We start from the raw sequence: 56,845 nt of genomic DNA, 5'->3' as shown, positions 1-56,845 counted from the left end.
CGGCACTGATCGGGGCGTCCGGCTCCGGCAAGTCCACGCTGATGCGGTGCGTCAACCTGCTGGAGGGGATCGACGACGGGGCGGTCTTCCTGGACGGGGAGGAGATCACCGACCCGCGCGCGGACCAGGACGCCGTCCGCCGCCGGATCGGCGTGGTGTTCCAGTCCTACAACCTGTTCCCGCACCTGACCGTGCTGGAGAACATCACGCTCGCCCCCCGCCGGGTGCACGGACGGGGGCGGGCCGAGGCTGAGGCGGAGGCGCTGGGGCTGCTCGACCGGCTGGGGCTGGCGGCCAAGGCGAAGGAGTACCCGGACCGGCTCTCCGGAGGACAGCAGCAGCGCGTCGCCATCGTGCGGGCGCTGGCCACCGGGCCCCGGCTGCTGCTGCTCGACGAGATCACCGCGGCGCTCGACCCGGTCCTGGTCGGGGAGGTGCTCTCGGTGGTGCGCGACCTCAAGGAGCAGGGCATGACGATGGTCCTGTCCACCCACGAGATGGGGTTCGCGCGCGAGGTGGCCGACCAGGTCTGCTTCCTGGACGACGGGGTGGTGCTCGAACAGGGGCCGCCGGAGCAGGTGTTCGGCGATCCGCGGGAGGAGCGGACGCGACGGTTCCTCAGCCGGGTCGTCGCCTCGGGGCGGCTCGCGGGCTGAGCACCGGCCGGGGCGGCGGAGCGTGTGCCCGGTGGCCGCACACCGGGGGCACCACTGTGCGCCCCGGTGCGCGCCCTGCCCGCGCCCCGGCCACAGCGGTGATCGTGGACTGGACGACCGTCCAGACCGCGGTCGGCGGGCGACGGTGTGGCGGGCCGCACCGCACCGCCGCCGGCCGCCCGCCCTCTCCGCCCCGGGAGGCCGCCGTTGCACGGACCCTCGCTGATCAGCTGGCTGCTCGCGCTCCTCACCGCCACCGCCGGCGCCTACTGTCTCACCCGGCTGCGCCACTCCCCCTGCGCCGCCGACACCACTCACCACTTCGGCGCCCGCCGCCTGCTCGCCCGGGAGTCCGACGCCGCCGAGGCCCTGATGGGGCTCGGCATGGCCGCCATGGCCGTGACCGGCGGCGCCGTCCCGGCCACCGTCTGGGCCTGGGTGTTCGGTCTCCCCGCCACCACCTTCCTGCTCGCCGCCGTACGCGCCCCGGCCCGCCGGGCACACCGGCTGCACCACGCGATCGGTGCGCTCGCCATGACGTACATGGCGCTCGCGATGACCGCCACCCCCGGCCATCACCACCACGCCGCCGACGCCGGCACGCCGCTGCTGACCGGCTCCCTCCTGCTCTACTTCGGCGGCTACTCCCTGTGGGCCGGCACCCGGCTCCTGCACACGGCCTCCGGGACCGTGGCACTCGGCACCGCCGGCCTGCCCCGGGCCTGCCGGCTCACGATGGGCATCGGCATGTTCGCCATGCTCCTGACCATGTGAGCCCGGATCGATCCAAGAGCCCATCCCTGACGTGGCGTTGGTCACTGGCCGGTCGAAAGCCGTTCCTCCGGACGTCATCAGCGCATAGGTTGGCAGGGAGCGCGTTGTCGCGTTCCGTGCGTACTCGGGGAGCCCATGCGATGACTGCCCTGATCGGCCTGCTGCTGCTCGGACTGCTGCTCTCGACCGTCGCGCCCCGGCTGCTGGCCCGGGCCCGCTGGGCGGAGCGCGAACCGGTGCTGGCGCTGCTGGCGTGGCAGTGCCTGGTGGTGGCCGTGCTGCTGTGCTGCGTCCTGGGCCTGCTGCTGGCCGCCTCCGCCGCGCTGCCCGAACTGCGCGCCCTGGTGTTCTCGGGCGCCCCGCACGGCGTCGAGGCCGCGTACGGCCTCCAGGACGCCGAGGGCTGGGGCCGACTGTGCGCCGCGGTGCTGGCGGCGGGCGGCCTGCAGACGGTGCTGGCGCTCACCCGCGAAGTCCGTTCCGCGAAGGCGATCCGCGACCACCGACATGCTCAACTCACGGTCCGTGCTCCGGAGTTGCCCGAGGCCATCGCGTCCGCCCGCAGTCGCCGGGAGCGGCTGGTGGTGCTGGAGAACGTCCGCCCGGAGGCGTGGTCGCTGCCCGGCCCGGACTCCCGCCTGGTGGTCACCACCGGCGCCCTCCAACAGCTGACCGACCGGGAGTTGGCCGCCGTCCTGAGCCACGAGCGCGGGCACGTCCGGGCCCGGCACCACTGGCTCCAGCAGTGCGCACAGGCGCTCGCCTCCGGCTTCCCCGGGGTCGGCGTGTTCAGTGCCTTCCGGGCCCAGGTGGAGGAGCTGGTGGAGCTGGCGGCCGACGACCGGGCGGCGCGCCGGCACGGCCGGCACACCACCGCCCTCGCGCTGGCCGAACTCAACCTGGACCGCGGGGTGTTCGGCTCCTGCCCGCCTGGTCTGGCGCAGTCCCCGCGGCGGGTGGACCGGCTGCTCGCGGGCCGTCCTCGGCTGTCCGTCCCGCACCGGCTGCGGCTCACCGTCGTCGCCCTCGCCGCACCTGCCGCGGCCGTCCTGCTGGCCGTCGCCCCGGGGCTGACCTCGCTCCTCTGAGAAGGCCCGCACCCCTTCGGAAAGGTCCGATCCGGGCGTCGGCCCACCGAGTTGACACCAGGTCAGCTTGCCGGCGGCTCGCCCAGCGGCCCGAGCGGAGCGCCGAGGGTCAGTTCGAGCACCTCGCGATGGAGCGGCCTGGCCTGCTCGTACCGCTCCCGACCGGTCCCGGTCAGGGTGATCACGATGGCCCGCCGGTCGCTCTCGCACATCGCCCGGGTGACCAGCCCGCCCTTCTCCAAGCGTGCGATCACCCGGGACAGCGCGCTCTGGCTGAGGTGGACGGTGTGGGCCAGCTCCTGCGCCCGCAGCGCATGACCGCCGCCCTGGCACCCCTCCACCAGGCGCTCCAGCACCTCGAACTCGCTCACGCCCAGTCCGCACTTGTCACCCAGCTCGCGATCGAGCATGCAGGCCGTGGCGGCATGCCGGGCCAGCAGGTCGCGCCATTGCGCGACGAGACCGGCCTCCGCCGGGGAGTCGAGATCAGCCACGGTGCCAGCCTAGCACGTGCGCCGTAAAATTATGTGTTCACATCTTATTCATTTGCATTGAATGCACGTGCATGTACTGTCCTCCCCATGACCACCGCGACCGCCACGTCACCCGACGCCCCGTCAACCAGCGGGCTGAGCTGGACACCCCGCCTCTGGGGCACCCTGATCGTGCTCTGCGCCGCCATGTTCCTGGACGCCCTGGACGTCTCCATGGTCGGCGTCGCCCTCCCGTCCATCGGCTCCGAGCTGCACCTCTCCACCTCCGCCCTGCAATGGGTGGTCTCCGGCTACGTGCTCGGCTACGGCGGCCTGCTGCTGCTCGGCGGCCGCGCCGCCGACCTGCTCGGCCGCCGCCGGGTCTTCCTCGTCGCCCTGGGCGTCTTCGCCGCCGCCTCGCTGCTCGGCGGCCTGGTCGACGACGGCGGGCTGCTGATCGCCGCCCGCTTCCTCAAGGGCGTCAGCGCCGCCTTCACCGCCCCCGCCGGCCTGTCGATCATCACCACGACCTTCGCCCAGGGCCCCGCCCGCAACCGGGCGCTGTCGATCTACACCACCTGCGGCGCCAGTGGCTTCTCGCTCGGCCTGGTGCTCAGCGGGCTGCTCACCTCGGTCGGCTGGCGCTGGACGTTCCTGATGCCCGTTCCGGTCGCACTGCTCGCCCTGCTCTTCGCGGTCCGGCTGCTCCCCCGCCCCGCCGAGGAGCGCGCCAAGGGCGGCTACGACGTGCTGGGTGCGATCACCGGCACCGCGACCGTGCTGCTGCTGGTGTTCACCGTCACCGAGGCGCAGGGCGTCGGCTGGCTGAGCCTGCGCACCGTCGGCTCGCTGGTCGTGGTCGCCGCACTGGCCGCCGCCTTCCTGCTGGTGGAGAGCCGCACCGCCCACCCGCTGGTCCGACTCGGCATCTTCCGCAACGGCTCGGTCGCCCGGGCCAACGTGATCGCCTTCGCCATGGCCGGCGCGTACGGCGGGTTCCAGTTCGTCGTCACGCTCTACCTGCAGCACCTGCTGGGCTGGTCGGCGCTGCAGATGGCCCTCGGGCTGCTGCCGGCCGGCGCGTTCATCGCGCTCTCGGCACCGTTCATGGGCCCGATCGTGGACCGCTTCGGCACCGGCAGGCTGCTGCCGATCGGCCTGCTGGCCCTGGTCGGCGCGTTCGCACTGTTCCTGCGGCTGGACGAGCACAGCTCGTACCTGGGTCTGGTCCTGCCCTCGATGCTGCTGCTCGGCGTGGGCTTCGCGCTGGCCTTCCCCTCGGTGAACATCGCCGCCACCGACGGCGTGGGCGACGAGGAGCAGGGTCTGGCCTCCGGCCTGGTCAACACCGCGATCCAGGTCGGCACCGCGGTGGTCCTGGCCGGCGCGACCGCGATGATCGCCGCCGGCAGTGCCGGCGGCGACAGCCCGCAGGCGCAGCTGGACGGCTACCGGCCGGCCCTGGTGTTCGTCACGGCGGTCGCGCTGTTCGGCCTGCTGATCGCCGCGGTGGGCGCCCTGGTCGACCGGCGGCGGACGTCAGCTCCCGCGCCGGTGCGGGACTACGATTACCCCCCGGTCGGGTCGAGCACGGCGCGGACCGAAGTCCTGACCAACCGCTGACCGTCGACCGCCGCCCGGGGCCGGCCCCCCGGCCCCCGCCGTCGGACAATGGCGCCGGCTCCACCAAACCCCCGTTTTGGTGGAGCCGGCCGTCTTCTGTACCGGGCGCCCGAGCGGCGCCCACCGGCGCGCGGTTTCACGGTGCGACTACCGGCTCCGCCAGTATATTGGCCCGGAGCCAACGAACGTTCGGAGCAGACACGATGGCACCTCGCGGGGATTCGGTCAATGAGGAGATGCGGCAACGCTCCCGTCTGCGCATCATGCGAGCCACCGTCGAACTGGTCGACCGGCACGGATACGCGGGCACCACGCTGACCGACATCGCCGAGCGGGCCGGGCTCGCGCGCGGGCTGCTCTCCTACTACTTCGACGGGAAACGGCTGCTGATGCAGTCGGCGACGCACCGGATGATGCACCAGTCGCTCTCCGGCGCGCTCGCCGAGCTGACCCCGGACGCCACGCCGGCGGCCCGGCTGGCCCGCGCGATCGACGCGGTCCTCACCCTCGCCCTGGAGCATCCGCGGGTGATGCGCTCGCACCTCGCGCTGATCCTGGACCCGGACTCCGGCGCCTTCGTCCAGGACCCGGAGCAGCAGCAGCTCGGCGCGATCCTCCAAGGCCTGCTGCTCGACTGGGGCGCACCGGACCCGGCCGCCGAGCACGCGGTGCTGCGCAGCGCGCTGATGGGCGGCTGCATCGGGGTGCTGCTGCCGGGCGCCGAACTCCCGCTGGCACTGATCCGGGCCGACCTGTTCCGCCGCTACGACCTGCCCTGGGAACTGGGCACCCCGCCGCAGGCACTGCCGCCGGAACGCGAACGGCCGCCGGCCCGCGGCTGACGGCGGGTGGACGGCGGCTCGGTGTCCGGGCGACCGATCGCGGGAGCCGGACCCGTACGCTCTGCCGGGAGTTCCTCTCAGCGCTCCTTGAGGATCGACGCCAGCAGGTCCACGGTCCGCTCCGGCGTGAGGCTGTCCACGCAGAGCCGCTCCATGACCTGGATGTACGCGTCGACGTCGTCCCGCTTGTCGAGGTACAGCGCGCTGGTGAGCTGCTCCAGGTAGACGACATCCGCGAGGTCCTGTTCAGGGAAGCGCAGGATCGTGAACGCCCCGGACTCCCCCGCGTGCGCGCCGAATCGGAACGGCATCACCTGGATCACGACGTTGGCCTGCTCGGCGACGTCGATCAGGTACTGCACCTGGCCGCGCATCACCTTGGGCCCGCCGACGGGGCGGCGCAGCGCGGCCTCGTCGATCACGGCCCACAGTCGCGGGCTGGCGCCCTCGGTCAGCAGCTTCTGGCGACGCAGGCGGAGGCTGACCCGCCGCTCGATCTCCTCCTCGCTGACGACCGGCCGACTCTGGCCGAAAACCGCCCGTGCGTACTCCTCGGACTGCAGCAGTCCGGGGATGAACTGCACCTCGTAGGTGCGGATCAGCTGGGCGGCCTCCTCCAGGCCGACGTAGGTCTGGAACCAGCCCGGCAGCACGTCGTTGAAGCTGTGCCACCAGCCGGACTTGTTGGCCTCGCGGACCAGCCCGAGCAGTGCCTCCCGCTCCAGGCCGTCGTCCACGCCGTAGAGGCTGAGCAGGTCGGCGACGTCGCGCTCCTTGAAGCTGACGCGGCCGAGTTCCATGCGGCTGATCTTGGACTCCGAGGCCCTGATCGCGTAGCCGGCGTCCTCGCGCGTGATGCCGCGCGTCTCACGCAGGCGACGCAGCTGAGAACCGAGGAGGATCCGGCGGACCATCGAGCCGCCGCCCGGCTGAACTGTGGTCATGCGGTCGAAACCTCCACCTAGGGCAAACAGCGCACAGTCTGCCATCAGTTGAGCGCTCACGGTGCCGATACTGACGGATGTTCCTATCAGTTCCACACTCCACACACCAGGATGCACGTGCATCCGGCGCTTGCATATGCCAATAGTGCGACTGCACGTGAATCGACTCTTGCATCTGCAGTGAGCGCACACCACCATGGTGCACGTGCACCTGCACATCCCTGGCATTCCCGCGGGCTCCGCGTCGACCCCACGCGCGACTCCGTGCACCGACCCGGCAGCGTTCCCCCGCGCCACCGGGGGTTCGTGTGCGCGCGCGCTGGTCGAGGGGGCGGCCGAGCGGCCGAGCGAGTCGGAGGTGACCGGCATGACCCCGGCGGGTCCAGCCGTGTCCGCCCCCTTATGGGAGGAGCTCTTCATGAGCACCGGTACGGCTTTGGCGGTTGACCCCCATGTGGTCACCTGTACGCTCGCTCCTCGCTTCGAAGCCGTCAGAACCGCGCGCGACTTCGCCAGAACCTCTCTTCAGCGCTGGGGCCTGATGGAGCTGTTCGACGACGTCGCGCTGGTGGCCTCGGAGCTGGTGACCAACGCACTGCGGCATGCGATCGGCGCACGGCCCGACCCTGCGGGTGGCGTCCAGGGCGAGTACGACTTTCCCATACAGCCGACCCCTGAGGGCCGGCTGCCGATCCGAATAAGCCTGGTCCACCGCTCCCCCCAGGTGGTCTGCGCGGTGAGCGACCCGAGCTGCATCGGCCCGGTCGCCCGGGAGGCGGACTTCGTCGCCGAGTCCGGCCGCGGACTGCACCTGGTGGAGTCCTTCAGCCGCTCCTGGGGTTGGCACCCGCTGGGCAGCGGCAAGGTGGTCTGGGCCCTGTTCGAGGCGGAGCCGGCCACCGGTTCCGAACTCGGTGGACGGCACCGGCGCTCGGCCTAGCGCCAGGCGGCGCGCGGCCGGCCGAGGGAGGCCCCGGGAGGACCGCACCCCGGGCTCCGCGGAGCGGATCGACGGGCCTGGCACAGGTGCGCCACGGGCTCCGGCCCAGCCCTCAGGGCGATTCCCGCGACGATTCCCGGGCCTGTCTCCCGGACGAGCCGGCCGGACCGACGGCCGGGCACCCCGGCGGCCCGACTCCCGTCCACGTCCGGGCCCCCAGCCGTGCGCGGGACCACCCGCCACACCTGCGCGCGGTCGGCCGCGAGAACGGCCGCCACGAGAGCGCCCGCCACGAGAGCGCCCGTCATGTGGCCCCGGACCGGCCCCGGACAAGACAAAGGCCGTCGCGGTGTCAGCACCCACGACGGCCCCCCGATGGCAGGACGGCGGCCGGTCAGACCGCCAGGTGGTCGAACTCCCCGTCCTTGGCCCCCAGCAGCAGGGCGGCGATCTCGGCCCGGGTGTAGATGAGCGCCGGACCTTCCGGGAAGCGCGAGTTGCGCATCGCCACATCGCCCCCCGGCAGGGCCGCGAACTCGACGCAGTTCCCCTGGGAGTTGCTGTGCAGGCTCTTCTGCCAGACAACCCCCTTGAGGTCGGCGGCCGCCATCCCGTTGTAGGTGTCGTACGAGCCGTACGTGTCCTGCGAGTCGTGCATAGAAATCTCCCGAAGAGCTCCGGAGTGGTCGTCCAGCGCGGCGCTCCCGGCACCCGCCGAACGAACGGACCGGCCCCGTACCGGCCCGGCACAACGCCTCACTTGACGCGATGATAGCTGCTGTGCACGTGCATCAGCACGGGACATTGCAGGTGCACGAGGCCTTTCACCGGCAGTTCTGAACTCTTCACGGACCCTTCTCCTGACGGTACGTAAACGGACATAGCCGAGTGAATCGCCAGATTCTCGATAACCGGCCGTGAGCGATTCCCCGCTGAATGTTGATCTTCAGACGCCCGGAGTCGCGCCTTCGTGACCCTCCGTCAGGCGACCTCCCGGCTGTGAGACATCTCACGCGCCACAGAAGCAACTCGACGCCCCGTCGGACACGTCAGGGCAACCAGCGGTGATCGCTCGAAGGCTGGGTGAGATATGTCCGGATTGCGGGCAAACCGCCCGGACGGACACGACGGGAGCGCGGCGCACCCGCCATGACCACGTGAAACTCGAACGGCAGCCGAATGCAGGCCTGACGGGCCGATGTCCTACGATCTCCGGCATGAGCACCGCAGCCATCCCGGGCGCGCCACTGCCCGTCCGCACTCCAGGCTCCCGTGCGCGGGGGCGCCACCGTCGCCCCGAGCGCCCCGAGATCCCGGCCGGATCCCCGGCCCTGGTGCTCGCCGTGCCCGCGACCGCCGGGCCCGAGTCCCGCTCGGTCGTCGAGGAGCTGCTGTCGATCGTCCGCAGCGAGCAGGGCGACATCCAGACCGCCGTCGGCTACCTCCCGGGCGAAGCCGCCCAGGGCGCCGACAGCGACGACCGCACCGTCGCCGAACTGCTGGCCATGGCCGCCGAGGCCGGCCTGCCCGCGCCGGTCCTGGTGCCGCTGGTACCCGGCCCGCACGGATTCCTGACCGAACTCCACGCCCTCGCCGCCGAGTACGGAGCCCCCGTCACCGACGTGCTCGGCCCGCACCCGCTGCTCGCCGAGGCCGTGCACGTGCGCCTGTCCGAGGCCGGCCTGGCGCGTGCCGACCGGGCCCGGCTGTTCGCCATCGCGACCGCCGCGGACGGCGTCGTGCTGACCACCGTCGGCGGCGAGGAGGCCGCTGCCGCTGCCGGCATCACCGGTGTCCTGCTGGCGGCCCGGCTGGCCGTCCCGGTCGTGCCCGCCGCGCTCGACGTGCCGGGCTCGGTCGCCGCGGCCGTCAACCACCTCAAGGAGACCGGCTCCCAGCGCCCGGCGCTGGCCCCGCTGGTGATCGGGCCGGAGGCCGACTCCGAGCTGCTCGCCACGGCCGCCGAGGAGACCGGCTGCCCGTCCGCGGCGCCGCTGGGCGCCTACCCGACGGTCGGCCAGCTGATCGCCTCCACCTACCTGGCCGCGCTGCCGGCGCCCTCCCCCGAGGCCCTGACGCGGGCCGAGGCCGAGGCGGCGGAGGCCGCCGAGGGCACCCACGCCGACCACTCCGGCCGGGGTGGTCGCGCCGCTCACGCCGCTCACGCCGCCGCCGAGGAGTCGGCCGGCCAGTAGTAGCGGTCACCGCACGTGTGAAGGGCCCGGAACGGCTACGTTCCGGGCCCTTCCCGCTTGTCCCGTAAGGGAGTTAAAGGACGAATAGGTGTGATGTCCGTTCTATCCGCATTTGTTCACCATCGCTCGACGCACCCCCCGACGGCCACAGTGCGGACACGCCGCTCTCCCGGCGGGCAGGCCCCCGGGCGACCCGACCCACCGTCACCCGCCTCCTGAAACGCAGACAGTTGCGCGCACCCTTCGCGGCGTTGCCGGAAATCGGTCATTTCCGATCATGACAAGTGAGGGGAACGACCGTTCTCGCCAAACCGTGATGCGCGTCACAGGTGTTTGCAGTTTGAACTTAAGTCTGCTTAACGTGCTCCCCGTTCGTGGCCACACGAACCCAGTTCATCCGCGACGCCGAGTCCTGCCGTCGGATGTCCTGGCAGCGCGAAAACGCACCACGGCAGGAGCGGGGGACCCACAGGTAAGTCGCCCCGGACCGTTCCCCGGAACGATCCAGGGCTAGGGGTGAAGCCGCGCCCACAGCGCGGCCGGGCAACTCCAGCCCGAATCCGACAGCTCACCTCGCAGGCGTGGGAGAGGACTGCGTCTTCATGCTGCCCACCAACGGCACCCGTCTGTCCAGTCGTACCCGACGCGTGATCGCCGCCGTCGGCGTCGCGGGCGTCGGCCTCACCATCCCCTGCCTCACCTCCGGCACCGCCTCCGCCGCCTCCGTCGCCACCTGGGACAAGGTCGCCCAGTGCGAGAGCACCGGCAACTGGAGCATCAACACCGGCAACGGCTTCTACGGCGGCCTGCAGTTCACCTCCAGCACCTGGGCCGCCTTCGGCGGCACCGCCTACGCCCCCCAGGCCAACCAGGCCACCAAGGACCAGCAGATCGCCGTCGCCGAGAAGGTCCTCGCCTCGCAGGGCCCCGGCGCCTGGCCGGTGTGCTCGGTCCAGGCCGGCCTGACCAAGGGCGGCACCCCGGCCGCCGTCGACACCTCGGCCGGCTCGACCACCGGCTCGGCTGCCGGTTCGACCGCCACCAAGCCCGCCGCGAAGCCGGCCGCCCCGGCCGCCAAGCCCGCGCAGACCCAGACCCCGGCCCCGGCCGCGAAGCCCGCCAAGCCGGCCGCACCGGCCCAGGACCAGGCGCAGGCCCCCGCCGACTCCACCAACGGCACCTCGGCCCAGAAGGGCCAGAGCCAGGCCCGGAACAGCGCCCAGCCCCAGGCCGACGACTACACCGTCGCCTCCGGCGACTGGCTGTCCTCGATCGCCGACAAGCACAACCTCCAGGGCGGCTGGCAGCGGCTGTACGAACTCAACCGCGGCACCCTGACCGAGGGCCCGGACTCCATCTACCCGGGCCAGCGCCTCTCGTTCAAGGACGGCGGCCAGGCCCAGCAGTCGGCTCAGGCCGACCGGTCCGGCTCCGGCTCGTCGGCCACGTCCGGCTCGGACTTCACCTGGTTCGACCGCTCGCAGAAGTCCGGCCAGACCTCCAACGGCGCTGTCGCGAGCGCCAAGCCGGCCGCCCAGCCCCAGGCCCCGGCCACCAAGCCGGCCTCCAAGCCGGCCTCCAAGCCGGCCTCCAAGCCGGCCGCCCAGGCTCAGACCCCGGCTCAGACCCCGGCCGCCACCGGCAGCATGGCCGCCGCGGTCTCCTTCGCCCAGTCGAAGGTCGGCCAGGCGTACGTCTACGGCGGTACCGGCAACGGCGGCTGGGACTGCTCCGGCCTGACCCAGGCCGCGCTGCGCGCCGCGGGCGTCTCCGTCCCGCGCGTCGCCGCCGACCAGGCCGCCGCCAGCACCCGCGTCTCGCTGGACAGCCTGCAGGCGGGCGACCTGCTGTTCTGGTCCAACAACGGCCAGAACTCCGGCGTCTACCACGTCGCGATCTACATCGGCGGCGGCCAGTACGTCGAGGCCGCCAACCCGAGCTCGGGCGTGCGCCTGCAGACCGTCGCCAACTGGGCGCCGGACTTCGCCGGCCGGGTCTGAGCACGACCGACGGGTGACAGCCGACAACTGACGGCTGACCCGGCACCCGGGCGGCACACAACGGGCCCCGGAGAGCAACTGCTCTCCGGGGCCCGTCCGTTGACCGTCCTCAGCGCGCGCAGGCCCCCGTGGACCCACGCATGACCAGCTCCGGCTGGAACATGAACTCCCCGCGCTGGACGGCGTTTCCGCCGACCTCCTCCAGCAGCGCGTCCACCGCCGCGGTCGCCATCGCCTCGACCGGCTGGCGGATCGTGGTCAGCGGCGGCTCGGTGAAGGCGATCAGCGGCGAGTCGTCGAAGCCGACCACCGAGACGTCGTGCGGCACCGACAGCCCACGCTGCCGCACCGCCCGGATCGCCCCGAGCGCCATCATGTCGCTGCCGCAGACGATCGCCGTGCAGCCCTTGTCCAGCAGCGCGCCGGCCGCCGCGTGCCCGCCCTCCACGCTGAACAGCGTGTGGTGGACGAGTTCCTCGGCCTCCTCCTGGCTCCGTCCCAGCACCTCGCGCATCGCCGCCGTGAAGCCCTCGATCTTGCGCAGCACCGGCACGTACCGCCGCTGCCCGACCGCCAGCCCGATCCGCTCGTGCCCGAGTTCGGCCAGGTGCTGGACGGCCATCCACATCGCGGCCCGGTCGTCCGGCGAGATGAACGGCGCGTCGATCCGCTCGCTGTAGCCGTTGATCAGCACGAACGGCACCCCTCGCCCGGTCAGCCGGGCGTAGCGGTCGTGGTCGGCGGTGGAGTCGGCGTGCAGCCCGGAGACGAAGACGATGCCCGCCACGCCCCGGTCGACCAGCATCTCGACCAGTTCGTCCTCGGTGGACCCGCCCGGTGTCTGGGTGCACAGCACCGGGGTGTACCCGTGCCGGCTGAGCACCTGCTCGATCACCTGGGCCAGTGCGGGGAAGATCGGGTTGCTCAGCTCCGGCGTGATCAGCCCGATCAGGCCGGCGCTGCGCTGGCGCAGTCGGGTCGGCCGCTCGTAGCCGAGCACGTCGAGCGCCGCCAGCACGGTCTGCCGGGTGGCGGCGGAGACGTTCGCCTTGCCGTTGAGTACGCGGGAGACGGTGGCTTCGCTGACCCCCGCCTGCGCCGCGATGTCTGAGAGTCGCGCCGTAGTCACGGTCCCAGAGCCTATTGCAACCACGTCAGACCGCCCACCAGCCGGTGCTGTCCGGCGCGAGCACCGTCTCGCTGCCGTCGACCACCAGCTCCACCGAGGAGAGCAGCAGCTTTCCGGGCGCCGCTATCCGGACCGGCTCGTCCGTGGCGTTGACGGTGCAGACGAAGGAGCCGCGGCGGAACGTCAGGGTCCCCTCGGAGCCCTCCAGCCACTCCACGGCCGTCCCGGCGCCGAGGTCGTCCTGGGAGCGGCGGACGGCGAGCGCGCTGCGGTACAGCTCCAGGGTGGACGCCGGGTCGCCGGTCTGCGCCTCGACGCTCAGCTCGGCCCACTCGGCCGGCTGCGGCAGCCAGGACGGCCCGCCGGCGACCGGGCCGAAGCCGTACGGGGCCTCGGTGCCGGACCACGGGATCGGGACGCGGCAGCCGTCGCGGTAGCCGTCCTGCCCGGCCTTGCGGAAGAACGACGGGTCCTGGCGGACCTCGTCCGGCAGGTCGGTGACGTCCGGCAGACCGAGTTCCTCGCCCTGGTAGATGTACGCGGAGCCGGGCAGCGCGAGCATCAGCAGGGTGGCGGCGCGGGCGCGGCGCAGGCCGAGCTCGCGGTCGCCGGGCGTGCGGATCTGGGTGCCGAGGCCGGGCGGGTTGGCGAAGCGGGTGGCGTGCCGGGTGACGTCGTGGTTGGACAGCACCCAGGTGGTCGGGGCGTCGACCGGGCGCATCGAGTCGAGCGAGACGTCGATCACCTCGCGCAGTGCGGCGGCGTCCCAACCGGTGCCCAGGTACTGGAAGTTGAAGGCCTGGTGCAGCTCATCGGGGCGCACGTAGTTGGCGGTGCGCTGGACGGTCGGGGTCCAGGCCTCGGCGACGCCGATCCGCTGGCCCGGGTACTCGTCGAGGATCTTGCGCCAGCTGCGGTAGATCTCGTGCACGCCGTCCTGGTCGAAGAACGGCATGACGTCGTTGCCGAGCAGCTTGAGCTGGTCGGAGCCGCCGAGGTCGGGCAGGCCGGGGGCCTTCACCAGGCCGTGGGCGACGTCGATGCGGAAGCCGTCGACACCCATGTCGAGCCAGAACCGCAGGATCGAGCGGAACTCGTCGGCGACGGCCCGGTTCTCCCAGTTGAAGTCGGGCTGCTCGGGGGCGAACAGGTGCAGGTACCAGTCGCCGGGGGTGCCGTCCGGGTTCTCGCTGCGCGTCCAGGCCGGGCCGCCGAAGATGGACTCCCAGTCGTTGGGCGGCAGTTCGCCGTTCTCGCCCTTGCCGGGGCGGAAGTGGTACCGCTCGCGCAGCGGGGACTCGGGGCCCTCGCGCAGGGCGCGCTGGAACCACTCGTGCTGGTCCGAGGAGTGGTTCGGGACGAGGTCGACGATGATCCGCAGCCCCAGCTGGTGGGCGTCCCGGATGAGCGCGTCGGCGTCCAGCAGGCTGCCGAACATCGGGTCCACGGCGCGGTAGTCGGCGACGTCGTAGCCCGCGTCCGCCTGCGGCGAGGCGTAGAACGGCGACAGCCAGACCGCGTCCACGCCGAGGTCGCGCAGGTACGGCAGGCGGCTGCGGATGCCGGGCAGGTCACCCATGCCGTCGCCGTTGGAGTCGGCGAAGCTGCGCGGGTACACCTGGTAGATGACCGCGTCCCGCCACCAGCCTCTGGACGCGCCGCCAGTCGCAGGAGCCGGGGTGACCGCCTCGTGGGCGGCGGCGTCGGCGGCAGGCCGGGAGGTGTCGGCCAGGTTCTGGGTCATGGACGGTATCCCTTGGGGACTAGAGGAGCGAGGAGCGTTACGACTTGGAGGCACCGGCGGTCAGACCGGTGACCAGGTGGCGCTGCACCAGGTAGAAGAAGGCTGCCGACGGGATCGCGATCAGCACGGCGGTCGCGGCCATCAGGTTCCACTGGGCGTCGTGCTCGCTGACGAAGGTCTGCAGGCCCACGGCCAGCGTGTACTTGTCGGAGCTGAGCATGAAGGTGGAGGCGAACGGCACCTCGGCCCAGTATGTGAGGAAGGAGTAGAAGGCGGCCACCGCCAGGCCCGGGCGGGCGAGCGGCAGCACCAGCCGCCAGAAGGTGCCGAACGGGCTGAGCCCGTCGACCCGGCCGGCCTCGTCGATCTCCACCGGGATGGTGTCGAAGTAGCCCTTCAGCAGCCACGCGCAGTACGGCACGGTGGTGGTCGAGTAGACCAGGATCAGGCCCAGGTAGCTGTCCAGCAGGCCGAGGTCGGAGAGCATCGTGTACATCGGCACGATCAGCACCGCGATCGGGAACATCTGGGTGACCAGCAGCGACCACATCAGCGGCCGGTGGCCGGGGAAGCGCATCCGGGAGACGGCGTAGCCGGTGGTGGCGGCGACCAGGACGCCGAACACGGTGGTGACGCCGGAGACCAGCAGGGCGTTGCCGAACCAGGTGAAGAAGTCCGTGTCGAACAGCACGTGGTGGTAGTTCGACAGCGTGAGCTTGTCGAGGATCGCGCCGGGGTGGAGGTAGTCGGTCTTGTCCGGGCCGAGCGAGACGAAGAGGATCCACGCCACCGGGAACAGCGCGATCAGGCCGGCCACGATCAGGGTGCCGTGGGACAGCGCCCTGGCCAGCAGGCTGCTCTCACCGCGCCGGCGGACCTTGGCCGGCCGGGCGGCCGGGGCCACGGTCGTCGCGGGGGTGGGGAGTTCGGTGGTGGTGCTCATCGGGGGTACCTGCCTTCGTGGGTCAACTGGGTCCGGGGCCTCAGCCGTTGGCCTGCTCGTTGCGGGCGAGCCAGCGCCGGTAGAAGGCGGTGAAGACGATCAGGATGGACAGCAGGATCACGCCGTAGGCGGCGGACTGCGCGTAGTCCCGGGGGATCTGGCCGAAGCCGAGCCGGTAGGCCCAGGTGACCAGCAGTTGGGCGTCGGGCGCACCGGTGCCGAAGAGCAGGAAGATGACGTTGAACTGGTTGAACGTCCAGATCACGCCGAGCAGGACGACGGTGGAGGAGACGGCCCGCAGCCCGGGCAGGGTGACGTACCGGAAGCGCTGCCACGGCGTGGCGCCGTCCATCTCGGCGGCCTCGTACAGCTCGGCCGGGATCGACTGCAGGCCGCCGAGCAGCGAGATCATCATGAACGGCACGCCGGCCCAGGTGTTGACCAGGATCGCGGCGGACTTCTGCGCCCACGGGTCGGTGAGCCAACCGGGTTCGGGCAGGTGGAGGAAGGAGAGCATGCTGTTGACGACACCGCCGTCGGACAGCATCAGTCGCCAGGAGAAGACGGTGACGAAGGTCGGCACGGCCCAGGGCAGGATGAGCAGCATCCGGTAGACGGCGCGGCCGCGCAGCTTCTTGTTGAGCAGCAGGGCGAGGCCCAGGCCGAGGGTGTAGTGCAGGAGGACGCAGATGGCCGTCCAGGCGATGGTCCAGACGAAGTGGGACCAGAAGCGGTCGTACGAGCCGGGGCCCCACAGGATGTCGGCGTAGTTGTGGAAGCCGACGAAGTTGTAGCTGGCCGGGATCTCGTTGACGCCGATCTTGCGGGCGACGTTGAGGCTGTTGGCGTCGGTCAGGGTGAGCCAGAGGCCCTGGACCAGCGGGTAGAGCACCAGCGCACCGAGGACCAGCACCACGGGGGCGATCATCGCGTAGGCGTACCAGTGCTTGGCGTAGGAGCGCTTGACGCGTTCCAGCAGGCCCGGACGCTGCTCGCGCTCCGGGCTGCCCTTGCCGGTGGCGCCCTGCACGGCGACTGACATCGATTGACACCTTCTCGGGGGGAAGTCTCGGGGAGAGCGGGTCCGGCCGCCGGGCCCGCCGGGTGGCCGCCGCCGCGAGAGCGGCGGCGGCCCGGACGGCCGACGGCGACTACTTGGCGAAGCCCGGCAGCAGCTTGGCGTAGTCGGTGGCGACGGTGTTCAGCGCGTCCTGGGTGCCGGTGCCCTGGACGGCCTTGCCCAGGTTGGTGCCGAGCGAGGAGAACAGCGAGCTGTACTCGGGCAGTTCGGGGCGCGGCTTGGCGCTGCCGAGGACGGCCTGGAAGCCGGCGATGCCGGGGTCGGCCTTGACGTCGGCGGTGAAGGCGTCGGAGCGGGTCGGCAGGGTGGAGTTCTTCTGCGCGATGAACGCCTGGCTCTCCGCCGAGGTCATGAAGGCGGCGAACTTCTCGGCGGCGGCCTTGTGGGCCTGGTCGGCACCGGCGTAGACGGAGATGTTGTGCCCGCCGGTGGGCGCACCGGACTTGCCGCTGGAGCCCGCCGGGACGGGCGCGATGCCGAGGTTGTTCTTGTCGGCGAACGCGGCGCCCTTGTAGATGTTGGTGATCTCCCACGGGCCCTGGACGATGGCCGCGACCTTGCCGTTGTTGAAGGCGTCCATCATGTGCGCGTAGGCGTCGGTGGTGACGTCGGCCTTGGCCATGCCGGGCGCGGTGAACATCGTCTTGTAGGTCTCGATGGCCTTGACGGCCTCCGGCGAGGTGACGGTGATCTTCTTGCCGGCGGCGTCGACGGTGTCGGTGCCCTCGCCGAACAGGAACGGCATCGCGTAGTAGCCGTCCGCGGCCTTCAGCCAGAAGCCGTCGACACCGGCCTTGTCCTTGAGCGCGGCGGCGTCGGTCTTCAGCTCGTCCCAGGTCTTGGGGGCGTCGGTGATGCCGGCCTTGGCGAACAGCTCCTTGTTGTAGAGCAGGCCCAGGGTGTCGGTGACCAGCGGCACGCCGTACAGCTTGCCGTCGAACTTGGCCTGCTGGATCAGGCTGGGCTGGAAGGCGGAGGTGTCGGCGACGGCCGGGGTGCCGTCGAGCGGCTCCAGGTAGCCGGCCTTGGCGAAGGCGGCGGTCCAGCCGACCTCGGAGCGGAACACGTCCGGAGCGCCCTTGGCCCCCATGGCGGTCTGGAGCTTGTTCTGCGCCTGGTCGAACGGGACGTTGACGAAGTCGACCTTGACGTTCGGGTTGGCGGCCTCGAACTTCTTGACCAGCTCCTGGTAGTTCGGCGCCTCGTTGGTGGCGTTCGAGGTGTCCCAGTAGGTGAGGGTGACCGGCCCGTCGGCCTTGCCGTTTGAGCTGGAGCCGCTGCTGCCACAGGCAGCCATCGAGACCGCGAGGGCCACAACGAGGGCAGAGGCCGCGATGCCACGCCGCATGAGAACTCCTTGGGAGGGTGGGGGTGCCCGAGATCTTCGGAGACAGGCGCATAATGGCTGCCTCGTGCCGACTGCACCGTTGCTGCCGTCGGGCTCGGAAGGAAGTTAACAGCGGTGCAATAGCGACGGAAAGTCCTTGCAGCAAGTTTCTGCAAGAAACGGCGATCGTTACGCCCACGTGTCCTGGACGTAGCCGCACGGTAGTTGACAGTGCGACCAAATGTCCGGCTTCGCCCGCTTCGATCCGGTACCGGATGGCCGAGAGCACCACCATCCCTGGCCGAAAACCGCTTGCAGCAGACTGAACGCATGCGTATCAGAGCCGCCATGAGGGACGAACTACCGCTGCTGTGCGAACTGGAGCGGGCCGCCGGGGCCCCCTTCGCCGCGATCGGCATGCCGGAGATCGCCGACGACGAACCACCGGCCCCGCACGAGCTGGCCCACTACCTGGACGCGGGCGTCGCCCTGGTCGCCGTCCCCGACGCGACCGACCTGCCCCACGTGACCGACCTGCCCCAGCAGCCCGGTCCCGGTCCGATCGCCGGCTACCTGCTCGCCGAGCCGGTGGACGGCGCCCTGCACATCGAACAGGTGTCGGTCCACCCCGACCACGCCCGCCGGGGCATCGGCCGGGCACTGATCGAACACCTCGCGGCCGGCACCGACGCCCCCGCGCTCACCCTCACCACTTTCGCCGACGTCCCCTGGAACGCCCCCTACTACGCCCGCTGCGGCTTCCGCCCGCTCGCCGACCACGAGCTCACCCCGGGCCTGCGGGAGATCCGCCGCAAGGAGGCCGAGCACGGTCTCGACCGCTGGCCCCGGCTCTGCATGCGCCGGGACCTCGCACGGGACCCCCGGCAGGACCCCCAGCGGGACCTCACCCCGGACGCGCCCGGAGCGCTCAGCTGACGCCCAGCCGCAGCACGGTCGTCGAGCGGAACTCCTCCCCCGGCCGCAGCACGGTGCTCGGGAACGCCGGGTGGTTCGGGGAGTCCGGGAAGTGCTGGGTCTCCAGCGCGATCCCGGCGAACGGCCCGTACGGGACGCCGCTCGCGCCGGTGACCGCGCCCTGGAACTTGTTGGCCGTGTAGACCTGGACGCCCGGCTCGGTGGTCAGCACCTCCAGGGTGCGCCCGCTGACCGGGTCCTCCAGCAGCGCCGCCCGGGCCGGGCCGCCGTCGGCCGGCCGGGCCCGGAGCACCCAGTTGTGGTCGTAGCCGCCGGGCCCGGCCAGCTGCGGGTGGTCGTCGTGCACCGACTTGCCGATCGGCGTGGCCACCGTGAAGTCGAACGGCGTGCCGGCCACCGGTTCGGTCCGCCCGTACGGGATCTGCCGCTCGTCGGCCGGGGTGTAGGCGTCGGCGTCGAGGGTGAGCAGGTGGCCGAGGACGTCGCCGTTCCCTTCACCCGCAAGGTTGAAGTACGCGTGGTTGGTCAGGTTGACCACGGTCGGCTTGCTGGTGGCGGCGCGGTAGGCGATCACCAGCTCGCCGGCCGGGTCCAGGGTGTAGGAGACGGTGACGTCCAGCGCACCGGGGAAGCCCTGGTCGCCGTCCGGGCTGTGCAGCCGCAGCCGCACCCCGCCCTCGATCCCGTCGGCCTCCCAGATCCGCTGCGCGAAGCCGTCCGGCCCGCCGTGGATGGTGATGCCGCCGCCGGTCGGGGCGAGCGGGTGCTCCTCGCCGTCGATGGTGATCCTGGAGCCGTCGATCCGGTTGGCGTACCGGCCGACCACGGTGCCGTAGTGCCGGGCCGGGCCGAGGATCTGCGTCAGCTGGTCGGTGGAGAGCAGCAGTTGGGCGGGGCGCCCGGCGCGGTCCGGGCCGGTGAGGGTGTGCAGGGTGGCGCCGAGGGTGAGCACGCTCGCCTCGTACGGGCCGGCGGAGAGCGTCCAGCGCTCGATCGCGGCGCCCGCGCCCGAGGGGTCGAGGGGTTCGTGCCGCACGCTGGTGGCCTCGCTCGCCATGGCCTGCTCCTCACTGGCGGTCGCGGGTGCCGTGACCGCCCCGGTTCCGGGTCCGTCCAGGGGGTCGCCGCGGCGACCCCCACGTCTGCGTCAGCCTAGCGACGGCGACCGCCCCGGGAGCGCTCCCGTGCCTCCGCGCGCCGCCCGGGCGCCCGCCGCCCACGCGCCCGGGCCGCCACGGCTACTCCTCCTCGGGCTCCGCCCCCGGCCGGGTGGCCCCGCGCGGCTGCGTCGGCAGCCCAAGGGCGGAGGCCAGGCCGTCCGGCCCGCTGCCCGCCTTGCGGTAGACCGCGGCCAGTCGACGGTTGACCAAGCTGAGGTGCACGCCGAGCTCGTCGGCGATGCGCTGCGGCGGCACGCCCTGCACCGCGAGGTTGGCGACCTCCCACTCGGGCTGGCTGAGCGTCTCCCGGAAGTCGCGCAGCCCCAGCCGGTTGGGCCGCAGGCCGTAGTTGGCCAGCTCCCGCCGCGCCTGGTCGACCAGCCCCTCGGCCGAGCAGTGCTGGGCCAGTTCGATGCCCTGGTACAGGTACTCCTGCGCGTCCTCCAGCCGCCCGACCCGGCGCAGCGCGGCGCCGAGGTCGACCAGCGCGACGGCGTGCTCGTACCCGGCCGGCGACTGGCCGAGGTACATCACGGCCTGCTCCAGCAGTTCGACCGCCTGCTGGCCGTCCTCGATCTGGGCGTTCAGCCGCAGCGCGGTGCCGATCGCCGAGGCGGTGCCGAAGGTACGGGCGTCCTGGACGGCCTTGTGGGCGTACTCGCGGGCCCGGTCGGGCTCGTCGGCCGCGATCGCGATGGCGAGGTGGCCGGCCCAGGGCGCCCAGACGGTGTTGTGCCAGCCGCGGGCCTCCAGTTGGGCGCCGGCCTCGGTGAGTGCGGCGGCCGCCCCGGCGTAGCGCTTCTTGGCGATCAGCAGCTTGCCGTACAGCGAGGGCGCGTCGGGCAGCACCATCGCGGTCGCGTGGTACGGCGGGTGGAAGCCGAACTTGACGGCGAGTTCCCAGGCCTCCTCGGTCCGGCCGCGGGCGAGCAGGGTGTCCACCAGGACGCCGACGGCGTCCCAGGCGAGCGGCAGCTTGGGGCCGATCCGCTCGGACAGTCGCAGCGCGCGGCGCAGGAAGTCCTCGGCCTCGGCGAGCAGGCCGCGGCGGAAGCGGGCGAGGCCCATCAGGAAGTACGCGAAGCCCCGGTGGGCACCGCTCCACCCGGCGACCTCGAACTGGATGATGGCGTCCGCGAACAGCCGCTCGGCCTGGGCGATGCGGTCGTTGTAGGTGTAGGTGAGGCCGAGCATGGAGGGCAGTTCGAAGCCCCAGGTGCTGTTGGTCCAGCCGAGTCCCTTGGGCAGTCGGCCTGCGTCGAGGACCGAGTCGGCGTAGGTCAGAGCCTCGGCGGAGGGGGCGCCGCGCAGGGTGAGGTCCCAGGCGCGCATCGCGAGGACGGCCCGGTCGGCGGCGTCGCGGGTGCTGAGGCCGTCGCACATGAGGCCGAGCCGGGTGGAGCGGCCGGGCCCGTCGTCCTCGGACTTGCGGAAGGCGTGCCACATGAACGAGGCGGCCTGGAGCCGGAGTCGGCCGGCCGGGTCGGCGGTCTGCTCGGCCTCGTCCTGGCAGACCACCGCGGCCTGGCGCAGTTCGCCGCTGTGTGCGAGCACCTCGGAGAGCCGGAAGGTGGCGTCGACCCGCAGTTCGGGGCGCAGCGGCCCCTCGTCGGGGTCGAGGGCGAGCTTGAGCTGGTTGACGGTGGCGACGGGGTCGGTGAGCAGCGCGGAGCAGCCCAGTTCGTACAGCACCTCGGCGCGGATGTCGTCGGCCGGGGGTTCGTTGAGGGCTCGGTGCAGGCAGCGCTGGGCGGCTTCGGGGGCGCCGATCAGCAGGTGTTCGACGGCGGCCCGGCGCAGTTTGCGGACGGTCTTGTCGTCGCCCTCGCCGGAGAAGGTCTCGACGAGGTGGCGGGAGGCGGCGAGCAGGCCGAGTCCGGCGTTCTCGATCTCGGCGGCGGCGACGCCGTGCATGCCGGTGCGGGTGGCCTCCGGCATGGTGTTGTAGATCGAGCTGCCGATCAGCGGGTGGACGAACTCCAGGTTGCCGTTGGGGGTCTGGGTGAGCACGCGCTGCTTGCGCAGCTGCTTGATGGCGTCGCGGGCGCCCTCGGTGGTCTGGGCGCAGATCCGGGTGGCGAGGTCGACCCGGATGTCGGTGCCGAGCATCGCGCAGGCCCAGGCGAAGCGCAGGGTGCCGGAGCCGAGCCGGTCGATCCAGCTCTTGAGGGTCATTCCGGTGGCGTCGACGGCGAGTTCGCGCAGTTGTTGGGAGTTCTCCTCGACCGGTTCGAGGTCCTGGTCGCGGACCTGGTCGAGCAGGGCGACGGCTTCGAAGGGGTTGCCGTTGACGACGTTCCAGAACTCGTAGCAGAAGGCGTCCTCGGCCTTGTCGCCGAGTTCGGCGCGGATCATGTCGGTGACGGAGACCAGCGAGAGCCGGTTGAGCTCGTGCTTGCTGGTGGCGAGGCCGAGGACGGCCTTGCGGTGCTGCTGGATCTCGGTCGGCCAGTCGTTCTCGTCCTCGCGGAAGGCGAAGACGAGCAGGACGGGCAGTTCGCGGGAGCGGACGGCGAACTGGGTGAGCCAGGAGAGCGACTCGTGGTCGCCCCAGTGCAGGTCGTCGACGATCATGACCAGCGGGGCCCGGCGCGGCGCGAGTTGGGTGAGGACGTAGTCGAGGCCGTCGCGCACGCCCTGGGGGTCGAGGCGGCGGGCGCCGGCCTTGGGCCGCTTGAGGCCCATGGCCGGTCCGACGACCTCCTCCCAGGTGCCCATGACCTGGCGGAACTCGTCGGGCTCCAGGCTGGTGAGGAGGGGTTGGAGGAGCTGGCGCAGCACGTGGTAGGGCTCGTTGAACTGGCGTTCGCCGCCGCGGGCGAACAACACGGTGGCGCGGTCGCGGAGTTTGGCGACCCGTCGGACCTCGTGCAGCAGGCTGGTCTTGCCGATGCCGGGGCGGCCGGAGAAGGCGAGCAGTTCGCCGATCTCGGTGCCGCCGGCCGCGAATTCGCAGCAGAGTTTGTCGACGGCCGTTTCGACGGAGCGCAGTTCGGCGTCGCGGTCGCGCAGCCTGACCCTCGGCGAGGTGCTGTCGCCGTCCCGGCCGGAACCTGATCCCGTCCGAAGTTCGTTGTCCTGCTCGGTCACCGTCGTGCCTCCGCCTCGCCACTCGCGTCACAGCCCGTGTCGCTGCTCGCATCACTGCCCGTGGAGCCGAGGTTAGCGCTGCGTGGCACTCACTGTGGGGCATTCGCGCAGGCTGGGGCGGACGGTGAGGGTTCGGACGCCTTGCCAAGGGCAATTGCCCTATACCCCTAACGTCCGATCATTACATCAGATACCCTACGGCCCGCGAGGCGAAGATGATCTTTCGCTACCACCCTCTCCCCGGAAGCCTCGCCGCGTCAACTCCCCCCACACCGAGCGTTCGAACCACTAGTGCCCCCACCCTTCGCCGCACCGGGAGTCCGATGTCTGACGACACCTCACTTCAGATTCCGTTCCCGCACCGCCGCAGCCCGCACGGCCCGCAGGCCACCGCACTGCACCGTGACTGGCTGGTCCGCCACCCGCTGCTCCCCGACGTCGACCACCCCGGGTACGCCCACTGGGAGGTGGTCGACCTCGCCGCCCTCGGCTACCCCGACACCGGCCCGGACGAACTCTCCCTCGCCGCCGACCTGATGGGCTTCTACTTCCTCTTCGACGACCAGTTCGACGGCCCGCTCGGCCGCCGCCCGACGGAGGTCGCCCCCATCTGCGAGCGGCTGATCGCCGTCCTGCACGGCGCCCGCCCCGACCAGGACTCGCCGGTCGAGACCGCCTTCGCCGACCTCTGGGACCGCAGCGTGCGCGGCATGCCCGCCCGTTGGCAGGCCCGCGCCGCGTACAACTGGGAGTGGTACCTGGCCAGTCACCCCGCCGAGGCCGCCGGCCGCATCTCCACCCGGCCACCCGACCGCGACGGCTACCTGGTGCTCAGACGAGGCACCGCGGCGATGGAGACCATCTTCGACATGGTCGAACGCCTCGGCCAGTTCGAGGTCCCCGCCGCCGTCCTGCACCACCCGGTGCTGCGTCAACTGCGCCAGCTGGCCGCCGACATCCCCTCGCTCAGCAACGACGTCCGGTCGTTCCCGCTGGAAGCCCCGCGCGGCGACGTCAACAACCTGGTGATGATCGTCCAGCGCGAGCGCCGCTGCTCGGCCGAGGAGGCCTGCGCGGTGGTGCTGGAGGAGGCGCAGCTGATGGTCGAGCGCTGCCGGGACCTGCACGGCCGACTGCCGGACGTCTACCGGGAGTTGGGGCTCTCCCGAGTCGAACGGACGATCGCCCAGCGGTACGCGGACGGGCTGGTCACCTGGCTCGCCGGCTACCTGTACTGGGAGTCCCGCACCGGCCGCTACCACGCGGTCTGACACCGTCCCGACCGGAGCGCGGAGACACGGTGCGCGCCCCCGCGCGACGGCCGGAACGCGCACCCTCCGTACGGGCCGGGCGCACGGACCGTAGCCGCGCCCCGCGCCGGGCGGCTATCGTGCTCGACGGCGGACGCCCCGGCGGGCCTCCGCCCCGAATTGCGTGTCCGCACCCTCCCGCCGGGCCGCCCCCGCGCCGGGCGCGGCCCGGCGCGCCGCCCCCGCCACCCGGTCCGGGCGGCGCCCGACGTCGCGAGGAGACACCAGAGCATGACGGTCTACCAGCCCCCCGGCACGCCCGGCAGCATCGTCGCCTACCGCTCCCGGTACGAGCACTGGATCGGCGGCGGCTGGACCCCGCCGGCGCGCGGCGAGTACTTCGGCGACCCGACCCCGGTCACCGGCGAGGTGTTCACCGAAGTCGCCCGCGGCACCGCCGAGGACATCGAGGCCGCGCTGGACGCGGCCCACGCCGCCGCCCCCGGCTGGGGCCGCACCCCGCCCGCCGAGCGGGCCCAGGTGCTGCTGCGGATCGCCGACCGGATGGAGGCGAACCTGGAGCGGCTGGCCGTCGCGGAGAGCTGGGAGAACGGCAAGCCGGTGCGCGAGACGCTGGCCGCCGACCTCCCGCTCGCGGTCGACCACCTGCGCTACTTCGCGGGCGCGCTGCGCGCCCAGGAGGGCGGCCTGTCCCAGCTGGACGAGGACACCGTGGCGTACCACTTCCACGAGCCGCTGGGCGTGGTCGGCCAGATCATCCCGTGGAACTTCCCGATCCTGATGGCGGTCTGGAAGCTCGCCCCGGCGCTCGCGGCCGGCAACGCGGTGGTGCTCAAGCCCGCCGAGCAGACCCCGGCCTCGGTGCTGCTGTGGGCCGAGCTGACCGCCGACCTGCTGCCGCCCGGCGTGGTCAACATCGTCACCGGCTTCGGCGAGGAGGCCGGCGCCCCGCTGGCCTCCAGCAACCGCATCCGCAAGATCGCCTTCACCGGCGAGACCACCACCGGCCGGCTGATCGCCCGCTACGCCAGCGACAACCTGATCCCGGTCTCGCTGGAACTCGGCGGCAAGAGCCCCAACCTGTTCTTCGCGGACGTCGCCGACGCCTCGGACGCCTTCTACGACAAGGCGGTCGAGGGCTTCGCGATGTTCGCCCTCAACCAGGGCGAGGTGTGCACCTGCCCCAGCCGGGCGCTGATCCAGTCCTCGGTCTACGAGCGGCTGCTCGCCGACGGTCTGGAGCGGGTGCGCGCGATGCGCCAGGGCGACCCGCTGGACACCGAGACCCAGGTCGGCGCGCAGGCCAGCGCCGAACAGCTGAAGAAGGTCCTCTCCTACTTCGAGATCGGCCAGGCCGAGGGCGCCAAGCTGCTGGCCGGCGGCGAGCGGGCCGACCTCGGCGGCGCCCTGGCCGGCGGGTACTACGTGACGCCGACGGTGTTCGAGGGCGTCAACAGCATGCGGGTCTTCCAGGAGGAGATCTTCGGCCCGGTCGTCTCGGTCACCCGCTTCGAGGACTTCGCCGAGGCGATCAGCCTCGCCAACGACACCCAGTACGGGCTCGGCGCGGGCGTCTGGACCCGCGACCTCAACACCGCCCACCGCGCCGGGCGCGCCATCCAGGCCGGCCGGGTGTGGACCAACTGCTTCCACGCCTACCCCGCCCACGCGGCCTTCGGCGGCTACAAGAACTCCGGCATCGGCCGGGAGAACCACAAGGCGCTGCTGGAGCACTACCAGCAGACCAAGAACCTGCTGGTCAGCTACTCCCCGGACGCGGTCGGCCTCTTCTAGGCCACGGCCTTCACGAAACACGGAGCGGGAGACCGGTCCCGGCCTCCCGCTCCGCCGCCACTCCCCGTGGCCGCACCGCGAACGCCCGCTGGGACGTCCACGCTGCGCAACCCTCCGTAGGGCAAAACGCCCATTTCGGGATCTAAGCACATGAATGCGCGATTTTCTCGACGCGCCGCCGACATGCCCGAACACACCCGGCGAACGCCGTAAACAGGACTCCCCGTCCCTCACCCCCGGGAGTCCCGATGACCATCTCCCCCGCCAAGCTCTCCGACCCCACCGTGCGCGCCTTCGTCGCCGCGGTCAACGCGGGCGACCGCGACGCCTTCCTGGCCACCCTCACCCCGGACGCGACCATGTCCGACGACGGCTCCGACCGCGACCTGCCCCAGTGGATCGACAAGGAGATCTTCACCGTCCGCGGCCGGATGGACGTCCAGACCGAATCGGACGGCGGCCACGCGCTGATCGCCAACTTCACCAACGACACCTGGGGCGAGATGCGCACCGCCTGGCGCTTCACCCTCACCGGCCCCAAGATCACCCGCTTCGAGACCGGCCAGGCCTGACGGCTCGGGACCGGGCCCGCCGCTACCCGGACAGCCCCAGGCACCCCCGCACCGCGCGGATCAGGTTGCGCGAGCGGATGTCGCCGGTGACACCCGGCTGCATGCCGTTGGTGACGTAGCCGAAGCCCAGCCCGAGCTCCGGGTCGGCGAAGCCCAGCGAGCCGCCCCGGCCGGGGTGGCCGAAGCTCGCCGGGGAGGCCATCGGTGCGGTCGGGCCGTGCCGCCAGAAGCCCAGGCCGAAAGTGGAGTTGACGATCAGCACCCGGTCCGGCCCGCTCACCTCGGGCCCGGCCGCGCGGGTCAGCACCCCGGGCGCGAGCAGCGGCGGCAGCAGCGCGCCGGAGCCGTCCGGGCGGTCGGCGGCGCCGATCAGCGCCGCGTAGAACCGGGCCAGCGAGCGGGCGGTGCCGATGCCCCCCGCGCCGGGGATCTCGGCGGCCTGCACCGCCGGGTCGTTGAGGTCCACCCCGGGGCGCACCGAGGCGAAGGACCGCGCGGTCAGCGAGGCCGGGTCCTGGTAGGCGTCCCGGACGGACTGCTTGGGTCGCAGTCGCAGCCCACTCGGCCCGGTCCGGGCCGCCTCCGGGGCGGGCAGGTCGACCAGCCGGCCGACCCTCGGCGCGGCCCCGGCCGGCAGCCCGATCCACAGGTCCAGCCCGAGCGGCCGGGCGATCTCCTCGGCGAAGTACTGGCCGATCGTGCGCCCGCTCACCCGCCGCACCACCTCGCCGACCAGCCAGCCGAAGGTGTACGGGTGGTAGCCGTGCGCGGTGCCCGGCTCCCAGGCGGGCGCCTGCGCGGCCACCGCGGCCGCCGCGCGCTCCCAGGTCAGCACGTCCTCCAGCCGCAGCGGCACGTCCAGCGCGGGCACCCCGGCCTGGTGCGACAGCAGCCAGCGCACCGGCACCCCGCCCTTGCCGGCCTGCGCGAACTCGGGCCAGTAGGAGGCCACCGGGGCGTCCAGGTCGAGCAGGCCGCGCTCGGCCAGCAGCAGCGCGGTGGCCGCGGTCAGGCCCTTGGTGACCGAGCGCAGCACCTGGGCGGTGTCCGCCGTCCAGGGCACCGCCGGCGCGGGCCGCCCGCCGACCTCGGGCCGGGCGTCACCGCCCCACAGGTCGACCACCTTGCGGCCGCGCGCGTACAGCGCGAAGGCCGCGCCCAGTTCGCCGTACTCGCGGAAGTTCCGCGCGAAGGCCTCCCGTACGGGCTCGAACCCCTCGGCCGTCTCGCCCCAGATCTCCACCACCGCGCGCCGCCCTCAGCCTGTCCGGTTCCTGCGTTCCCGCCCGCGTCGGATCGCACACGAATCGCATGCGCATCACAGTGCGCATCACATGCGAATCGAGCTCGGATCGCACTCGAAAAGCGTTCGAAGCGGGCCCCGAAACCCTAACCTGTCCATCATGACCAACCCTGCCGAAGAGCTGCTGGACGTCGTCGACGAGCACGACCGGGTGATCGGGACGGCGCTGCGCGGGGAGGTGTACCGGCAGGGGCTCACCCACCGGTGCGTCTTCATCCTGGTCCGCGACCCGGCCGGGCGGATCTTCGTCCACCGCCGCACCGACACCAAGCTGTTCGCCCCCGGCGCGTACGACATGTTCGTCGGCGGCGTGGTCGGCTCCGGCGAGACGTACGCCGAGGCCGCCGTACGCGAGGCCGAGGAGGAGCTCGGCGTGCACGGGATCAGCCCGCGTCCGCTCTTCAAGTTCCTCTTCCGGCAGGACCGGCTCTCCTGGTGGAGCGACATGTACGAGGCCGAGTGGGACGGCCCGGTCCAGCCGCAGGAATCCGAGGTCGCCTGGCACGCCTGGCTCACCCCCGCCGAGCTCGCCGACCGCCTCGCCCGCGACCACTTCGTCCCCGACGGCCGCGAGGCCTACCGCCGCTACCTGGACCTCCACGCCGCGTAGGCCCCGCCCCGGACGGCGGATAGGGTGGCGCGCATGGCCTCCCGTACGCCGTCGCCGACGGCCGCCCGCGCTGCACGGACCCCCGCCCCGGAGCAGGCACCGGCCCGGGCGGCGGGCCAGGCGCCGGACCGGGCACCGGCCCGGGCGGCTGCCGGTGAGCGGCCGCGCCGCAGGCTCAGCGTGGACGAGCGGCGCGAGCAGCTGATCGCCGTCGCGCTGGAGCTGTTCAGCCGCCGCCCGCCGGAGGAGGTGTCGATCGACGACATCGCCGCCGCCGCGGGGGCCTCCCGGCCGCTGGTGTACCACTACTTCCCCGGCAAGCAGGCGCTGTACGAGGAGTCGCTGCGGCGGGCCGGGCGGGAGCTCTCGGCGCGCTTCGAGGAGGCCGCCGACGGGCCGCTGTCCGAGCGGCTGTACCGGGTGATGGGCCGCTACCTGGACTTCGTGCAGAGCCACGGGCCCGGCTTCGCGGCGCTGCTGCGCGGCGGCTCGGTGGCGGCCAGCGCGGGCACCTCGGCGGTGATCGACGAGGTGCGGCGGGCCGCCCACGACCAGATCCTCTCCCACCTGGCGATCCCCGCGCCGAGCCCCGGGCTGCGGCTGACCGTCCGGGCCTGGATCGCCAACGCCGAGATCACCTCGCTGGAGTGGCTGGCCGAACGCTCGGTGCCGCTGGAGGACCTGCAGCTGCACCTGGTGCAGGAGTTCGTCGCCTCCCTCACCCTCACCGCCGCCCGGGAGCCGGCGCTCGCCGCCGAACTCGCCTCGTTCTTCGCGGACGAGCGTCCTGACGGCCCGACCGGGCGCCTGGTGCGGGAGCTCGCCGGACTGTTCGCCGTCCCCGGGATCGCCGAGGCGGTCACCGCGCTCGCCACCGCACCGTCCGGCGAAACGTCCCCGCAGGCCACGGGCGAAACGGCCGCGGCTCCCATCGGGTGATCCGCCGGTTCGGTCCCGACAGCGGGCTCTGATAGGAATGAGCACGGATCCGACGGCACGCCGCCACGGCGCGCGCGGACCCACCCGAACCAGCGGACCGCAGACGCAGCAGAGCGGGGGGCTCAACAGTTGACCCAGGACGTCCAGTTCAGCGCGGAGGCCAATCCCTTCGCGGCGGCGGAGCAGGTCTGCGCGACCCTCGGCACGCTCACCGACGCCCTCTTCGACGAGCGCACCTCCCGCCATCCGGCGGCCTCGCTCAGCGCCCTGCGTCCGGCCGAACACCCCGCCTCAGAGGCGCTGTTCGGCCTCCCACTGGCCCCGAACGGCCCGGTGCACGCGGCCGTGGACCGGCTCGGCACGGTGCTCACCGCCGGCACGGCCCGCCCCGGTACCGGCGCCCGGGTCGCCGACCGGGTGACCACCGCCCTCCACACCCGCTACGGCGGCGGGGCGGTGCGCGGCGCGATCGCCGACCGGGGCACCACCTCGGCCGCGCTGTTCCAACTGCCGGTCACCGGCGAATTCGCCGACCCCAAGCTGCGCCCTCCGTTCGCCCCGGCGCTGGCCGCGCTGGCCGCCGGGCAGCAGACCCGCCAGCCGGTCGAACTGGCCACCGGCGCGGGCGCCGAGGTCCGGCTGGTGGTCCCGCCCGGCTTCCACCCGCTGACCTCCCCCGGTGGTCCCGCCGGGGTCTGCTCCCGTACGGTGCCCGCGCCGGCGGGCGGGGCGGACGGCGTCGACCCGGCCACCGCCGCGGCCGCCGAGGAACTGACCGGGCATCTGGCCGAGGTCGCCGAGGAGCTGTTCAGCGGTGACGGTCCGGAGCAGCGCCGCGACTTCGCGGTCATCTCCGCCACCCTCGCCGACCTGGTCCACGACGCCGGCACGGTCTACGCCGGCGTCTGCGCGCTGGACGTGGACGGCCGGGCCTCCGACGCCGCCCTGGTCGTCTCGCTCGCCCGGCACCCGCTGCCGATCACCGCGCTCGCCACCGAGCTCGCCACCGTCCGGCGGCACGCCGAGGTGTGGACGGTCCTGCTGCCGGCCGGGCCGGCCGCCGTCCTGGTCGAGGGACGGACCGTCCCGGTGCCGGGGCCGCTGTCCGCCGACGGGCAGCGGCGCTGGGTGGTCACCTCGGCGGTCGAGGCCTTCGTCCCGCTGCCGGACGGCGGCACCGTGCTCTGCGTCCAGCTGTCCACGGCGCAGCCGGAGGACTGGGACCTGTACACGCAGGCGTTCGCGGAGCTGCTGAAGAGCGTTCAGTTCGGCTGGGACGGGGAGGTGTCCGGCGCCGTGCGCGCGCCCGTGCCCGCCACGCCTGCCGCCGCTCCCACTCCCGCTCCCGTCGAGAAGGAGCCGGAAGAGGTGCCGGCGCAGCTCCCGCCCGAGGACTTCAACCCGTTCGCGCCCGTCGCGGAGGCCTCCCCGGCCGACGCCGAGCCACAGGCGGCGCCGGCCAGGCGGAAGGGCACGCCGGTCATGGTGCCCCCGCCGGACTTCAACCCCTTCGCCCCGGAAAGCCTCCCGTCCACCCCGGACACGTCCCCGGCGGCGGCCGCCCCGGCCACCGACCCGTTCGGCACGGTGACGGCCGACCAGTCGGACCCGTTCGGCACCACGCTCGCGGCGCAGGGCCCGGCCGTCCCACCGCCGCCCTCCGCACCGCCGGCCGTTCCCGCGCAGGTTGCTCCCGCGCAGGACGCCCCGCGGAAGGGCACGCCGGTCATGGTGCCTCCGCCGGACTTCAACCCCTTCGCCCCGGAAAGCCTCCCGTCCACCCCGGACGAAGCGACGGAGACCGACGCGGCGGAGGCTTCGGGCCCGGAGACCAGGCCGTTCGGCTGAGCCCCGACCACTGCCCCTCCGCCAGGATCCAACCGCAGGATCGACAGGAGGCCGCGACAACGCGACGCCGAGAGCCGGCAGTTGACCGCCATTGTGGACAACGCCCGGACGCGACAGGAAGGTTGGGAGGCCCTACGCCGTCAGCCGGCGCGCCGGGCCAGGTGGACCACGTCCGGCACGCCGCGGCTGACCGGGATCTCGTGCGTGACGACGTCGGAGAAGCCCGCCGCCCGCAGTGCCTCCTCGAAGTCCGCGGAGGGCTGCGCGCTCCACACCGCCAGCACCCCGCCCGGATGCAGCCGGTGCCAGAGCACCGCGAGCCCGTCGGCGCCGTACAGCCCGGCGTTGGAGTCGGTGACGGTCCAGTCCGGGCCGTTGTCGATGTCAAGGCACAGCGCGTCGTAGCGCTCGCCGTCGGCCGCCGCCAGGTACTCCAGCAGGTCGGTGTGGAGGACCTGGACCCGCTGGTCCTCCAGCGCGCCGCCGGAGAAGGCGCCGAGCGGCCCGCTCCGGTGCCAGTCGATGACGGCGCTCTCGCGCTCGACGATGGCGATCCGCCCCCAGCGCGGCTCGGCCGCCGCGTACGCCAGCGAGAAGCCGACGCCGAGGCCTCCGATCAGCACCGAGGGCTCCGCGGGGGCGCCGGTGCGGTCCAGTTCGTCCAGCGCCGCCTGGATCAGCAGGCGTTCGGAGCGGCCGTCGGCGGTGTCCATCAGGAAGCAGCCGTTGGCGATGATCTCGAAGTGCCGACCGCGCCGGCGCAGCACCACCTCGCCGAACGGGCCGTCCCGCCGGTCGAGCGTGACGACGGCCTCGTGAGCGTCCCGTTCGGGCAGTGCGGTGGACATGCGGCTTCCTCAGCGGACTCGGGTGCAGGAGCGTCCCGGCGGACGAGTACCCGCCCGACAATAGCCGAGTCCGCCCCTGCGCCCGTCACGTCGTGACCAGCACCCCGGCGTAGGAGACGCCCGCGACGACCACCCAGGAGCCGAGCCCGAGCAGGGCGAGCCGCCCGCCGGTGCGGACCATGGTCGGCAGGTGCACGGCGCTGCCGAGGCCGAACAGCGCGGCGGCCAGCAGCAGTTCCTGGGCGTCCCCGGCGAGGGTGAGCGCCCGCTCCGGAAGCACCCCGGTGGTCCGCAGCACGATCATCGCGAGGAACCCCGCCACGAACAGCGGGACGATCGGCGGGCGGCTGCCGATGGTGCCCGGGTTCTTCGCAGGGCCTTCCCCCGACTCCTGGCCGGCCCCGACGACGGCCTCCCCGGCCCGTCGCGCCCGGCGCCGTACCGCGACGGCCATCCCGGCGACCAGCGGCGCCAGCAGCACCACCCGCATCAGCTTGACCAGGACGGCCTCCCGCAACGCGCCCGCCCCGCCGGTCTGCGCGGTGGCGACCACCTGCCCGACGTCGTGCACGCTCGCGCCGACCCACCGCCCGAACTCCACGTCGCCCAGCCCGAACGGCTGCTGGAGCAGCGGCAGCACGGCGATGGCCAGCGTCCCGCACAGGGTGACCAGGGCCACCGAGGCGGCGACGTCCTCCTCCTCGCTGCCGGCCGCCTGGCTGACCGCGCCGATCGCCGAGGCTCCGCAGATGGAGTACCCGGTGGCGACCAGCAGCGGCTGGTCGCCCGGCAGGCCGAGCCGCCGGCCGAGCCAGAGCGTGCCGGTGAAGGTGGCCGCGACCACCGCGAGCACCATGGCGACGGTGGCCCAGCCGAGGCCGAGCACGTCGTCCAGGCTGAGTTTGAGCCCGAGCAGGACGATCCCGAGCCGCATCAGCCGCTTGCCGGCCATGGACAGCCCTGGCCGGGCCACCCCGCGCACCACCGGGCGCAGCGCGGGCAGGTGGGCCGCCGCCATACCGAGCACGACGGCTGCGGTCAGCTTGGGCACGGCGGGCACGGCCGCGTGGACGGCGATCGCGGCGGCCACCCCGGCCGCCGCGAGCAGCAGGCCGGGGGCGTCCCCGCCGAGCGGGGGCAGTGAGCGGGTGCGCGTGGCGCGCTCCCGGAGGGTCAGTGCCACGCCGCCCTCACTGCTGCTGGTCGGCGGGCAGCCGGTAGACGCGCCGGATGCTGGTGCCGAGCCGCGAGACGTCCGCGCCGTAGACGTGGATGGAGATGGCGGTGCTGTTGCAGGCGTTGCGCACCAGGTGGATGTCACCGGGCGGGGCGAAGGCGGCGACGGTGCCGGCCGGGCCGGCGACGTGCTCGGTCTCGACGAGGTGGGCGGTGCGGCCGTCGGAGACCAGCCGGTAGCGGGTCTCGCTCTCCTGGCCCTGGTGGACGCCGGCCACGCACCAGGAGACGTGGTCGTGGATCGGGGTCTGCTGGCCGGGCAGCCAGACCAGGGCGACGACGGAGAAGCCGCCGTCCTCCTCGGCGTGCAGGACGTGCTGGCGGTAGCGCGTCGGGTCGCCCTCGCGCTGGGCGGGGGTGAGCAGCGCGTCGGGCCCGTCGGGGTCGGCGCGCAGGTGCGGGGCGAGGCGTTCGCCGACCAGGTAGGCGGTGAGTTCCGGGGGCAGTCCGCGGTCCACGACGGCACGGATCTCGCCGATCAGGGCGGTCATCCGCTCGGTGAGCCGGTCGCTGCCGACCGTGGCTGGGGGTGTCATGCCAGCAGGTTCGGCTGCACCGACCTATCACGTCCAACGATGGTTCTTAAGCTTCCCCCCAACTTCAGCTTATGAATCGCCCCGGTGAGCACCCACCGGAGCCACGACTCAGCACCCGATCCGGCTCGCCGCCGCCCGCCGCAGGTGGTCCAGCACCAGCCCGGTGGCCGGTATCCGCCGGTGCTCGCGCAGCACGTACGCGCTCACCTGCCGGCGCAGGTGCGGTTCGACGGCCCGCCCGGTGACCTTGCGGTGGCACATGAAGGAGAGCACCAACGCGGGCATCAGCGCGATCCCGACCCCGGCGGCGACCAGGCTCTGCACCGCGAGGTTGTCGTCCGTGGAGAACACGATGTCCGGCGCGAAGCCCTCCTCCGCGCAGACGTTCAGCAGGTTGGCCCGGCAGCGCGGGCACCCGGCGATCCAGCGCTCGCCGTCGAGGTCGGCGAGCCGAACGGCGTGCCGACGGCCGAGTGGGTGTCCGACCGGCAGCAGCACGGTGAGCAGGTCCTCCATCAGCGGGATCTCGTCCAGCCCGTCGGGCACCTCGGTCGCGCCGCCGGGGTAGCGGAAGGCCAGCGCGATGTCGCACTCCCCGCGCAGCAGTCGCTGGACGGAGTCCGGCGGTTCGGCCTCCAGCAGCTCGACCCGCACACCGGGATGCTCGGCGAGCAGCCGGGCCATCGCCTCGGGTATCAGGGTGGCGTTGGCGCTGGGGAAGGCGCAGACCCGCACCCGCCCGGCCCGCAGCCGGGCGAGCGCGGCGAGCTGCTGCTGGGCGGCGGAGAGGCTGCCGAGGATCAGTTCGGCGTGCCGGGAGAGCGCCTCGCCCGCCTCGGTGAGCCGCAGTCCGCGCCCGGCCCGGGTGAACAGCGCGACGCCGACGGTGCGTTCGAGCGCCTTCATCTGCTGGGTGATGGCGGGCTGGGTGTAGCCGAGCTCGCGGGCGGCGGCCGAGTAGGAGCCCGCTCTGACGACCTCGTGGAACGTCCTGATGTGCCGCGAGTCGAATACCGGCTCCATGGCCCTCCCCCGGTCGTCGTCGTCGAACCTCCGCAATCATAAGAGGAAATTGGAGATGCCCGCTCTATCCCCACCCACACCTATGGTTCAGGATCGAACCAGGCCTCTCACTGCTGCGCGGACGGCGGCAGCCCCATCGCCACCCCGGCCTTGACCACCGGCGCCCCGCCCCGCATGCTCGGGCTGCGCCGACTGCGGCGCTCGACCCAGCGGGCGAGCCAGGAGAGCAGCAGGCACATGCCGATGTAGATCGGCGCGATCACGATCACCACCGGGATGAACGGCAGGTCGTAGTCGAGGTTGGTGGCGATCAGCTTGCCCGCGTGCAGGAACTCCTCGTAGGTGATCAGGAAGCCCAGCGAGGTGTCCTTGAGCGCGACCACCAGTTGGCTGATGATGGCCGGCAGCATGGCCCGGTTGGCCTGCGGCACCAGCACGTACGTCATCACCTGGGTCTTGCGCAGGCCGAGCGCGTAGGCCGCCTCGCGCTGGCCCTTGGGCACCGCGAGCACGCCGGCCCGGAAGACCTCGGCCAGCACCGAGCCGTTGTACAGCACCAGCCCGACCACCAGCGCCCACAGCGGCTGCACCTTGAGCGCGACGAAGACGAAGAAGATCATCACCAGCAGCGGCATGGCCCGGAAGAACTCCACCACCACCGTGGAGAGCACCCGCACCACCTTGTGGTCGGACAGCCGCCCGGCCGCGAACAGCGCGCCGAAGGGCAACGCGAACAGCACCGTCCAGCCGAAGGCCTTGAGGGTGTTGCCGAGCCCGCTCAGCAGCAGGTCCTGGACGCCCCGGTACTCGAAGGGCATCCACTTCTGGTACGTGAACTGGTGGGTGTGGAACAGCATGTAGACGATCCAGCCGATCAGCGCCGCGATCAGCAGCAGCGCGATCCCGCCGTACAGCCGGTGGCGGGCGAGCGCCTTCGGACCGGGGATGTCGTACAGCGCCGAGGATCCAACGGTCATCGCGACACCGCCACTCGTCGTTCCAGCAGGTTGAAGACGGCGCTGACGGCCAGGGTGATGATCAGGTAGCCGACGGCGATCCAGACGAAGGTCCAGATGATGCTGTAGCCCAGTTCGTTGATCGTCCGGTAGGTGCCGAGCAGTTCGGTGACGCTGAACGAGCCGGCGATCGCCGTGTTCTTCGCCAGCGCGATCATCACACTGCCGATCGGCGCGACCACCGACCGGTACGCCTGCGGCAGCACCACCACGCTCATCGTCTGCCCGAAGCTCATGCCCAGGCTGCGCGCCGCCTCCCCCTGCCCCGCCGGCACGGTGTTGATGCCCGAACGCATCGCCTCGCAGACGAAGGCCGAGGTGTAGCAGCTGAGCGCGGCCACCGCGAAGACGAAGAACGGCAGCGTGATGTTGAAGCGCGGCAGGCCCAGCACCACGATGAAGAACAGCAGGGTCAGCGGCGTGTTGCGCAGCAGCGTCACCCACGCCGTCCCGAACACTCGCAGCGGCCGGACCGGCGAGACCCGGAAACCCGCGATCATCACTCCCAGCACCAGCGACAGCACGGCGCTCACCGCGAACAGCGAGAGCGTGCCGAGGAAGCCGTCCCAGTAGGTCGACCAGTTGTCGGTCAGCGTTTTCACGGCGCGGCCCTCTCAGTACCGGTCGATCGGCGGCGGTGTCGGCGCCGGCTCCCCGGACAGGCCCAGGGTCGCGTCGTAGGCCTTCTTCCAGTCGCCGTTCTGTTCGTTCTGCGCCAGCGCGTCGTCCAGGGCCAGGCGCAGCACGGTGTCGTTCTTCGGAGTCCCGATCCCGTACGGCTCCTGGGAGAACAGCGGGCCGACCACCTTGAGCTCGTCCGGCACCTTGGCCGCGTAGCCCAGCAGGATCGCGTTGTCCGTGGTGACGGCGTCCACCTGGCCGGTGATCAGGTTGTCCACGCAGGCCGAGTAGGTGTCGTAGCCGATCAGCTTCGCCTTCGGGTACTGCGACTGGATGCGCTGGTACGGGGTCGAGCCGGCCGCCGAGCAGACCTTCTTGCCGTCCAGGTCCTGCGGGCCGTGGATGGTGTTGTCGTTCCTGCGCACCAGCAGCGACTGCCCCGCGACGAAGTACGGCCCGGCGAAGCCGACCAGCTTCTTCCGGTTGTCGTTGATGGTGTAGGTGCCGACGTAGAAGTCCACCTGGCCGTTCTGCAGCGCGGTCTCGCGGTTGGCCGAGGCGATGGTCTTGAACTCGATCCGGTCCGGCGGGAAGCCGAGGTAGGCGCCGACCATCTTGGCGATCTCGATGTCGAAGCCGGAGTACACGCCGGTGGCCGGGTTCTTCTCGCCCAGGTACGGCTGGTCCTCCTTGGCGCCGACCACCAGGTGGCCCCGGCTCCGGGCGGCGTCCAGGGTCGGCGAGCCGGTGATGGAGGCGGCGTCGCGCACCTGGTAGCTGGGCAGCGCGCTCGCCTGCGGGCCCTTGGGCGGCGGGGTGCCGGGCTTGCCGCAGCCGGCGGCCAGCACGGCGAGCAGCAGGACGGCGGCGAGCACCGTCCGGCTCCGGGCGGCGGGCGTGGTCTTCCTCGTCACGGGCGCCGCCTCAGTGCTTCAGGATCTTGGACAGGAAGTCCCGGGCGCGCTCGCTCTCCGGAGCGCTGAAGAAGTCCTCCGGGGCGCGGTCCTCGACGATCCGGCCGTCGGCCATGAAGACCACCCGGTTGGCGGAGGCCCGGGCGAAGCCCATCTCGTGGGTGACCACGACCATCGTCATGCCCTCGTGCGCGAGCTGGCGCATGACGTCCAGCACCTCGTTGATCATCTCGGGGTCGAGCGCCGAGGTCGGCTCGTCGAACAGCAGTGCCTTCGGGTCCATCGCCAGCGCCCGGGCGATCGCCACCCGCTGCTGCTGGCCGCCGGAGAGCTGGGCCGGGTACTTGTCGGCGTGCGCCTCCAGCCCGACCCGCTCCAGCAGGGCGCGGGACTTGGCGTCCGCCTCCGCCCGGGGCCGGCCGCGGACCTTGATCTGCGCGAGCGAGACGTTCTGCAGCACGGTCTTGTGCGCGAACAGGTTGAAGGACTGGAACACCATACCGACCTCGGCGCGCAGCCGGGCCAGCCCCTTGCCCTCCTCGGGCAGCGGCTCGCCGTCGATCAGGATGGTGCCGTCCTCGATCGGCTCCAGGCGGTTGATCGCCCGGCAGAGCGTCGACTTGCCGGAGCCGGACGGTCCGATGACCACGACGACCTCGCCGCGGCCCACGGTCAGCTCGATGTCCTGGAGGACGTGCAGGTCCCCGAAGTGCTTGTTGACGCCGCGCACCTCGATCAGCGGCGTGAAGGCCGAGGGCCCCGCCTGGGCCGGCCCGGGAGCGCTGGTCACCGGCCGCGACGCCCCTTCAGCAGCCAGCCCAGCGCGCCGCCGGCGAGCAGCGTGGCGAGCAGTGCGATCCAGAGCGGCGCGGTAACGGTGAACACCCAGAACTGGATCTTCACCTTGTCGAGGTTCGCGAACAGGAACCACACGGCGAGGACGACGATGACGCCGATCCCGATGTACCGGGTGGGGATCCCAGCGATCTCGCTGCGTTTGGAGCCGGACGAGCCGTCCGAAATCTTGGTCACCGGAGCAGTCTGCGGGCCGGGGCTCCGATCTGCCCGGTTACGCGCCCTGATGGGTGAGGTAGTAACCCGCACGGGGCAATCCGGCCCCGTGCGGGTTTGAAGTGCCGTACGGGTCAACGGCGCCGTACGGGTTCAACGGCGCCGGCCCGCTACCGCTCGTCCCGCCAGGAGCGCCAGAGCGCCGCGTACGGGCCGCCGGCCGCGACCAGCTCCGGGTGGCTGCCGTACTCGCTGATCCGGCCGCCCTCGACCACCGCGATCACGTCCGCGTCGTGCGCGGTGTGCAGCCGGTGGGCGATGGCGATGACCGTGCGGCCCTCCAGCACCCGGGCGAGCGAGCGCTCCAGGTGCCGGGCGGCGCGCGGGTCCAGCAGCGAGGTGGCCTCGTCCAACACCAGGGTGTGCGGATCGGCCAGCACCAGCCGGGCCAGCGCCAGCTGCTGGGCCTGCGGCGGAGTCAGCACGGTGCCGCCGGAGCCGACCTCGGTGTCGAGGCCGTGCGGCAGCGCGTCCACCCAGCCGCCGGCGTCCACCGCGTCCAGCGCGGAGCGCAGTTCGGTGTCCTCGGCCCCGGGCGCGGCCAGCCGCAGGTTGTCCCGCAGGGTGCCGACGAAGACGTGGTGCTCCTGGTTCACCAGGGCGACCTCCGCCCGCACCCGCTCGGCCGGCATCCGCGCCAGTGCCGCCCCGCCGAGCGTCACGCTGCCGCGCCCGGGGGCGTAGATCCCGGCCAGCAGCCGCCCCAGCGTGGACTTGCCCGCCCCGGACGGCCCGACCAGCGCGACCCGGGTGCCCGGCGCGACGTCCAGGCTGATGCCGTGCAGGACGTCGGCGCCCTCCCGGTAGCCGAACCGGACGTCCCGGGCCTCGACCCGGCGGCCGTCCGGGTGACTGGACTCGTCACCCTCGTGCTCCGGCACCTCGCGGACGCCGACCAGCCGGGCCAGCGAGGCCTGGCCGATCTGCAGTTCGTCGTACCAGCGCAGGATCAGGTCGACCGGACCGGTCAGCATCTGCGCGTACAGCACTCCTGTGGTCAACTCGCCGACGGTGATCCAACCCTTGAGGGTGAACAGCCCACCGAGCAGCAGGGTGGCCAGCACCGCCGAGGAGTAGAACGCGTCGATGGTCGGGAACCAGACCGAGCGCAGCCACAGGGTGTAGCGCTCCCAGGCGAGCCACTCGCCCAGCTTGCGGTCCGTCAGGGCGATCCGCTGGTCGCCCAGGCGCAGCGTCTCCACCGTCCGCCCGGCGTCCACCGTCTCGGCCAGCACGGTGTTCACCGCGGCGTACCCGGCCGACTCGTTGCGGTAGGACTGCGGCGCGCGCTTGAAGTACCAGCGGGAGCTGACCAGCAGCAGCGGCAGGCCGACCAGCGAGGTGAGCGCGAGCAGCGGCGAGGTGACCAGCAGGGCGCCGATCACCAGCAGCAACGACACGATGGCGACGGCGAGTTCGGGCACGGCCTCGCGCACCGACTTGTCCAGCCGGTCGATGTCCGTGGTGCCCCGGGAGACCAGGTCCCCCGTGCCGGCCCGCTCCAGCACGCCGGTGGGCAGCGCGACCGAGCGGACCAGGAAGTCCTCGCGCAGGTCGGCCAGCACCCGCTCGCCGAGGACGGCACCGCGCATCCGGGACCAGCCGGTGAAGGCGGACTGCACCACCAGCGCTAGCAGGTACCAGCCGACCGCGACCGCGATGGTGGCCTCGGCGGTGCCGGTGGCCAGCGACTCGACCAGGCTGCCGAGCACCCAGGGGCCCACCAGCCCGGCCACGGTGGCCACCGAGTGCAACCCCACCACCGCGGAGAACCCGCCGCGGTGGCGCCGGGCGAGCAGGCGCAGGTAGGCGCGCACGGCGGCCGGTGAGCCGACCGGCAGGGTGGTGGCCGGCCCCTGCTCCTCATGGACGGGGGGCTTCATGACGTGCTCCTCAGGTGTGCGGCGGGTCGGGCGGGACGGACGGCGCGGGTGCCCACGCGGCCGCTCATACCGGCTCCCCCACCGGTTCCGGCTGCTCTTCGCGGGTGACCACGGCCCGGTAGGCCGGCTCGGTCCGCATCAGGTCGCGGTGCCGCCCGGCCACGGCCGCCCGGCCGTCGCGCAGCAGCACCACCCGGTCCGCCTGGTCGAGCAGCAGCGGGCTGGTCGCGAAGAGCACGGTGGTGCGCCCCGCCCGGGTGTCCCGCAGTCCGGTGGCGATCCTGGACTCGGTGTGGGCGTCCACCGCGCTGGTCGGCTCGTCCAGGACGAGGACCGGCGGGTCGGCCAGCAGCGCACGGGCCAGGGCGAGTCGCTGGCGCTGCCCGCCGGACAGCGAGCGCCCGCGCTCGGTGATCCGGGCGAGCATCGCGTCGCCCTCGCACTCCGGCGAGCCGTCCACCAGAGCCTCCAGCACGTCGTCGGACCGGGCGGCGGCCAGCGCCTCGGCCACCGAGACCCGCCCCGAGGACGGGATGTCGAACAGCCCGGCCAGGGTGCCGGAGAGCAGCACCGGCTCCTTGTCGTGGACCAGCACCGCCGCCCTGGCCTCGGCCAGCGGTACCGCGTCCAGCTCCGTTCCGCCGAGCCGGACGGAGGGCTGCTCCGGCTCGTCGCCGGCGGCCGGGACGTGCCCGCCGAGCCGCCCGGCGAGCGCCCCGGCGAAGTCCGGGTCCCCGCAGACGACCGCGGTCAGCTCCCCGGCCCGCGCGGTCAGCCCGGTCGCCGGGTCGAACAGGTCGGCGTTCCCCGGCTTGTTCAGCGAGGCCTCGGCCACGCCGCTGGTACGGCTGAGCGAGAGCACCCGGACGGCGCGCCCGGCGGAGACCCGGGCGACGCTCCAGGCGTGTGCGGCCTCGCCCAGGATCCGCAGCGGCGCCGCGAGGAAGGCGGTGGCGCCGTACACGGCGATCAGGGTGCCGACGGCGAGTTCGCCCGCGGCCGCCTGCCGGGCGCCGTACCACGTCACCCCGATCACGAACAGGCCCGGCAACAGGACCTGTTGGGCCTGCATCAGCGACCAGAGCCGGGCCGATCGGACGGCCGCGGCCCGGACCTTCTGGGAGGCGGCCCGGTACCGGTCCAGGAACAGCTCCTCGCCACCGATGCCGCGCAGCACCCGCAGCCCCGCCACGGTGTCGGCGGCCAGCTCGGTGGCCTTGCCGCCGAGCGTACGCTGCTGCTCGTACCGCCGCTCGAACGGCCCGATCAGCGGCCAGACGGCGGCTGCCAGCACCGGGACGCCGAGCAGCACCCCGACCCCGAGCACCGGTTCGACGACCAGCACGGCCGAGCTGACGGCCAGCCACACGATCACCGCGGCCCGGACCCGGGCGACGAGTTCGACGTACCAGCCGATCCGCTCGACGTCCCCGCTGCCGACCGCGACGACCTCGCCGGTGGCGATCCGGCAGGACAGCCCGGCGCCCAGGTGCGAGGCCTGCCGGGCCACCAGCTGCCGCACGTGGCACGCCGCGTGGATCCAGTTCCAGACCGCCTGGCGGTGCAGCAGCACGGCACCGAGCGCGGACAGCACGGCGAGCGCCACCGCGAGGGCGCCGGCCCGCCAGATCCCGGCGGCCTCGCCGTCGACGGCGGCCTGCACGCCCCACCCGAGCGGTATCGGCAGCGCCGCCTGGCCGCCCATCTCCAGCAGCGCCCAGCAGGTGGCGAGCACCTGCCCGCGCCGCTGGCCGCGCTGGAGCCAGCGCAGGAAGGCCAGGGGTGAGGAGAGGTCGGGACTGCCGGGGTCGGCCAACGGCAGGGGGGTCAGCAGCATGACGCTCCGATACAGGAGGGTGCGGGACGGCACTGGAGGGTGCTGGAGGGTGCGAACAGGCGTGAGCGGACACGCCGGGAGAAGGTCACGAGCCGGAGGCGCGGGTCTCGCGGCACGGCGGGCCCGGCTCGCGCGAACGACGGAAGCCGGACGGCGGCGGGCGACAGCGCGGCACCTCGCCCCGGCGGCATCGGCGCGTCCGGAGCGGCGCCGGACGGGACGGCCGGGCGGAGGCGGGAAGGGCATGAAGGGCCCGGATCTCAGGAGGTCATGGCCGCGAGCCTGCCAACCCCGATGTGATCCGCGCAACAGGTTTTTTCGCTACCCGGCCCCTGAATCCCCGCCGCAGCGGGCCTCCGGCCCCGCAAGATTCCCCCGAACGGCGGGAACAATCCCGCCCGGGTGCCAGTTGCCCCTTTCTGGAATCACACGGACGACCAGGAGGGCACCCCTTCCCGTGAGCAACATCCCCAACGTCACGCTGAACGACGGCGCGCAGATCCCGCAGCTCGGATTCGGCGTGTGGCAGGTCCCGGACGACGAGGCCACGGCCGCCGTCCGCACCGCGATCGAGGCGGGCTACCGCTCCATCGACACCGCGGCCATCTACGAGAACGAGGCCGGCACCGGCCAGGCGATCACCGAGGCCCTGTCCGGCGGCGTGGCCCGCGAGGACCTCTACATCACCACCAAGCTGTGGAACTCGGGCACCCGCGACTGGTCGGGCGAGCAGGGCCGCGACGCCGTCCTGCGCGAGTTCGACGCGTCGCTGGCCAAGCTCGGCCTCGACTACGTCGACCTCTACCTGATCCACTGGCCGCGCCCGAAGCACGGCAGCTACCTGAACGTCTGGAAGGCCTTCGAGCAGCTGAAGGCGGACGGCCGGGTCAAGTCGGTCGGCGTCTCCAACTTCGGGCCCGAGCAGCTCACCCGGCTGCTCGACGAGACCTCGGTCGTCCCGGTGCTGAACCAGGTCGAGCTGCACCCGTACTTCCCGCAGACCGAGCTGCGCGCCTTCCACGCCCAGCACGGCATCGCCACCGAGGCCTGGAGCCCGCTGGGCCAGGGCAAGGAGTTGCTCGCCGAGCCGGCGCTGGCGAAGATCGCCGAGAAGCACGGCCGCACGGTCGCCCAGGTGGTGCTCCGCTGGCACCTGCAGAGCGGCGTGATCGCGATCCCGAAGTCGGTCACCCCCGCCCGCATCCGGGAGAACCTGGACGTCGCCGGCTTCGAGCTGGACGCCGAGGACCTCGCCGCGATCGCCGGTGTCGCCACCGGCACGCGGATCGGTCCGGACCCGCAGGAGTTCGACTGGAACTGACGGCACCCGCCGTCCGACTTCTCTGACGAGCGGTCATGTCGAACGACCGCCCACCCCGATCAGGGGTGGGCGGTCTTCGGTGTGCCACGATCCGCCGGCGCCAACGAGCAACGGCCTCCGGCGGGTCAGGCCACCAACGCCTTGAGCCGCCAACTCCTTGAACCACCAACGCCTCAAGCCCTCAACACACCGGGCCTTCCGTACGTTGGCGAATCGTTTTGGCTGGCGCTCAAAGGATCCCTCTAGAGCCGCGCCGCCTTGCCGAGGAGCGCCAGCGCGGGCCCGTGCTCACCCTCGTCCAGCGGGGCGAGCAGCAGCCGCTGGACCTCGGCCACGCCGGCCGTCGAACGGTGCAGCAGGTCCTGGCCCGCCGGCGAGAGCGACAGCAGGTTGCGGCGCCCGTCCGAGGGGTCGCGCCGGCGCTGCACCAGACCGCGGCGCACCAGCCGGCTGACCATCTCGGCCATCGTCGCCTTGTCCAGCGAGGCCAGCTCACCGACCGTACGCTGGTCGGCGCCCGGCTCCAGTTCCAGCGCGTCCAGCACCGCGTACTGCGGAGCCGTCAGCTCCGCACCGACGTGCTCCGACCAGAGTTTGGTGTGCACCTGCTGGCCCACCCTGATCAGGTAGCCGATCGCCCGCTGCGCGTCCAGTGTCGGCCGCGCGTCGGAGAACACGGCGACCGCGGCGGGCTCCAGCCTGGCTATCTTGGCCATCACCCGCACGATCTCCACCTGCTCCTCCGCCGTCAGCGGCTCGAACAGGGTGCGCTGCACGCGGACCACACCACCGGTGGCCTCACGCACCGCCTGGGCACCGCTCTGCGAGAGCGCGAGCAGTTTTCGCCGGCCGTCGGCCGGGTCACGCCTTCGCAGCACCAAGCCGCGGCGGACCAGCCGCGCGACCATCTCCGCCATCGTCGCCTTGTCCAGCGAGGCTCGCTCGCCGACCGTCCGCTGGTCGGCACCCGGTTCGAGGGCCAGGACCAGCAGAACGGCGAACTGCGGAGCCGTGAGATCGGCTCCGACATGCTCGGACCACAGCCTGGTGTGAACCTGCTGTGCAACGCGAATCAGGTGTCCGGGCGACTGTTGCAGTCGCGCGGACACGCGGGTCGTCGGGATCTCCCCCAGCACCATGTATCCGTCCCGATGTCACACCCGGTGTGTGTGGGACACCCGGGTGGGGCAGTAACGGCGAGTGGGCGTCCAGCTATGAGGGAGGGCGCTCCAGCCGTGCAGCCGGTGGCTGCTGGCGGACACTATACAAACGGCGGGCCCTTGCTGGCAGGCAGGGGCGGATAGTAGACGCAGGTTCGGCAACATTGGCATATTTACGCGGCCGCCACGCCCTCTCGGTAACCCGTTCTCAGTAGAAAGCCGACCGGTCGGTCCTTACCGACCGTCACGTGCGGCTCTCCGACCCTGTTCGCCCTCCCTACTCGCGGGTAGGGTGTGGCCACCCTCCCCGGGGCGCTCCCCGCGGAGACCACCCCGAGAGAGACGAGAGCGCGCATGACCGAGCAGAGCACCGCCCCCCGGGTCGCCGTCGTCACCGGCGCCGCCCGCGGCCTGGGCGCCGCCACCGCCGTGCAACTGGCCGCCGACGGCTACGCCGTGGCCGTCCTCGACCTGGACGAGACCGCCGGGAAGGACACCGTCGACCGGATCACCGCGGCCGGCGGGCGGGCCCTGGCCGTGGGCGCCGACGTCTCGGACGCCGACCAGGTGCAGGCCGCCGTCGACCGGGTGGCCGCCGAACTCGGCGCCCCCGTCGTGCTGGTCAACAATGCGGGCGTGCTCCGCGACAACCTGCTCTTCAAGATGTCCGAGTCCGACTGGGACACGGTCATGAACGTCCACCTGCGCGGGGCCTTCCTGATGACCCGCGCGGTGCAGAAGCACATGGTGGACGCCGGTTTCGGCCGCATCGTCAACCTGTCCTCCTCCTCCGCCCAGGGCAACCGCGGTCAGGCCAACTACTCGGCCGCCAAGGCCGGTCTGCAGGGCTTCACCAAGACTTTGGCCATTGAGCTGGGCAAGTTCGGCATCACCGCCAACGCCGTGGCGCCCGGCTTCATCGCCACCGACATGACCGCGGCCACCGCCGCCCGGGTCGGCATGGACTTCGAAGACTTCAAGCGGGCTGCGGCCTCCCAGATCCCGGTCCAGCGGGTCGGTCTGCCTGAGGACGTCGCCCACACCATCTCCTTCCTCGCGAGCGAGGGCGCCGGCTTCGTCTCCGGGCAGGTGATCTACGTCGCGGGCGGCCCCCTCGACTGAGCACGGAACCTACACAGGGTTACCACGGAGTGGGAAGCCGGCCGCACCGACCTCCCACTCCGTTTTCTTTACCGGGGCTTTTGCAGAATCATTCGAACACCACACTGGCATTCGATCCGAGAATCACGGAAATCACTCCCCGGGCGGACCTCTCCCCGCCAATTGTCGATTTCACGGGAAAATGACAAATCCCTCCGGAATAGCCCCGGCCGGATGGGTAAGGTCACCCCCGTGCAAGCCCCGAGTACCCCCGCGCCCTATCCCAACCAGGGGCCGGAGCAGCTCACCACCACCCACCGCGAGCGCCCGAGCCCCGAACGAGTCCACCGCCGCGAGCCCGGCTGGCCGCCGATGAGCCGCCGACAGGCCGCCCTGCTCGCCGTGACCTGCGTCGCCTACCTGCTGGTCCTGGCCGGTGTCCTGCTCAACACCGCCCTGGTCGACCTCGACTGGTCGGTCCGGCTGTTCCGCCCCTACGACCACTGGCCCAGCCTGGAACCGCTGCTCGACACCTGGGTGGTCGCCGGGCAACGCGGCCCCTCCGCCATCGCCGCCTTCGTCTGGCTCGGCTGGCGCGCGCACCGGCTGGGGCGGCTGCGCCCGCTGCTGGTGATGGCCGTCGCGCTGCTGCTGCTCAACGTCACGGTCGGCGCGGTCAAGATCGTCACCGGCCGGCTCGGCCCGCACTACGCCCAGTACGTCGGCTCGCCCGAACTGTTCTCCGGCGGCACCATCTTCCCGTCCGGTCACACCGCCAACGCGGTCGTCACCTGGGGCGTGCTCGCCTACCTCGCGGTCCGCTGGCGGCGCACCGGCGCGGTGATCGCCGCCGCCACCGCCTGCTCGATCGGCCTGACCACGCTCTACCTGGGCACCCACTGGGTCACCGACGTGCTGGCCGGCTGGGCCGCCGGACTGCTGGTGCTGCTCTCGCTGCCGCTGCTGGAGCCGATGGTCGTCGCCGCCGAACAGCGGTTGGCCCGGCGGCCGGGCCACTGAGCCCGCACGCCAAGACCACCGGGAGGGCGGCCCTACCCCTCCCAGCTGCGCTCGACCACGCCGTCGCGCACCGCGAGGTTGAGCCGGCCCTCACGGTGGTCCATGGTCATCATCGCCCCCGGCTCCAGAACCCGGACCGAGGCCCAGCCGTGCCGCCGGGCCAGCTCCCGGGCCCGTTCGATCCGCAGCCCCGCGTAGCCCTCGGCGTCCGCCGCCGCGTCCGACCCCGTCATCGCGTCTCCCCCGCTCTCCCCCACGGACGTACGCTGGAATCGTAGCCCCCACCCGCGCGGCCCGGAGGTGAACGGCCATGCGCACCACCACCCCGCGACGGCCGTGGCGCAGCGGCACCGAGCCGGCCACCGCCCGCAGCGACCTCAAGCTCCGCTACCTGCTGTCGCTCACCTTCACACCGCTGTTCGCGCTCGCGACGGCGGGCTTCGCGATCTGGGCGGCGGCCTCCCCCGCCAACGGCGCCCCCAGCCAGGGGACCCTGACCGGCTTCGCCGTCGCCTGCGGTCTGCTCACCCTGTTCGCCACCGTCGATCTCATCGTGGTCATCCGGCGCCGCCGGACCGAGCTCTGACACGGTGTCTCCCACGGAGTGGGGGGGGGGGGGGGGGGCCCCCCCCCCCCCCCGGCACCCCCCCCACACCCCCCCCCCCCCCCCCCACACCCCCCCCACACCCCCCCCTAAACCACCCCCCGGGTTCCTGCCCCTTTTGTTCCCCCCGTTCAGCCCCGGTGGGTCCCTCGGGCACAGCGGAGCCGAGCCCAAAAGTGGTGTCCCCAGGGGGGGGGGAGTCCCCCCCGCCCCCCTCCCCACTCCCGGGGCACTTCCGCAACACTTCCGCACCGCCACCGAGCACCCACCCAGAGCCGGCCCGGAACCGGCTCAGCGGCTGCCGACCGCCTGCTTCACCAGCGTCCGCCCGAAGTCCCACATCAGCCCGCTCCCCCGGTGAGCGTCATCCATGATGTCGGTGAAGGCGTCCACGAACCGGTCGACGTCGCGCTCCGTGATGATCAGCGGCGGGATCAGCTTGATCACCTCCAGGTGGTCACCGGACACCTGGGTCAGGATCCGGTGCCGCTGGAGCAGCGGGACGACCACCATCTGGGCGAACAGCCCCTTGCGCGCGGCTTGCAGGGCCGTCCAGCCGGTGCGCAGCTTGAGCGACTTGGGCCGGCCGAACTCGATGCCGATCATCAGCCCCCGGCCGCGCACCTCGGCGAGCAGCTCGTACCGGTCGACCAGCGCGGCCAGCCGCTCGCGCAACTGGTCGCCGACCTGACGCGCGTTCTCCACCACCTTCTCCTCGCGCATCACCTCCAGGGTCGCCAGTCCGGCCGCCATCGCCTGGGCGTTGGCGCCGAAGCTGGCCGAGTGCACCAGCACCCGGTCCATCGAGGAGTACACCTTCTCGAAGATCCAGCTCTTGCCGAGCGTCGCCCCGACCGGTACGTAGCCGCCGGAGAGCGCCTTGGCCGCGCAGACCAGGTCGGGCAGCACGCCCTCCTCGTGCTGGTAGGCGAAGAACTCGCCGGTACGGCCGATCCCGGTCTGCACCTCGTCGCAGATCAGCAGCGCCCTGTGCTCGTGCAGCAGGGCCTGCGCGGCGCGCAGCCAGCCGGGCGGCGGCGCCAGGACGCCCTTGCCCTGGATCGGCTCGACGATCAGGGCCGCGACATCGCCGCGCCTCAGCTCCTTGGCCAGCGCGCCGAGGTCGCCGAGCGGGATGGCGGTGTCCGGCAATAGCGGGTCGAAGCCCTTGCGGAAACCGCTCTCCCCGTTGACGGAGAGCGAGCCGGTGGTCAGCCCGTGGAAGGCGTGGTCGGCGTACAGGACGCGCCTGCGGCCGGTGGCGTACCGGGCGAACTTGAGCGCGGTCTCCACCGCCTCGGTGCCGCTGTTGCCGAAGAACACCCGGTCCAGCCCGGGCGCGTACGAGAGCAGCCGCTCGGCGAGCAGCCCGGGCAGCGGCGAGCAGTCGAAGCGGACCAGGTCCGGCAGGTCGAGGTCCATCACCTGCTGGATCGCCGACCGCACGACCGGGTGGTGGCGGCCCAGCGCGAAGATGCCGAAGCCGGCCAGCATGTCGAGGTACTCGTTGCCCTCGGCGTCGTAGAAGTACGGGCCCTTGGCGCGCTCGTAGTACTTGTCGAACCCGATGGTGTGCAGCATGCGCGGCAGCTGCGGGTTGAGGTGGCGGCCGTGCAGCTCGTACCGCTCGGCGCCGCGTTCGGTGATCAGCGCGGCGAGGTCGAAGCTGGCGGCGGCGGTGCGGTCGGGGTCAGCCGGCATGGCGCTGGTTCGCTCCTCGGTTCGGTAGCAGGTTCTTGGCGAAGACGGCGGTCTGCGCGGCGACTCCGGTGCCGGTCAGGCCGGTCTCCTCCAGGATCTCCCCGCGGGCGGCGTGGCCGAGGAACTCCTGCGGCAGGCCGAGCACCCGCACCGGCACGTCCACGTCGGCGTCGCGCAGCGCCTGGGCGACGGCGGCGCCGACGCCACCGGTGCGGCCGTTGTCCTCGACGGTGACGACCAGCCGGTGGGCGGCGGCCAGTTCCGGCAGGGCCGGGTCGACCGGTTTGACCCAGCGGGGGTCGACGACGGTCGCGGTGAAGCCCTCGGCGAGCAGCAGCCGGGCGGCGTCCAGGCAGGCGGCGGCGGTGGTGCCGACCGCGACCAGGAGGATCTCCGACGGCCGGCCGGTGCGCAGCAGGACGTCCATCCCGCCGATCCGCTCGACGGCCGGCACGGCGGGCCCGATGGTGGCCTTGGGGAAGCGGACCACGGTGGGGGCGTCCGCGACCTCGACGGCCTCGCGCAGCTGGGCCCGCAGCTGGTCGGCGTCGCGCGGGGCGGCGAGCCTGAGGCCCGGGACGACCTGCAGGATCGACATGTCCCACATGCCGTTGTGCGAGGCGCCGTCGCTGCCGGTGACCCCGGAGCGGTCGAGGACGAAGGTGACACCGAGCCGGTGCAGGGCGACGTCCATCAGGACCTGGTCGAAGGCCCGGTTCAGGAAGGTCGCGTAGACGGCGACGACCGGGTGCAGGCCGCCGGTGGCGAGGCCGGCGGCGGAGGTGACGGCGTGCTGCTCGGCGATGCCGACGTCGAAGGTGCGTTCCGGGAAGGCCTTGGCGAAGCGGGCCAGGCCCACCGGTTGGAGCATGGCCGCGGTGATCGCCACCAGGTCGGGCCGCTCGGCGCCGAGCGCGACCAGCTCGTCGCCGAACACCGAGGTCCAGGACACTCCGCCGCTGGGCGAGATCGGCAGGCAGGTGTACGGGTCGATCGGGTTGACGGCGTGGAAGCGGTCGGCCTCGTCCTGTTCGGCGGGCCGGTAGCCGCGTCCCTTGACGGTGAGGCAGTGCACGATGACGGGGCCGCCGAAGTTGCGCGCCTGGCGCAGCGCCTGTTCGACGGCGCCGAGGTCGTGGCCGTCGATCGGCCCGAGGTACTTCAGCCCGAGGTCCTCGAACATGCCCTGTGGCGCGAAGGCGTCCTTGAAGCCCTTCTTGGCCCCGTGCAGCGCGTCGAAGATCGGCTGGCCGACGAGCGGGGTGCGCTGCAGCGCACCTTTGCCGAGGGCGAGGAAGCGTTCGTACCCCTGGGTGGTGCGCAGGGTGGCCAGGTGGTTGGCGAGGCCGCCGATGGTCCTGGCGTAGGAGCGCTCGTTGTCGTTGACGACGATGACCAGCGGCCGGTCGCGGGCCTCGGCGATGTTGTTGAGCGCCTCCCAGGCGAGCCCGCCGGTGAGCGCGCCGTCGCCGATCACCGCGACGGTGTGCCGGTCGTGCTGGCCGAGCAGTCGGGCGGCCTTGGCGAGGCCGTCGGCGTAGGACAGGGCGGTGGAGGCGTGCGAGTTCTCGACCAGGTCGTGTTCGGACTCGCCGCGCGAGGGGTAGCCGGAGAGCCCGCCCTTCATCCGCAGCCGGGAGAAGTCCTGGCGGCCGGTGAGCAGTTTGTGGACGTAGCTCTGGTGGCCGGTGTCGAAGACGATCCGGTCGTACGGGGAGTCGAAGACCCGGTGCAGGGCGATGGTCAGCTCGACCACGCCGAGGTTGGGCCCGAGGTGTCCGCCGGTGCGGGTGACGGCGTCGATCAGGAACGCGCGGATCTCGTCGGCGAGCAGGGGGAGTTCGACCGCCGGAAGCTTTCGCAGTTCGGCCGGGGACGTGACGCTGGAGAGCAGTGACATGGGTACACCTCACGACTCGGAGTGGTGCGGTGGTGCCGCCGCCCGGCGGGAGCGGGGCCGGCCCGGGCGCGGGGCCCGGGCCGGACGGGGTGTCCTCGGGAGCGGTGGCGCGGTCGAACGACCGGCTCAGTGGCCGCGGTTGGCGCCGATGGTCTCGGTGATGGCGCGCAGCGACTCCTTGAGCGAGCCCATGGTGGCGAGTACGGCGGTCGGCTCGTAGCCGCAGTGCGCCATGCAGTTGGCGCAGCGCGGGTCCTTGCCGCGGCCGTACTTGCTCCAGTCGGTCTTCTCGACGAGTTCGCGGTAGGTGGGCACGTAGCCGTCGGCCATCAGGTAGCAGGGCCGCTGCCAGCCGAACAGAGAGTAGTTGGGGATGCCCCAGGGGGTGCACTCGAAGTCGGCCTTGCCCTCCAGGAAGTCCAGGAAGAGCGGGCTGTGGTTGAGCCGCCAGCGGCTCCGGTTGCCGCCGGAGAAGGCCTTGCGGAAGAGCTCCCGGGTCTGGTCGACGCCGAGGAAGTGCTCCTGGTCGGGGGCCTTCTCGTAGGCGTAGGCCGGGGAGATCATCATCTCGTCGACCTTGAGCTCGTCGTTGAGGAAGTCCAGCACCTCGATGATGGTCTGCGGGGTGTCGGTGTTGAAGAAGGTGCTGTTGGTGGTGACCCGGAAGCCGCGCCGCTTGGCCTCCTTGATCGCCGCCACCGCCTCGTCGAAGGTGCCCTCCTTCGCCACCGACTCGTCGTGCCGCTCGCGCATGCCGTCGATGTGCACGGCGAAGGTGAAGTACGGCGAGGGCTTGAACTTGTCCATCTTCTTGCGCATCAGCAGCGCGTTGGTGCAGAGGAAGACGTACTTGCGGCGCTCGACGAGCTGGCGGACGATCTCGTCGATCTGCGGGTGCATCAGTGGCTCGCCGCCGGCGATCGAGACCATCGGGGCACCCGACTCCAGGACCGCGCCGACCGCCTGGGCCACCGGCATCCGCTGCTTCAGCACACCCGCCGGGTGCTGGATCTTGCCACAGCCCTCACAGGCGAGGTTGCAGGCGAACAGCGGCTCCAGTTCGACGATCAGCGGGAACTTGTCCCGGCGCTTGAGCAGCTTCTGCTGCATGAGGTAGGTGCCGACCCGCACGGTCTGGCGCAACGGCATGGCCATGGCTAGCTCGCCTCCTGGGGGAGCGTCGAGGATGTGGGGTGGTTCAGGTCCGCGGGGCCGGGCCGGGACTCCTGCCGGTACCAGTCGACCAGGGCGGGTACCGCCGCCCGCAGGGTCCGCCAGGCACGCACCCCCGCCGGGAGGGTTCCGAGCCGCAGCAGTTCGCGCTCGGGGGTGTCCACGACCACCCGCAGGACGGCGGCGGGCAGCGTCGGCCGCCGTTCCCGCAGCGCGGCCAGCACGGCGGCGGCCTCCATGTCGACGGCGAGCGCGCCCTGGAGGTGCAGGGCCCGCCGTTCGAGGCCGCGGACGACGTGGTCGGCGGTGTGGTGCACCCCGGCGTGCGCGGTCAGGCCGAGCTCCTTGAGGGCCCTGGCGAGCTCCGGTCCGGAGTCGACGGGGTACAGGTGCCCCTCCGCGTCGCGCACGCCGTCGGCGACCACGATGTCGCCCGGCAGCACGCCCGGGCCGACCGCGGCGCCGAAGCCGGCCACCACGACCGCGCCGTAGCCGCCGGGGGCGGAGCCGAGCAGCCGGCGGACGGTCAGCGCGGCCCGCCGCCGGCCCATGCCGGTGCGCACCAGCACCGGCGGCCCGCCGGCCGCGCCGTGCCAGTCGCCGCCGCGCAGCGCCCAGACCTCGGGGCCCAGCGCGCAGAGCACCAGCAGCGGTGCGGTGGTCACCGCGCCGCCCCGATCGCCGGGGTGTCGCCGTTCCTGCCGCCGAAGGCGGGGCTGCCGTGCAGGTAGCGGCCGAGCGCGGTGACCGGGAAGACCAACCGGTACAGGTGGTAGTTGATGGAGAAGTCCCACGGGAAGCCGGTGCCGGTGAACTGCGGCTCGTCCCAGGTGCCCTCGGGCAGCTGGGTGCGCACCAGCCAGTCCACGCCGCGTTCCACCGCCGGGTTGGCCCGGCCGTCCGGGCCCTCCCCGGCCGCGAGCAGCGCCATCAGCGCCCACGCGGTCTGCGAGGCGGTGGAGTCGCCGCGCCCGGCCCAGCGGGCCGGGTCCTCGTAGGAGCGCATGTCCTCGCCCCAGCCGCCGTCGGTGTTCTGCCGGTCCTCCAGCCAGCGGACGGCCCGCCGGATCGCCGGGTGCTCGTCCGGGACGCCGGCCGCGACCAGGGCGGGCAGCACCGAGCCGGTGCCGTAGATGTAGTTGGTGCCCCAGCGGCCGAACCAGGAGCCGTCCGCCTCCTGGTTGTGCAGCAGCCACTCGACGCCGCGCCGGGTGCGCCGGTCGCGGGCCCGGCCGGTCTCGGCGAGCATCTCCACCACGTGGGCGGTGACGTCGGCGGACGGCGGGTCGACCACCTCGCCGAAGTCGCAGAACGGCAGCTTGTTGGGCAGCGTGCTGGTGTTGTCGACGTCGAAGGCGCCCCAGGCCCCGTTCTTGGACTGCATGCCGAGGTTCCAGAGCACGCCGCGGTCCATCGCCGCATCGACCTTGGCCGGGTCGGGGTGGTCGACCCGGCCCAGCGCGAGCACCACCTCGGCGGTGTCGTCGATGTCGGGGTAGGTGTCGTTCTCGAACTCGAAGGCCCAGCCGCCGGGGGCCAGCGAGGGCCGCTGGACGGACCAGTCGCCGTCCTTGCGGATCTCCTCGCCGAGCATCCAGTCGACGGCCGAGACCAGCGCCGGGTGGTCGGCCGGCAGCCCGGCGTCGACCAGCGCGATGGTGGCCAGGCAGGTGTCCCAGACCGGGGACTGGCAGGCCTCCAGCCAGCGGCGGCCGTCCTCGGTGTGCACGGTGAAGCGGTCGAAGGAGGAGAGTCCGGCCTTCATCACCGGGTGCTCCAGCTCGTAGCCCTCCAGGTGCAGGGCGATCAGCGAGTACACGGCCGGCGGCTGGATGCCGCCCCAGCAGCCGTCGGCCTCCTGCCGTTCGACGATCCAGCGGCAGGCCTGCGAGACGGCGAGCCGGCGCAGCGGGCGCAGGGCCCGGTGGTGGTAGGCGTGCAGGACCTTGTCGAGGCGCTCGAAGAGGCCGTCCCAGCTGGTGGCGGGGGCGAGCGGCCGGTCGGGGTAGGGGTGGTCCGGGTCGGTGTGCAGCTCGGTGAGCGGGAAGGGCGCCGGACGGACGGGGCGGTGGGCCGAGACGACGGTCAGCGGGACGATGGTCTGGCGGGCCCAGCAGCCGAAGGCGTAGATGTTCAGCGGCAGCCACTTGGGCAGGAAGATGATCTCGGGCGGCATCTCGGGGAGCCGTTCCCACGGCCACCAGCCGAAGAGCGCGAGCCAGATCCGGGTGAAGACCCGGGCGGCCGCGATGCCCCCGGCCGAGCGGACGTACCGCGCGGCGGCCACCATGTGCGGGGCCTCGGGGTCGTCGCCGGCGAGTTTGAGGGCGACGTACGCCTCGACGGTGGTGGACAGTTCGGCCGGCCCGCCGTGGAAGGTGGCCCAGGTGCCGTCCTCCCGTTGCTGGGACCGGATCCACTCGGCGGTGGCCTTGGTCTGGTCCTCGGTCCGGATCCCGAGGAACTGCCGCAGCAGTAAGTCCTCGGCGTCCATCGTGACGTTGGTCTCCAGGTCGCCCTTCCACCAGCCCTCGGAGCTCTGCAGCGAGAGCAGGTGGGTGGTGGCACGGGCCAGGGCCTCCTGCGCGTCGGCCGCTCCGAGGTCCGCCTCACCGGCCGGCCGGAGCTGGTCGGTGTCTTCGGGCTGCCACCGCCCGGCGCCCAGCAGGGTCGGGGGGCGGTCGCCCACCGCGACCGGCTCGGAATCGTACTCAGGGTCGAGCCGGCCGTCCGCGGTTGCTGTCAACGTAACGTCACCTCTCTCGTACCACCACGAATTCGGCGAGTGCGACGAAGTGCTCGCGCACCTCGTCGGACATGGGCACCTCGTCCAGGGCGGCGAGGGCAGTCGTGTGCTGGCGGCGGGCTTCCTCCTGGGTCCAGGCGCGGCCGCCGGCCTCTTCGATCAGCGCGGCCCGGGCGGCGAGCTCGGGCTCGCCCTCCTCGCCGCGGCCCTTCGGGTCGGCCAGCTGCTCGGCGAGCCGGCGCGAGGCCGCGCCGCCCTCGGCCAACGCGGCGGCGACCGGCAGGGACTTCTTGCGCTGGCGCAGATCGCCCCAGTGCGGCTTGCCGGTGACCTCGGTGGCGCCCCAGATGCCGAGCAGGTCGTCCACCGCCTGGAAGGCCAGGCCCAGGTGGTGGCCGTAGCGCTCGAGCGGTTCGGAGACCTTGTCGTCGGCCCCGGCCAGGACGGCGCCGATCGCCGAGGCGGCCGCCAGCAGCGCCGCGGTCTTGCCGCCCTCCATCTCCAGGCACTCGGCGACGGTGACGCTGTCGCGCTGTTCGAAGGCGACGTCCATGGCCTGGCCGTCGATCAGTCGGCGGGTCGCCGTGGTGAGCAGCCGGACGGCCCGCGCGGCGTCGGTGGGGCTCGTACCGCCGGGCACCGCGGCGTCGAGCAGCACCTCCGTGCCGAGCGTCGCCAGGGCGTCGCCGACCAGGATCGCCTGAGCCGGACCGAAGACCGTCCAGGCGGTGGCCCGGTGCCGCCGGGTCTCGTCACCGTCCATCAGATCATCATGGAGCAGGGAGAAGTTGTGCACCAGTTCAACCGCGACCCCGCCCGGCACGCCGACCTCGGCGGCGGCGCCGGTGGCCCGGGCGGAGAGCAGGGCCAGGGCGGGGCGCACGGCCTTGCCGCCGTCGCCCTTGGACGGAGTGCCGTCCCGGTCGATCCAGCCGAAGTGGTACGCGGCGACGGTGTCCATCGGTGCGGCCAAACGGGCGACGGCGGACCGTAGCGGCGGGGTGCAGAGCGTGCGGCTGCGGGCCAGCAGCTCCGGCACCGAGACCGGTTCGGCGTGCGCCGTGCCTCCGACGGCGCTGCCGGTGCGTGACTCCACGTGCGTTCCCTCTCCCTCGTGGTGCCGGACCGCCCGGGGCTGCCGGGTGCTTGCGCTGTCGGTGCGGCTGGTGTCGATGTGGCCGGTGTCGATGCGGCTCGGGTCGGTGCGGCTGGTGCCGGTGTCACCGCTGTCAGTGCCGCCGGTGCCGCCGGTGCGGCCGGTGTCGTTCCCGCCGCGGTCGACGGGAGGCCCGCCGGCTCTGGCGGGGTCCCCGGCGGCGCCCGCCGTCACCGGGGCCACCTCCCGTCGCCCCGATCCACCGGGAGCTGGCTGCCGGCCGCGGCGAGCGCCGCGTCGGCCGCGGCGTGGCCGCTGCGCACAGCCCCCTCCATGGTCGCGGGCCAGCCGGTGGCCGTCCACGCGCCGGCCAGCAAGAGGCCGGGGACGTCCGTGCGGGCCGACGGGCGCAGCAGCGCGCTGCCGGGCGCCGGGTCGAAGGTGGCGGTGCGCTCACGGGTGACGAAGAAGTCCAGCACCTCGGCCCCGGCGGCGGCCGGGAGCAGTCGCGCCAGCTCCGGCAGGTACCGGCGGCGCAGCTCCGCGACCGGCAGGTCGATCTCGTCCTGGACGGCGGACTGCGAGAGCGCCAGGTACTGGGCTCCGGGGTGGGCCCGGCCGAGCCCGGTGCCGGCCAGGCCGGAGTGCGCGGTGCGGTCGAAGACCCACTGCACCGGGGAGCCGAGGGCGGCGAAGAACGGCCGCCGCAGCACCTTGCGGTCGTAGACCACGTGCACGTTGAGGATCGGCGCGGTG

General features: G+C 72.6%; 50 protein-coding genes and 1 riboswitch (2 of these 51 cut by a window edge). Of the genes, 19 read left to right on the top strand and 31 right to left on the bottom strand.

All coding sequences use genetic code 11. From position 1 onward, the window contains the following. The 3 genes from AC07BF_RS09040 to AC07BF_RS09030 form a co-directional block, all read left to right on the top strand. A protein-coding gene (locus AC07BF_RS09040; RefSeq protein WP_063350137.1) for an amino acid ABC transporter ATP-binding protein crosses the window boundary here: on the top strand, positions 1–656 show its 3' portion. It extends 100 nt beyond the left edge of the window; 656 of the gene's 756 nt are visible here — the last part of the coding sequence; the start codon falls outside the window, past its left edge; it ends in the stop codon at positions 654–656. Between the two features lie 207 nt (positions 657–863). After that, positions 864–1,430, top strand: coding sequence for a DUF5134 domain-containing protein (locus tag AC07BF_RS09035; protein ID WP_478316517.1), 567 nt, complete (start codon positions 864–866; stop codon positions 1,428–1,430). 140 nt (positions 1,431–1,570) lie between these two features. Continuing rightward, on the top strand, positions 1,571–2,518 hold the full coding sequence (locus AC07BF_RS09030) for a M56 family metallopeptidase (protein ID WP_363585899.1): 948 nt from the start codon (positions 1,571–1,573) through the stop codon (positions 2,516–2,518). A 62-nt stretch (positions 2,519–2,580) separates the two neighbouring features. Here the strand turns inward: AC07BF_RS09030 and AC07BF_RS09025 are convergent, their stop codons facing one another. After that, positions 2,581–3,012: a MarR family winged helix-turn-helix transcriptional regulator gene (locus tag AC07BF_RS09025; RefSeq protein WP_363585898.1), complete on the bottom strand. Its 432-nt coding sequence runs from the start codon at positions 3,010–3,012 to the stop codon at positions 2,581–2,583. Between the two features lie 87 nt (positions 3,013–3,099). Here AC07BF_RS09025 and AC07BF_RS09020 point away from each other — a divergent pair, with 87 nt between their 5' ends. After that, the gene (locus AC07BF_RS09020) at positions 3,100–4,614 is read left to right on the top strand and encodes an MFS transporter (protein WP_363585897.1); all 1,515 of its coding nucleotides are present in this window, start codon (positions 3,100–3,102) and stop codon (positions 4,612–4,614) included. Between the two features lie 263 nt (positions 4,615–4,877). Continuing rightward, positions 4,878–5,456, top strand: a complete 579-nt coding sequence (locus AC07BF_RS09015) for a TetR/AcrR family transcriptional regulator (protein WP_244293512.1) — start codon at positions 4,878–4,880, stop codon at positions 5,454–5,456. Positions 5,457–5,533: 77 nt separating this feature from the next. Here the strand turns inward: AC07BF_RS09015 and AC07BF_RS09010 are convergent, their stop codons facing one another. Continuing rightward, positions 5,534–6,400, bottom strand: coding sequence for a helix-turn-helix domain-containing protein (locus tag AC07BF_RS09010; RefSeq protein ID WP_063350131.1), 867 nt, complete (start codon positions 6,398–6,400; stop codon positions 5,534–5,536). 418 nt (positions 6,401–6,818) lie between these two features. Here AC07BF_RS09010 and AC07BF_RS09005 point away from each other — a divergent pair, with 418 nt between their 5' ends. Further along, entirely contained in the window at positions 6,819–7,340 is a 522-nt protein-coding gene (locus AC07BF_RS09005; protein WP_363585896.1) for an ATP-binding protein, read from the top strand. 394 nt (positions 7,341–7,734) lie between these two features. Here AC07BF_RS09005 and AC07BF_RS09000 read toward each other — a convergent pair whose 3' ends face one another. Then, a complete protein-coding gene (locus tag AC07BF_RS09000; protein ID WP_363585895.1) occupies positions 7,735–7,998 on the bottom strand; it encodes a DUF397 domain-containing protein in 264 nt (87 codons plus the stop codon). Positions 7,999–8,557: 559 nt separating this feature from the next. Between AC07BF_RS09000 and AC07BF_RS08995 the strand changes: the two genes are divergently transcribed. Next, entirely contained in the window at positions 8,558–9,535 is a 978-nt protein-coding gene (locus tag AC07BF_RS08995; protein ID WP_363585894.1) for a hypothetical protein, read from the top strand. Positions 9,536–9,959: 424 nt separating this feature from the next. Further along, a riboswitch (cyclic di-AMP (ydaO/yuaA leader) is annotated at positions 9,960–10,130 on the top strand. Beyond that, entirely contained in the window at positions 10,117–11,535 is a 1,419-nt protein-coding gene (locus AC07BF_RS08990) for a transglycosylase family protein (protein WP_478333119.1), read from the top strand. Its footprint overlaps the riboswitch before it by 14 nt. A 109-nt stretch (positions 11,536–11,644) precedes the next feature. Here AC07BF_RS08990 and AC07BF_RS08985 read toward each other — a convergent pair whose 3' ends face one another. The 5 genes from AC07BF_RS08985 to AC07BF_RS08965 form a co-directional block, all read right to left on the bottom strand. Then, positions 11,645–12,664 carry a LacI family DNA-binding transcriptional regulator gene (locus AC07BF_RS08985; protein WP_208869121.1) on the bottom strand — a complete coding sequence of 340 codons (1,020 nt, stop codon included), beginning with the start codon at positions 12,662–12,664 and terminating at the stop codon, positions 11,645–11,647. Positions 12,665–12,689: 25 nt separating this feature from the next. Beyond that, entirely contained in the window at positions 12,690–14,408 is a 1,719-nt protein-coding gene (locus tag AC07BF_RS08980; RefSeq protein WP_478333118.1) for a glycoside hydrolase family 13 protein, read from the bottom strand. 37 nt (positions 14,409–14,445) lie between these two features. Beyond that, a complete protein-coding gene (locus AC07BF_RS08975) occupies positions 14,446–15,351 on the bottom strand; it encodes a sugar ABC transporter permease (protein WP_363585891.1) in 906 nt (301 codons plus the stop codon). A gap of 40 nt (positions 15,352–15,391) precedes the next feature. Then, a complete protein-coding gene (locus AC07BF_RS08970; RefSeq protein ID WP_363585890.1) occupies positions 15,392–16,393 on the bottom strand; it encodes a carbohydrate ABC transporter permease in 1,002 nt (333 codons plus the stop codon). 109 nt (positions 16,394–16,502) lie between these two features. Continuing rightward, positions 16,503–17,780 (bottom strand): extracellular solute-binding protein, encoded by a 1,278-nt coding sequence (locus AC07BF_RS08965; protein ID WP_063350123.1) that lies wholly within the window; start codon positions 17,778–17,780, stop codon positions 16,503–16,505. A gap of 309 nt (positions 17,781–18,089) precedes the next feature. Here AC07BF_RS08965 and AC07BF_RS08960 point away from each other — a divergent pair, with 309 nt between their 5' ends. Further along, positions 18,090–18,695, top strand: coding sequence for a GNAT family N-acetyltransferase (locus AC07BF_RS08960; RefSeq protein ID WP_478333117.1), 606 nt, complete (start codon positions 18,090–18,092; stop codon positions 18,693–18,695). Here the strand turns inward: AC07BF_RS08960 and AC07BF_RS08955 are convergent. Both AC07BF_RS08955 and AC07BF_RS08950 read right to left on the bottom strand, forming a co-directional pair. Next, on the bottom strand, positions 18,688–19,752 hold the full coding sequence (locus AC07BF_RS08955) for an aldose epimerase family protein (RefSeq protein WP_363631500.1): 1,065 nt from the start codon (positions 19,750–19,752) through the stop codon (positions 18,688–18,690). The two genes, AC07BF_RS08960 and AC07BF_RS08955, sit on opposite strands and share 8 nt — an antisense overlap. A 181-nt stretch (positions 19,753–19,933) precedes the next feature. After that, entirely contained in the window at positions 19,934–22,945 is a 3,012-nt protein-coding gene (locus AC07BF_RS08950) for an ATP-binding protein (protein ID WP_363585887.1), read from the bottom strand. Between the two features lie 323 nt (positions 22,946–23,268). On the opposite strand from AC07BF_RS08950, the gene AC07BF_RS08945 reads away from it, so the two are divergent. From AC07BF_RS08945 to AC07BF_RS08935, 3 genes are all read left to right on the top strand, one after another. After that, entirely contained in the window at positions 23,269–24,216 is a 948-nt protein-coding gene (locus AC07BF_RS08945) for a terpene synthase family protein (RefSeq protein ID WP_350875605.1), read from the top strand. Between the two features lie 270 nt (positions 24,217–24,486). Continuing rightward, a complete protein-coding gene (gene exaC / locus AC07BF_RS08940) occupies positions 24,487–26,010 on the top strand; it encodes an acetaldehyde dehydrogenase ExaC (protein WP_363585886.1) in 1,524 nt (507 codons plus the stop codon). Between the two features lie 248 nt (positions 26,011–26,258). Continuing rightward, a complete protein-coding gene (locus tag AC07BF_RS08935) occupies positions 26,259–26,582 on the top strand; it encodes a nuclear transport factor 2 family protein (protein ID WP_363377241.1) in 324 nt (107 codons plus the stop codon). Positions 26,583–26,604: 22 nt separating this feature from the next. On the opposite strand, the gene AC07BF_RS08930 is transcribed toward AC07BF_RS08935, so the two are convergent. Further along, positions 26,605–27,828 carry a serine hydrolase domain-containing protein gene (locus tag AC07BF_RS08930; protein ID WP_363585885.1) on the bottom strand — a complete coding sequence of 408 codons (1,224 nt, stop codon included), beginning with the start codon at positions 27,826–27,828 and terminating at the stop codon, positions 26,605–26,607. A 157-nt stretch (positions 27,829–27,985) separates the two neighbouring features. Between AC07BF_RS08930 and AC07BF_RS08925 the strand changes: the two genes are divergently transcribed. From AC07BF_RS08925 to AC07BF_RS08915, 3 genes are all read left to right on the top strand, one after another. After that, positions 27,986–28,495 (top strand): NUDIX hydrolase, encoded by a 510-nt coding sequence (locus tag AC07BF_RS08925; protein ID WP_363585884.1) that lies wholly within the window; start codon positions 27,986–27,988, stop codon positions 28,493–28,495. 33 nt (positions 28,496–28,528) lie between these two features. Beyond that, positions 28,529–29,434 carry a TetR/AcrR family transcriptional regulator gene (locus AC07BF_RS08920; RefSeq protein WP_363585883.1) on the top strand — a complete coding sequence of 302 codons (906 nt, stop codon included), beginning with the start codon at positions 28,529–28,531 and terminating at the stop codon, positions 29,432–29,434. A 129-nt stretch (positions 29,435–29,563) separates the two neighbouring features. Further along, positions 29,564–31,282: a hypothetical protein gene (locus tag AC07BF_RS08915; RefSeq protein ID WP_400805244.1), complete on the top strand. Its 1,719-nt coding sequence runs from the start codon at positions 29,564–29,566 to the stop codon at positions 31,280–31,282. A 140-nt stretch (positions 31,283–31,422) separates the two neighbouring features. On the opposite strand, the gene AC07BF_RS08910 is transcribed toward AC07BF_RS08915, so the two are convergent. From AC07BF_RS08910 to AC07BF_RS08860, 11 genes are all read right to left on the bottom strand, one after another. Then, on the bottom strand, positions 31,423–32,130 hold the full coding sequence (locus tag AC07BF_RS08910) for a spermidine synthase family protein (protein WP_363631511.1): 708 nt from the start codon (positions 32,128–32,130) through the stop codon (positions 31,423–31,425). Between the two features lie 85 nt (positions 32,131–32,215). Next, a complete protein-coding gene (locus AC07BF_RS08905) occupies positions 32,216–33,307 on the bottom strand; it encodes a YeiH family protein (RefSeq protein ID WP_363585906.1) in 1,092 nt (363 codons plus the stop codon). A 13-nt stretch (positions 33,308–33,320) separates the two neighbouring features. Then, positions 33,321–33,902, bottom strand: coding sequence for a cysteine dioxygenase family protein (locus AC07BF_RS08900; RefSeq protein ID WP_363585880.1), 582 nt, complete (start codon positions 33,900–33,902; stop codon positions 33,321–33,323). 108 nt (positions 33,903–34,010) lie between these two features. Then, a complete protein-coding gene (locus AC07BF_RS08895; protein ID WP_363585879.1) occupies positions 34,011–34,925 on the bottom strand; it encodes a LysR family transcriptional regulator in 915 nt (304 codons plus the stop codon). Between the two features lie 107 nt (positions 34,926–35,032). Next, positions 35,033–35,902 carry an amino acid ABC transporter permease gene (locus AC07BF_RS08890; protein ID WP_478333116.1) on the bottom strand — a complete coding sequence of 290 codons (870 nt, stop codon included), beginning with the start codon at positions 35,900–35,902 and terminating at the stop codon, positions 35,033–35,035. Beyond that, complete coding sequence (locus tag AC07BF_RS08885; protein ID WP_363585878.1) at positions 35,899–36,543, bottom strand: amino acid ABC transporter permease; 645 nt, start codon at positions 36,541–36,543, stop codon at positions 35,899–35,901. The genes AC07BF_RS08890 and AC07BF_RS08885 overlap by 4 nt, the downstream gene beginning before the upstream one ends. A 12-nt stretch (positions 36,544–36,555) precedes the next feature. Next, positions 36,556–37,476 carry a glutamate ABC transporter substrate-binding protein gene (locus tag AC07BF_RS08880; RefSeq protein ID WP_363585877.1) on the bottom strand — a complete coding sequence of 307 codons (921 nt, stop codon included), beginning with the start codon at positions 37,474–37,476 and terminating at the stop codon, positions 36,556–36,558. A gap of 10 nt (positions 37,477–37,486) precedes the next feature. Further along, positions 37,487–38,215: an amino acid ABC transporter ATP-binding protein gene (locus tag AC07BF_RS08875; RefSeq protein WP_363585905.1), complete on the bottom strand. Its 729-nt coding sequence runs from the start codon at positions 38,213–38,215 to the stop codon at positions 37,487–37,489. 47 nt (positions 38,216–38,262) lie between these two features. Next, positions 38,263–38,508, bottom strand: coding sequence for a LapA family protein (locus AC07BF_RS08870; RefSeq protein ID WP_363616943.1), 246 nt, complete (start codon positions 38,506–38,508; stop codon positions 38,263–38,265). Positions 38,509–38,657: 149 nt separating this feature from the next. Continuing rightward, positions 38,658–40,430, bottom strand: coding sequence for an ABC transporter ATP-binding protein (locus tag AC07BF_RS08865; RefSeq protein WP_363585875.1), 1,773 nt, complete (start codon positions 40,428–40,430; stop codon positions 38,658–38,660). 64 nt (positions 40,431–40,494) lie between these two features. Continuing rightward, complete coding sequence (locus tag AC07BF_RS08860) at positions 40,495–42,267, bottom strand: ABC transporter ATP-binding protein (protein WP_363631513.1); 1,773 nt, start codon at positions 42,265–42,267, stop codon at positions 40,495–40,497. 457 nt (positions 42,268–42,724) lie between these two features. Here AC07BF_RS08860 and AC07BF_RS08855 point away from each other — a divergent pair, with 457 nt between their 5' ends. Continuing rightward, a complete protein-coding gene (locus AC07BF_RS08855; RefSeq protein WP_363631514.1) occupies positions 42,725–43,588 on the top strand; it encodes an aldo/keto reductase in 864 nt (287 codons plus the stop codon). Positions 43,589–43,830: 242 nt separating this feature from the next. On the opposite strand, the gene AC07BF_RS08850 is transcribed toward AC07BF_RS08855, so the two are convergent. Beyond that, positions 43,831–44,727: a MarR family winged helix-turn-helix transcriptional regulator gene (locus AC07BF_RS08850; protein ID WP_363585873.1), complete on the bottom strand. Its 897-nt coding sequence runs from the start codon at positions 44,725–44,727 to the stop codon at positions 43,831–43,833. A 375-nt stretch (positions 44,728–45,102) separates the two neighbouring features. Here AC07BF_RS08850 and fabG point away from each other — a divergent pair, with 375 nt between their 5' ends. Both fabG and AC07BF_RS08840 read left to right on the top strand, forming a co-directional pair. Beyond that, positions 45,103–45,870: a 3-oxoacyl-ACP reductase FabG gene (fabG, locus tag AC07BF_RS08845; RefSeq protein WP_350875567.1), complete on the top strand. Its 768-nt coding sequence runs from the start codon at positions 45,103–45,105 to the stop codon at positions 45,868–45,870. Between the two features lie 231 nt (positions 45,871–46,101). Next, the gene (locus AC07BF_RS08840) at positions 46,102–46,869 is read left to right on the top strand and encodes a phosphatase PAP2 family protein (protein WP_363585871.1); all 768 of its coding nucleotides are present in this window, start codon (positions 46,102–46,104) and stop codon (positions 46,867–46,869) included. 32 nt (positions 46,870–46,901) lie between these two features. On the opposite strand, the gene AC07BF_RS08835 is transcribed toward AC07BF_RS08840, so the two are convergent. Further along, complete coding sequence (locus tag AC07BF_RS08835; RefSeq protein WP_063350104.1) at positions 46,902–47,102, bottom strand: I78 family peptidase inhibitor; 201 nt, start codon at positions 47,100–47,102, stop codon at positions 46,902–46,904. Between the two features lie 77 nt (positions 47,103–47,179). On the opposite strand from AC07BF_RS08835, the gene AC07BF_RS08830 reads away from it, so the two are divergent. Beyond that, entirely contained in the window at positions 47,180–47,455 is a 276-nt protein-coding gene (locus AC07BF_RS08830) for a DUF6343 family protein (RefSeq protein WP_363585870.1), read from the top strand. Between the two features lie 309 nt (positions 47,456–47,764). Here AC07BF_RS08830 and AC07BF_RS08825 read toward each other — a convergent pair whose 3' ends face one another. The 7 genes from AC07BF_RS08825 to hpnE form a co-directional block, all read right to left on the bottom strand. Beyond that, positions 47,765–49,174 (bottom strand): aspartate aminotransferase family protein, encoded by a 1,410-nt coding sequence (locus AC07BF_RS08825; protein ID WP_478333115.1) that lies wholly within the window; start codon positions 49,172–49,174, stop codon positions 47,765–47,767. Continuing rightward, entirely contained in the window at positions 49,164–51,074 is a 1,911-nt protein-coding gene (dxs, locus tag AC07BF_RS08820) for a 1-deoxy-D-xylulose-5-phosphate synthase (protein ID WP_363585868.1), read from the bottom strand. The genes AC07BF_RS08825 and dxs overlap by 11 nt, the downstream gene beginning before the upstream one ends. 126 nt (positions 51,075–51,200) lie before the next feature. After that, entirely contained in the window at positions 51,201–52,229 is a 1,029-nt protein-coding gene (gene hpnH / locus AC07BF_RS08815; protein ID WP_363367305.1) for an adenosyl-hopene transferase HpnH, read from the bottom strand. 2 nt (positions 52,230–52,231) lie between these two features. Then, positions 52,232–52,912: a phosphorylase family protein gene (locus AC07BF_RS08810; protein WP_478333114.1), complete on the bottom strand. Its 681-nt coding sequence runs from the start codon at positions 52,910–52,912 to the stop codon at positions 52,232–52,234. Then, on the bottom strand, positions 52,909–54,993 hold the full coding sequence (shc, locus tag AC07BF_RS08805; RefSeq protein ID WP_363616924.1) for a squalene--hopene cyclase: 2,085 nt from the start codon (positions 54,991–54,993) through the stop codon (positions 52,909–52,911). Before shc ends, AC07BF_RS08810 begins: the two co-directional genes overlap by 4 nt. Positions 54,994–55,000: 7 nt before the next feature. After that, positions 55,001–56,089 carry a polyprenyl synthetase family protein gene (locus tag AC07BF_RS08800; protein ID WP_400805306.1) on the bottom strand — a complete coding sequence of 363 codons (1,089 nt, stop codon included), beginning with the start codon at positions 56,087–56,089 and terminating at the stop codon, positions 55,001–55,003. Positions 56,090–56,319: 230 nt separating this feature from the next. Further along, positions 56,320–56,845, bottom strand: the end of a protein-coding gene (gene hpnE, locus AC07BF_RS08795; protein ID WP_478333113.1) for a hydroxysqualene dehydroxylase HpnE. The gene runs 911 nt beyond the window's last position; 526 of the gene's 1,437 nt are visible here — the last part of the coding sequence; its start codon lies off the right edge, out of view; it ends in the stop codon at positions 56,320–56,322.

This window comes from Kitasatospora sp. NPDC043950, assembly GCF_056435345.1.
The sequence above is the reverse complement of the archived record's forward strand: the minus strand, read 5'-3'. Positions and strand labels throughout refer to the sequence as shown.

Coding starts and splice junctions, on each gene's coding strand:
- AC07BF_RS09030 (WP_363585899.1), top strand. CDS start 1,571: ATGACTGCCCTGATCGGCCTGCTGCTGCTCGGACTGCTGCTCTCGACC.
- AC07BF_RS09020 (WP_363585897.1), top strand. CDS start 3,100: ATGACCACCGCGACCGCCACGTCACCCGACGCCCCGTCAACCAGCGGG.
- AC07BF_RS09015 (WP_244293512.1), top strand. CDS start 4,878: ATGCGAGCCACCGTCGAACTGGTCGACCGGCACGGATACGCGGGCACC.
- AC07BF_RS09010 (WP_063350131.1), bottom strand. CDS start 6,400: ATGACCACAGTTCAGCCGGGCGGCGGCTCGATGGTCCGCCGGATCCTC.
- AC07BF_RS09005 (WP_363585896.1), top strand. CDS start 6,819: ATGAGCACCGGTACGGCTTTGGCGGTTGACCCCCATGTGGTCACCTGT.
- AC07BF_RS09000 (WP_363585895.1), bottom strand. CDS start 7,998: ATGCACGACTCGCAGGACACGTACGGCTCGTACGACACCTACAACGGG.
- AC07BF_RS08995 (WP_363585894.1), top strand. CDS start 8,558: ATGAGCACCGCAGCCATCCCGGGCGCGCCACTGCCCGTCCGCACTCCA.
- AC07BF_RS08980 (WP_478333118.1), bottom strand. CDS start 14,408: ATGACCCAGAACCTGGCCGACACCTCCCGGCCTGCCGCCGACGCCGCC.
- AC07BF_RS08975 (WP_363585891.1), bottom strand. CDS start 15,351: ATGAGCACCACCACCGAACTCCCCACCCCCGCGACGACCGTGGCCCCG.
- AC07BF_RS08970 (WP_363585890.1), bottom strand. CDS start 16,393: ATGTCAGTCGCCGTGCAGGGCGCCACCGGCAAGGGCAGCCCGGAGCGC.
- AC07BF_RS08965 (WP_063350123.1), bottom strand. CDS start 17,780: ATGCGGCGTGGCATCGCGGCCTCTGCCCTCGTTGTGGCCCTCGCGGTC.
- AC07BF_RS08960 (WP_478333117.1), top strand. CDS start 18,090: ATGCGTATCAGAGCCGCCATGAGGGACGAACTACCGCTGCTGTGCGAA.
- AC07BF_RS08955 (WP_363631500.1), bottom strand. CDS start 19,752: ATGGCGAGCGAGGCCACCAGCGTGCGGCACGAACCCCTCGACCCCTCG.
- AC07BF_RS08945 (WP_350875605.1), top strand. CDS start 23,269: ATGTCTGACGACACCTCACTTCAGATTCCGTTCCCGCACCGCCGCAGC.
- exaC (WP_363585886.1), top strand. CDS start 24,487: ATGACGGTCTACCAGCCCCCCGGCACGCCCGGCAGCATCGTCGCCTAC.
- AC07BF_RS08935 (WP_363377241.1), top strand. CDS start 26,259: ATGACCATCTCCCCCGCCAAGCTCTCCGACCCCACCGTGCGCGCCTTC.
- AC07BF_RS08925 (WP_363585884.1), top strand. CDS start 27,986: ATGACCAACCCTGCCGAAGAGCTGCTGGACGTCGTCGACGAGCACGAC.
- AC07BF_RS08920 (WP_363585883.1), top strand. CDS start 28,529: ATGGCCTCCCGTACGCCGTCGCCGACGGCCGCCCGCGCTGCACGGACC.
- AC07BF_RS08910 (WP_363631511.1), bottom strand. CDS start 32,130: ATGTCCACCGCACTGCCCGAACGGGACGCTCACGAGGCCGTCGTCACG.
- AC07BF_RS08900 (WP_363585880.1), bottom strand. CDS start 33,902: ATGACACCCCCAGCCACGGTCGGCAGCGACCGGCTCACCGAGCGGATG.
- AC07BF_RS08895 (WP_363585879.1), bottom strand. CDS start 34,925: ATGGAGCCGGTATTCGACTCGCGGCACATCAGGACGTTCCACGAGGTC.
- AC07BF_RS08890 (WP_478333116.1), bottom strand. CDS start 35,902: ATGACCGTTGGATCCTCGGCGCTGTACGACATCCCCGGTCCGAAGGCG.
- AC07BF_RS08865 (WP_363585875.1), bottom strand. CDS start 40,430: ATGAAGCCCCCCGTCCATGAGGAGCAGGGGCCGGCCACCACCCTGCCG.
- AC07BF_RS08860 (WP_363631513.1), bottom strand. CDS start 42,267: ATGCTGCTGACCCCCCTGCCGTTGGCCGACCCCGGCAGTCCCGACCTC.
- AC07BF_RS08850 (WP_363585873.1), bottom strand. CDS start 44,727: ATGGTGCTGGGGGAGATCCCGACGACCCGCGTGTCCGCGCGACTGCAA.
- fabG (WP_350875567.1), top strand. CDS start 45,103: ATGACCGAGCAGAGCACCGCCCCCCGGGTCGCCGTCGTCACCGGCGCC.
- AC07BF_RS08835 (WP_063350104.1), bottom strand. CDS start 47,102: ATGACGGGGTCGGACGCGGCGGCGGACGCCGAGGGCTACGCGGGGCTG.
- AC07BF_RS08830 (WP_363585870.1), top strand. CDS start 47,180: ATGCGCACCACCACCCCGCGACGGCCGTGGCGCAGCGGCACCGAGCCG.
- AC07BF_RS08825 (WP_478333115.1), bottom strand. CDS start 49,174: ATGCCGGCTGACCCCGACCGCACCGCCGCCGCCAGCTTCGACCTCGCC.
- dxs (WP_363585868.1), bottom strand. CDS start 51,074: ATGTCACTGCTCTCCAGCGTCACGTCCCCGGCCGAACTGCGAAAGCTT.
- hpnH (WP_363367305.1), bottom strand. CDS start 52,229: ATGGCCATGCCGTTGCGCCAGACCGTGCGGGTCGGCACCTACCTCATG.